The sequence below is a fragment of the Fretibacterium fastidiosum genome (assembly GCF_964642095.1).
Lineage (GTDB): Bacteria > Synergistota > Synergistia > Synergistales > Aminobacteriaceae > Fretibacterium > Fretibacterium fastidiosum.
On sequence record NZ_OZ209244.1, the window covers coordinates 1,203,845 to 1,261,515 of the forward strand.

Annotated in this window: 37 protein-coding genes, 1 CRISPR repeat array and 1 riboswitch (2 of these 39 running past the window's edge); of the genes, 26 read left to right on the forward strand and 11 right to left on the reverse strand. The window is 62.4% G+C overall.

The genetic code is table 11. The annotated features are described in order from the left end of the window. The 3 genes from nhaC to ACK28C_RS05265 form a co-directional block, all read right to left on the reverse strand. Positions 1–473, reverse strand: the 5' end (the start) of a protein-coding gene (nhaC, locus tag ACK28C_RS05255) for a Na+/H+ antiporter NhaC (RefSeq protein WP_243440645.1). It extends 1,087 nt beyond the left edge of the window; only the first 473 of its 1,560 coding nucleotides appear in the window; the start codon lies at positions 471–473; its stop codon lies off the left edge, out of view. A gap of 345 nt (positions 474–818) precedes the next feature. Beyond that, complete coding sequence (locus ACK28C_RS05260; RefSeq protein WP_015556805.1) at positions 819–1,361, reverse strand: 4Fe-4S single cluster domain-containing protein; 543 nt, start codon at positions 1,359–1,361, stop codon at positions 819–821. Further along, positions 1,349–3,667, reverse strand: a complete 2,319-nt coding sequence (locus ACK28C_RS05265) for an anaerobic ribonucleoside triphosphate reductase (RefSeq protein ID WP_015556806.1) — start codon at positions 3,665–3,667, stop codon at positions 1,349–1,351. The genes ACK28C_RS05260 and ACK28C_RS05265 overlap by 13 nt, the downstream gene beginning before the upstream one ends. Positions 3,668–3,773: 106 nt before the next feature. Beyond that, positions 3,774–3,954: riboswitch (cobalamin riboswitch) on the reverse strand. A 306-nt stretch (positions 3,955–4,260) separates the two neighbouring features. Here ACK28C_RS05265 and ACK28C_RS05270 point away from each other — a divergent pair. After that, positions 4,261–5,088 carry a MerR family transcriptional regulator gene (locus tag ACK28C_RS05270; RefSeq protein ID WP_015556807.1) on the forward strand — a complete coding sequence of 276 codons (828 nt, stop codon included), beginning with the start codon at positions 4,261–4,263 and terminating at the stop codon, positions 5,086–5,088. Positions 5,089–5,197: 109 nt separating this feature from the next. On the opposite strand, the gene ACK28C_RS05275 is transcribed toward ACK28C_RS05270, so the two are convergent. Next, positions 5,198–6,121 (reverse strand): hypothetical protein, encoded by a 924-nt coding sequence (locus ACK28C_RS05275; RefSeq protein WP_208873488.1) that lies wholly within the window; start codon positions 6,119–6,121, stop codon positions 5,198–5,200. 284 nt (positions 6,122–6,405) lie between these two features. Here ACK28C_RS05275 and holA point away from each other — a divergent pair, with 284 nt between their 5' ends. Both holA and hpf read left to right on the forward strand, forming a co-directional pair. Beyond that, a complete protein-coding gene (gene holA, locus ACK28C_RS05280) occupies positions 6,406–7,374 on the forward strand; it encodes a DNA polymerase III subunit delta (RefSeq protein ID WP_409152558.1) in 969 nt (322 codons plus the stop codon). 159 nt (positions 7,375–7,533) lie between these two features. Further along, positions 7,534–8,070, forward strand: coding sequence for a ribosome hibernation-promoting factor, HPF/YfiA family (gene hpf, locus ACK28C_RS05285; RefSeq protein WP_015556810.1), 537 nt, complete (start codon positions 7,534–7,536; stop codon positions 8,068–8,070). Between the two features lie 109 nt (positions 8,071–8,179). On the opposite strand, the gene ACK28C_RS05290 is transcribed toward hpf, so the two are convergent. The 5 genes from ACK28C_RS05290 to ACK28C_RS05310 form a co-directional block, all read right to left on the reverse strand. Further along, positions 8,180–8,998, reverse strand: coding sequence for an MBL fold metallo-hydrolase (locus ACK28C_RS05290; protein ID WP_409152559.1), 819 nt, complete (start codon positions 8,996–8,998; stop codon positions 8,180–8,182). 81 nt (positions 8,999–9,079) lie between these two features. Beyond that, the gene (locus tag ACK28C_RS05295) at positions 9,080–13,219 is read right to left on the reverse strand and encodes a DEAD/DEAH box helicase (protein ID WP_409152560.1); all 4,140 of its coding nucleotides are present in this window, start codon (positions 13,217–13,219) and stop codon (positions 9,080–9,082) included. Between the two features lie 30 nt (positions 13,220–13,249). Beyond that, positions 13,250–14,944, reverse strand: coding sequence for an ArnT family glycosyltransferase (locus tag ACK28C_RS05300; protein ID WP_409152561.1), 1,695 nt, complete (start codon positions 14,942–14,944; stop codon positions 13,250–13,252). Next, on the reverse strand, positions 14,925–15,827 hold the full coding sequence (locus tag ACK28C_RS05305) for a tetratricopeptide repeat protein (RefSeq protein WP_015556811.1): 903 nt from the start codon (positions 15,825–15,827) through the stop codon (positions 14,925–14,927). The genes ACK28C_RS05300 and ACK28C_RS05305 overlap by 20 nt, the downstream gene beginning before the upstream one ends. 11 nt (positions 15,828–15,838) lie before the next feature. After that, entirely contained in the window at positions 15,839–16,390 is a 552-nt protein-coding gene (locus ACK28C_RS05310; protein WP_409152562.1) for an isochorismatase family protein, read from the reverse strand. 163 nt (positions 16,391–16,553) lie between these two features. On the opposite strand from ACK28C_RS05310, the gene proB reads away from it, so the two are divergent. From proB to ACK28C_RS05330, 4 genes are all read left to right on the forward strand, one after another. Continuing rightward, positions 16,554–17,669 carry a glutamate 5-kinase gene (gene proB, locus ACK28C_RS05315; RefSeq protein ID WP_409152563.1) on the forward strand — a complete coding sequence of 372 codons (1,116 nt, stop codon included), beginning with the start codon at positions 16,554–16,556 and terminating at the stop codon, positions 17,667–17,669. Between the two features lie 408 nt (positions 17,670–18,077). After that, positions 18,078–19,157 (forward strand): hypothetical protein, encoded by a 1,080-nt coding sequence (locus ACK28C_RS05320; protein ID WP_409152564.1) that lies wholly within the window; start codon positions 18,078–18,080, stop codon positions 19,155–19,157. A 1,441-nt stretch (positions 19,158–20,598) separates the two neighbouring features. Continuing rightward, the gene (locus ACK28C_RS05325; RefSeq protein WP_409152565.1) at positions 20,599–23,118 is read left to right on the forward strand and encodes a Synerg-CTERM sorting domain-containing protein; all 2,520 of its coding nucleotides are present in this window, start codon (positions 20,599–20,601) and stop codon (positions 23,116–23,118) included. Between the two features lie 190 nt (positions 23,119–23,308). Beyond that, positions 23,309–24,211: an Rpn family recombination-promoting nuclease/putative transposase gene (locus tag ACK28C_RS05330; protein WP_208873506.1), complete on the forward strand. Its 903-nt coding sequence runs from the start codon at positions 23,309–23,311 to the stop codon at positions 24,209–24,211. A gap of 635 nt (positions 24,212–24,846) precedes the next feature. On the opposite strand, the gene ACK28C_RS05335 is transcribed toward ACK28C_RS05330, so the two are convergent. Beyond that, a complete protein-coding gene (locus tag ACK28C_RS05335; RefSeq protein WP_015556814.1) occupies positions 24,847–25,194 on the reverse strand; it encodes a hypothetical protein in 348 nt (115 codons plus the stop codon). Between the two features lie 514 nt (positions 25,195–25,708). Here ACK28C_RS05335 and ACK28C_RS05340 point away from each other — a divergent pair. From ACK28C_RS05340 to ACK28C_RS05355, 4 genes are read left to right on the forward strand one after another with little or no spacing between them, the layout of a single operon-like run. Beyond that, on the forward strand, positions 25,709–26,548 hold the full coding sequence (locus ACK28C_RS05340) for a phosphate ABC transporter substrate-binding protein (protein ID WP_208873507.1): 840 nt from the start codon (positions 25,709–25,711) through the stop codon (positions 26,546–26,548). 4 nt (positions 26,549–26,552) lie between these two features. After that, positions 26,553–27,428 (forward strand): PstC family ABC transporter permease, encoded by an 876-nt coding sequence (locus ACK28C_RS05345; RefSeq protein ID WP_243440646.1) that lies wholly within the window; start codon positions 26,553–26,555, stop codon positions 27,426–27,428. After that, positions 27,425–28,333 (forward strand): PstA family ABC transporter permease, encoded by a 909-nt coding sequence (locus tag ACK28C_RS05350; RefSeq protein WP_015556816.1) that lies wholly within the window; start codon positions 27,425–27,427, stop codon positions 28,331–28,333. The genes ACK28C_RS05345 and ACK28C_RS05350 overlap by 4 nt, the downstream gene beginning before the upstream one ends. After that, complete coding sequence (locus ACK28C_RS05355) at positions 28,330–29,103, forward strand: phosphate ABC transporter ATP-binding protein (protein ID WP_208873508.1); 774 nt, start codon at positions 28,330–28,332, stop codon at positions 29,101–29,103. Before ACK28C_RS05350 ends, ACK28C_RS05355 begins: the two co-directional genes overlap by 4 nt. A 44-nt stretch (positions 29,104–29,147) precedes the next feature. On the opposite strand, the gene ACK28C_RS05360 is transcribed toward ACK28C_RS05355, so the two are convergent. Beyond that, complete coding sequence (locus ACK28C_RS05360) at positions 29,148–29,987, reverse strand: P-loop NTPase (RefSeq protein WP_015556817.1); 840 nt, start codon at positions 29,985–29,987, stop codon at positions 29,148–29,150. A gap of 211 nt (positions 29,988–30,198) precedes the next feature. Here ACK28C_RS05360 and ACK28C_RS05365 point away from each other — a divergent pair, with 211 nt between their 5' ends. The 15 genes from ACK28C_RS05365 (at position 30,199) to ACK28C_RS05435 (ending at position 45,364) form a co-directional block, all read left to right on the forward strand. After that, the gene (locus tag ACK28C_RS05365) at positions 30,199–31,188 is read left to right on the forward strand and encodes a tripartite tricarboxylate transporter substrate binding protein (RefSeq protein WP_208873509.1); all 990 of its coding nucleotides are present in this window, start codon (positions 30,199–30,201) and stop codon (positions 31,186–31,188) included. Positions 31,189–31,266: 78 nt separating this feature from the next. Beyond that, positions 31,267–31,812 (forward strand): tripartite tricarboxylate transporter TctB family protein, encoded by a 546-nt coding sequence (locus ACK28C_RS05370; protein WP_208873510.1) that lies wholly within the window; start codon positions 31,267–31,269, stop codon positions 31,810–31,812. 23 nt (positions 31,813–31,835) lie between these two features. Beyond that, a complete protein-coding gene (locus ACK28C_RS05375; RefSeq protein ID WP_015556818.1) occupies positions 31,836–33,344 on the forward strand; it encodes a tripartite tricarboxylate transporter permease in 1,509 nt (502 codons plus the stop codon). A 76-nt stretch (positions 33,345–33,420) separates the two neighbouring features. Next, positions 33,421–33,729, forward strand: a complete 309-nt coding sequence (gene citD / locus ACK28C_RS05380; RefSeq protein WP_015556819.1) for a citrate lyase acyl carrier protein — start codon at positions 33,421–33,423, stop codon at positions 33,727–33,729. Beyond that, a complete protein-coding gene (locus ACK28C_RS05385; RefSeq protein WP_015556820.1) occupies positions 33,726–34,637 on the forward strand; it encodes an aldolase/citrate lyase family protein in 912 nt (303 codons plus the stop codon). Before citD ends, ACK28C_RS05385 begins: the two co-directional genes overlap by 4 nt. Position 34,638: 1 nt before the next feature. Next, the gene (gene citF, locus ACK28C_RS05390; protein ID WP_015556821.1) at positions 34,639–36,195 is read left to right on the forward strand and encodes a citrate lyase subunit alpha; all 1,557 of its coding nucleotides are present in this window, start codon (positions 34,639–34,641) and stop codon (positions 36,193–36,195) included. Between the two features lie 494 nt (positions 36,196–36,689). Then, positions 36,690–37,448: a CRISPR-associated endoribonuclease Cas6 gene (cas6, locus tag ACK28C_RS05395; protein WP_208873512.1), complete on the forward strand. Its 759-nt coding sequence runs from the start codon at positions 36,690–36,692 to the stop codon at positions 37,446–37,448. Positions 37,449–37,633: 185 nt separating this feature from the next. Further along, entirely contained in the window at positions 37,634–39,214 is a 1,581-nt protein-coding gene (locus ACK28C_RS05400) for a TM1802 family CRISPR-associated protein (RefSeq protein ID WP_208873514.1), read from the forward strand. Next, on the forward strand, positions 39,211–39,663 hold the full coding sequence (locus ACK28C_RS05405; protein WP_279369734.1) for a TM1802 family CRISPR-associated protein: 453 nt from the start codon (positions 39,211–39,213) through the stop codon (positions 39,661–39,663). The genes ACK28C_RS05400 and ACK28C_RS05405 overlap by 4 nt, the downstream gene beginning before the upstream one ends. A 1-nt stretch (position 39,664) precedes the next feature. Further along, positions 39,665–40,573, forward strand: a complete 909-nt coding sequence (cas7b, locus tag ACK28C_RS05410) for a type I-B CRISPR-associated protein Cas7/Csh2 (RefSeq protein WP_015556823.1) — start codon at positions 39,665–39,667, stop codon at positions 40,571–40,573. A gap of 7 nt (positions 40,574–40,580) precedes the next feature. Beyond that, the gene (gene cas5b / locus ACK28C_RS05415) at positions 40,581–41,306 is read left to right on the forward strand and encodes a type I-B CRISPR-associated protein Cas5b (protein WP_015556824.1); all 726 of its coding nucleotides are present in this window, start codon (positions 40,581–40,583) and stop codon (positions 41,304–41,306) included. Continuing rightward, the gene (locus ACK28C_RS05420; protein ID WP_015556825.1) at positions 41,245–43,539 is read left to right on the forward strand and encodes a CRISPR-associated helicase/endonuclease Cas3; all 2,295 of its coding nucleotides are present in this window, start codon (positions 41,245–41,247) and stop codon (positions 43,537–43,539) included. The genes cas5b and ACK28C_RS05420 overlap by 62 nt, the downstream gene beginning before the upstream one ends. Positions 43,540–43,551: 12 nt before the next feature. Continuing rightward, complete coding sequence (gene cas4, locus ACK28C_RS05425) at positions 43,552–44,061, forward strand: CRISPR-associated protein Cas4 (RefSeq protein ID WP_015556826.1); 510 nt, start codon at positions 43,552–43,554, stop codon at positions 44,059–44,061. A 27-nt stretch (positions 44,062–44,088) separates the two neighbouring features. Beyond that, positions 44,089–45,099, forward strand: coding sequence for a type I-B CRISPR-associated endonuclease Cas1b (cas1b, locus tag ACK28C_RS05430; protein WP_015556827.1), 1,011 nt, complete (start codon positions 44,089–44,091; stop codon positions 45,097–45,099). 13 nt (positions 45,100–45,112) lie between these two features. After that, positions 45,113–45,364, forward strand: coding sequence for a CRISPR-associated endonuclease Cas2 (locus tag ACK28C_RS05435; protein ID WP_015556828.1), 252 nt, complete (start codon positions 45,113–45,115; stop codon positions 45,362–45,364). A gap of 874 nt (positions 45,365–46,238) precedes the next feature. Then, positions 46,239–57,671: direct repeats of the CRISPR family, unit length 30 nt; unit sequence CTTCCTAAACTTCCTTAGAGGGATGGAAAC (it continues 1,367 nt past the right edge of the window).

A 57,671-nucleotide genomic window follows, 5' to 3' on the forward strand; every position in this document is an offset into this window, starting at 1 on the left:
TAGGCCCCCGATATGACGAAGCCGGCCGTGACGGGAAGCGGCAGGCCGAGGCCTGCGCTGATGCCGATGAGGGCCACGCCGACGGTGCTGCTGGTGGTCCAGCAGCAGCCCGTAGCCAGGGCCACCACCACGCTGATCAGGAGCGACGCGCAGTAGAAGAACCGCGGGCTCATCACCCCGAGGCCGTAATAGATCATCGTGGCGACGACGCCGCTCTGAATCCAGCAGCCCACGAGGCAGCCCACGAGGACGAGGATCAGGATGGCCTGAATGGAGACCTGAATGGCGTTGCAGATGCCGCGCTCCAGGTCCACCCACGAGCACCTGAGCCACGACAGGCCCACCGCCGCGGCAAAGACCGCCGCGAAGAGGAGGGGGACCTGTGCGGGAAGCCTCAGCCCCAGATGAGCGCCCGACTCGAGCTCCACGTCGACGACGCCCAGGGTGACGATCAGCGCGCAGCAAAGCAGCACGAAAAGAGATAGGACAAGACCCGGTTTACGAGACAATTGCATCCCGACATTCCCCCCACACCAAAGATCTGCTGTCGTTTTTTTACCGTGTGTTGAGGCTTCGACTATTCCCGGACAGGGTCCTTTAGCGCGAGAGGAATGATTTTGCGTATTGGTCTTCCCCGGCTTACTTCGAAGTCAGGTGCATTGTAAAACATTCTGGTGAAAATGCAAGAGGGAAAACGCAGCGCCGGCCCCTGCGGCCGAGGAGCGCAGGGGCTTCGCAGGTCGACAAAAAAGGCCCGCCCCGGTCAAGGGGCAGGGCCTCCTTTGTCCCTTTGCACAAAAATGCATGAAAGCCGCACGTTACGCCGACCGCAGGAGCTCCTCCGCCGGGGCCGCCCGCCCCAGGGCGAGCGAGCGCGGCACGTTCAGCACGCGCTGGTTGTCCGACCCGCGCCATGCCAGAGCCAGACTGCGCCGTGCCTGGATAAAGGGCCCGTCCACCAGCACGTCCAGGGCGCGCAGAAGCGCCTCCCAGTCCGGCCTCCCCGCCCTCAGGAGCGCCTCCAGGGTACAGCCCGTCCACGCCATGACGTGATACCCCCGCGCCCGCGCCGCGGCGGCGAGGGGAGCAAGGGCTGCCGCCTGACAGAAGGGCTCCCCGCCGCTCAGGCTCAGGCCGTCCAGCAGCGGGTTCGCCGTCAACCGCGCCAGGACCTCGCCGGACCGGATCGTCCGCCCCCCCTCGAAGGGCTGCGCCTCCGGGTTGTGGCACCCAGGGCAGCCGTGCGGGCACCCCTGCACGAAGACCGCGAGGCGCAGGCCCGGTCCATCCACGATGGAGTCCTCCACGATTCCCGCCAGCCGCAGTTCCGCCTCCAACCCCTCGGACGTCAGCGCGGGCATGGCTCCGGGCCCGCGTGCTTCACGCGGTCGTGTTCCTCCGCGCGCTTGGCGTCGTTGAAGCGCTCGAGCGTCCCCACGAGGTAGCCCGTGATGCGGCGGATGCGCTCGAAGGGCCGGCCTTCCTCCCGCCGGCCGCAGCCGGGGCAGACGTCGTCGATGACGCCCGTGTAGCCGCACACGGGGTCCCGGTCCAGCGGATGGTTGATGGCGCCGTAGCCGATGCCCGCCTCCTTCATGGCGCGCACCACCTTCTCGAACGCGGCCAGGTTCCGCGAGGGGTCGCCGTCCATCTCGATGTAGGTGATGTGCCCCGCGTTCGTCAGGGCGTGGTAGGGCGCCTCCAACCGTATCTTCTCGAAGGCGTTGAGCCGGTGGTACACGGGGACGTGAAAGCTGTTGGTGTAGTAGCCGCGGTCCGTGATGCCGGGGATGACCCCGAACCGTTCCCGGTCCAGGCGCAGGAAGCGCCCCGACAGTCCCTCGGCGGGCGTCGCCAGCAGCGTGAAGTTCAGCCCGTTTGCCTCCGAGGCCGCATCCATGCGCCGGCGCAGGCGCCGGACGATCTCAAGCCCAAGCTCCTGAGCCCTGGGGTCCTCGCCGTGGTGGGCGCCCGTCAGGCTCTTGAGGCACTCCGCCAGGCCGATGAAGCCCAGGGAGAGCGTCCCATGCCTCAGCACGGGGCGCACCTCGTCGTTCCAGCCCAGCGTCTCCGAGTCCAGCCACACGCCCTGTCCCATCAGGAAGGGGAAGTTCTTCACCCGCTTGCGCGACTGGATCTCCAACCGGTCCAGAAGCTGCTGGACCACGAGGTCTGCCATGGCGTCGAGCCGCCGGTAGAACTCATCGAGGTCCCCCTCGCTCAGGATCGCGAGCCGCGGCAGGTTGAGGCTGGTGAAGCTCAGGTTGCCCCGCCCCGTCACCGTCTCCCGGTCCCGGTCCGCCACGTTCCCGATGACGCGCGTGCGGCACCCCATGTAGGCGATCTCCGTGTCCGGGTTCCCCGGCCGGTAGTAGCTCAGGTTGAAGGGCGCGTCGATGAAGGCGAAGTTGGGGAACAGGCGTTTTGCGCTGACGCGGCAGGCCAGCTGAAACAGGTCGCCGTTCGGGTCCTCCGGGTTGAAGTTCACCCCCTCCTTCACCTTGAAGATGCTGACGGGAAAGATGGGCGTCTCGCCGTGCCCCAGGCCGGCCTCCGTCGCCAGGAGCAGGTTCCGCGTCACCATGCGGCCCTCCGGCGAGGTGTCCGTGCCGTAGTTCAGCGAGCTGAAGGGCACCTGCGCCCCCGCCCTGCTGTGCATGGTGTTCAGGTTGTGGACCAGCGCCTCCATGGCCTGATACGTCTCGCGCTCCACGTCCTGCCGCGCCTCTCGAAGCGCCGCCTCCTGGGCGCGCTCCACCGCCTCCTGCGGCACCCCAAGCTTCAGGAGCGCCTCCCGTTCCCGCGACTGACGCTCGTCGGTCGCCCCCATGCGGATGGGGCCGCCCTCCAGGCCGTCGAGGGCAGCGACCGCCCCGTCCTCTGCGGCTTCCCCGGCGAGAAGGCTCAGGGCGCGCAGGAGGTTCCGGCGGTAGGCCCTGGCGAAGGTGCGCGCCACGTAGGGTGCCATGTCGCAGTCGAAGGCGGGGATGCTCTGTCCGCCATGCTGGTCGTTCTGGTTCGCCTGAAGCGCGATGCAGGCCAACGCCGCGGCGCTTCGGATGCCGGAGGGCTCCCGCAGCGTGCCGTGCCCCGTGCCAAATCCTCCCTTGAAGAGCCGCTTCAGGCCGATCTGACAGCAGGTCGTCGTCAGGGTCAGGAAGTCCATGTCGTGGATGTGAACGTCCCCGCTGTGGTGCGCTTCGGCGTGCTCCGGCCTCAGGATGAAGATCTCGTTGAAGTGCTTCGCTCCCTCGGAGCCGTAGCGCAGCATCGTCCCCATGGCCGTGTCGCCGTCGATGTTGGCGTTCTCACGCTTCAGGTCGCTGTCCTGCGCGTCCCGGAACGTCAGCGCCTCGTAGACGTTCATCAGGTGGCTCTTCATCTCCCGCGCGCGGCTTCGGGACGCGCGATAGAGGATGTAGGCCTTGGCCGCTCTCGCGCGTCCGGACTCGATCAGCACCTCCTCCACGATGTCCTGAATCTCCTCCACCTGGGGCACGCCGCCCTGAAGCTTCTGCTCCATGTGGGCCACGACGCGCTCCGTCAGCGGCATGGCCTCCGTTCCAGGCTCCCCCACCGCCGCCAGGGCCCGTCCGATGGCCCCGGCTATCTTCTCAGCGTTGAAGGGCACCTCGCGCCCATCCCGCTTTCTGATCCTGGCGAACATCTTTCCCTGCCTCCTTAAAAAGAGCGCCCCCTCCGGGAGGTGGAGGGGGCAGGCGCTCGCGCCTGGACGCGAAAGGGCCGCGCGCCCCTCCCGTCGTCCGCAGGAGTTCGCGTTCATGGGCCCAGGCAGGTCTTCTGACTTGGGATCATCGGCGCCTCGTCCTTTCCGGATCGCTCCAGTGGACTTTCGAGGGGCCTCCCCGTTCACAGCGGCGGGACCGTTCAGGATTCGCACCTGCTTCCCTTTTGCCCGGCGCACACGCCGGAACCCGTGCCCATCTTCTTTTGAAAAATGCAGCCTCATTATACACCAGCCGAACGCCCTCCGAATTTGGAAGTGGATTCGCCGTCCACCGTCCCGGCTCGCGTGGCCGCCGCTGTGAGGCTCCAGTCGTCCCCAATGTGCACGCACCAGCCCCGTCGCTGATGGAACACCCCGTTGACGAAGGAAGGTGCGCTTTCCGTTGATCGAGTATACTTTACGAGGCGGCCGACGGCGCCTGGCCCGCAGGCTTGACCCTCCCCCGGCTGGAGGGCCTATGATGGGTCCTGTCGGAGGGTGAGGGGCGAAAACGCGAAGGGAGGAGGAATTTGATGAGCAACCTGCTGACGATCGGGGAGTTCTCCAGGGCGACGATGCTCTCGGTGAAGACGCTGCGCTTCTACGACGAAAGGGGCATCCTGAAGCCCGTCTGGGTGGACGAGACGACGGGGTATCGGCACTACTCCGCGGGGCAGTTCGTGGAGGCCCTGCGCATCCGACGACTGAGGGAGCTGGACGTGCCTCTGGAGGATATCCGCGCCTTCCTCGGCGCGCGGGACCCCGACGCGATCGCCGCCTTCCTGGCCCGACACCGTCAGGTGCTCCAGGAACGCCTGGAGAAGGGACATAGGGACCTGGAGCTCCTGGAAAAACTCACTTTGGAGAAGGAGGCGTTTTTCTTGTCCTACAAAGTTACGGTACGCGAGGTGGCGCCCGTGCGGGCGCTGACGCACCGCTGCATCGTCACGATGGAGAACCTGTCGGAGGAGAGTCATCGGGTCTTCACGGAGCTGTGGACCCACCTGGAGCGGCACGGCAGCGCCTACGGCGGGGAGTGCTTCGACATCTACTATGGGGAGGAGTTCGACCCGAACGACATCGACGTCGAGTACTGCCTGTCCTTCACGAACCCCGTCCCGGAAACGGACCGGCTGAAGGTCCGCACGGTGCCGGGCGGCCTGATGGCCTGCACCCTGCACAAGGGGCCCTACGATCAGTTGGAGGGCGCCTACACCGCGCTGCGGCACTGGATGGAGGAGAACGGCTACGAGCCCGTGGCCGGCTCCGACGGTGCGCGGAACGTCTACCTGAACAGCCCCCACGAGGTCCCGCCGGAGGAGCTGCGCACCGAGGTGCAGTGGCCGGTGCGAAAGGCCTAGCGCCCCGGATGCCTCGTCGGTCGGGCGGCGCGTCGCCGCGCGAGGCGCCGCCTCATGTCGTTGTCCAGGAGGGGCCTGAGCCTCTGATAGGGGGCCCTGGCAGGTCCCCCTACCTATTTGATGCTTCGCGTTCTCCCCGCACTGAGATCATGGGGCTCCATGCCATCGTCCTCCGTTTTTCGCGCCTGCGCCGGAGCGCCAGCGGCGCGAGGGCCGACAGTCCGAGAAGGCCGGAGACCCCGGCGTCGCATCCATTGCTTCCAAGGGCTCCGTCGTCGACGGAGAACTTCTCGATGTGCTCGTACTCGGTCCCGTCCATCCGCCACCGGAGCTTCATCCTGTGTCGCCCCCGCTCGGCGGTGAACTCGAACCGGACGCTCCAGCGGCCCCCGTACCGGCCGTCCTCGTACCCCTCGCGTTCGGGATAGAGGGTGCGGTCGTCGTAGAGCCCGGAGAACAGCCCGCGCCGCTCGATGATGAGCCGCACGGAATCGGGGTCGGGCTGCCGCTCGAACAGCGCGTTGGTCCGCATCTCGTCGCCGTCGTGCCGGGCGTCGCGCGTCACGCGCCAGCTGACCAGCCCGCCGCCGCCGAGGGGCGTCCCGTTTCCGCCCACCGACAGCGTCAGGACCGCGCGCTCGGGGTCGGCCTGATCGCTCCCGTTGGACGGGCGCCACGCCAGCCGCAGTTCTGCGTACCCCGGCTGTGCCGTGAACGACGCGCGGTACAGCCACTCGCCCGTTCCGCCCTCGACCGGCGTCAGGAACGCCGGGTTCAGCTCCCGCTCGCTCCACTCCCGGACGACCCCGCCGTCCCGGCCCAGAAGCGTCAGTGTCACGGACCCCTGACGGGGCCTCATGTCGGGCTTGAAGCGGGCCATCACCATCACATCCTGTCCTGCGCTGGGGCTCTGCGGACTCGCCGTGAACCCGATGAGAGCCGTCCTGTCCGGCTCCGCTGCTGCGTCCCGCGGGAATACGACCACCGAAGCCGAAGCGCAAACCGTCAGGATGAACGCCACAAACCACCTCATGATAAACCTCCTGTCCTTCTCCATCGTCGCCAACCGCTCCCCATACGGACTGCGGCGGTCGGCCCCCGTCGTCCATGCGAGTACTTTAACCCGAAAACGACTTCAGCACAAATGCGTTTGATGGGGACGGGAAGACGCGCCTGCCAAATCTCCGCGGAGGGCAAAAACGCCCCGCGCCCCTTCTCGAAAGACAACGGTGTTAAAATACCGGTGTCGCTTCAAGTTCATTTCTAAACGAGCCTGCCGCATGGGGGGCCATTCTTTAGTCTGCGAGGAGGCGGGCCATGCCGCACTTGATCGTCATCGAGGGCCACGAGGGGCAGCGGCGCCAGCTGGAGGAGACGCTGACGGCCCTGACGCGGGAGGACCGCCAGGTGTCGGGAAAGTTCGACGCCGACGGGACCTTCCCCGACTGGCGCGCCCTCCTGGAACGGGTGGGCAGCCGAGGGCTGTTCGCCGCGCGGGAGGCCGTCGTCGCGGAGGGGTGCGAGGCCCTGGGGGCCTTCCCCGACGGGCTGGCGGGTTCCCTGGAGGGGCCCGAAGCGGACGCCGTTATCGTCGCCACCTTCGGCGGGGAGGCCAGGAAGGTCTTTTCCAAAGAGGTGCTGGCCCTCAAGAAGGTCCGGTTTCTGAAGGCCGAGGCCTCCGTCCCCCCCTGGAAGCGGAAGGACTGGCTCCTGAAGCTGGCCCAGGAAAAGGGCTGGCGCCTGGCGCCGGACGCGGCTCTCCTCCTGGGGGAGTCCATCGAGTCCACGGAGGAGCTGCGGAGCGAGCTCGCCAAGCTGGCGCTCTACGCCGACGGGCGGGAGATCGCGCTGGCGGACGTCCGCGCCCTCTCCTTCGACGAGGGAGGGCGCGCGCTCCTGACGTTCCTGGACGGTGTGTGCGCGGGCAACGCCCAGGACGTGGCCCGCGCGCTGAGCCGCCTGTCGCGGGACCCTCTGCTGCCCGTCCTCACGGCGCTCTGCAACCGCCTGCGCCCGGCGCTCTACATCGCCTCCTTTCCGGGGAACGAGGCCCAGGCCGCGGCCGCCGCCGGCGCGAACCGGGAGTACGCGATGCGCATGGCGCGGGGGGCCCTGCGCCTCTTCGGGGCGAAGGCCGTCAAGGACTTCATGCTGCGGGCCGTGCGGCTCTCCTTCGCGGAGAAGACCTCCGCCGCCCAGGGCTGGCCGGGCTTTGAGCTGATCGTCTGGGACCTGCTGGCGGGGAAAGCGGCAAGCCCCCAGGGGGCAGCCGCCCCCCGGCGCTGACGGCCCCCCGAGCGCAGTTCAAGCCTGCTCCGACGCGTGACGGCGCTTTTGCCCCGCTTTTATGCTACAATGTAACGAAGCGGGAGGCGGACGCCCCCCACGCGGTCAGCGAACCGCTCTCAACCTTACCGGTTTTCTGCGAAACGGAGGCGAAGTTCGATGGAAGTACGTTTTGTACAGCGTGGAACGGAGATCGACAGCAAGCTTCGGGACTACATGGACTCCAAGATGTCCAAGCTGGAGAAGTTCTTCGGCAAGATCCAGAACTGCCAGATCGTCGTCAGCCACCACAAGGGCAACTTCAACATTGAGACCACTGCGAACGCCAACGGGGTGATCCTCCGCGCCGAGGAGAACGCCACGGAGCCGCGCAGGGCCTTCGACCTGTCGCTGAAGAACCTGGAGCGCCGCATCAAGCGCTACAACTCCTACCTCAAGGACAAGGGGCAGTTCAAGGGCGGCGCCGACTTCTCCTTCAACCTGGAGGAGGGGCAGGAGCCTGTGGCCAGCGACGTGCCGGTGATCGAGAAGGTGAAGAAGGTCCCCGTCCAGCCCATGAGCCCTGAGGAAGCCGCCATGCAGATGGAGCTCGTCGGACACGCGTTCTTCATGTTCCAGAACGCGGAGACCGGCGACGTCAACGTCGTCTACAAGCGCCGGAGCAGCGACTACGGCCTGTTGGAGCCGGTGCGCTGAACCCGCCTTCACAATCTCACAATCGGAACAAAAGCGGGGCCGCGCGGCCCCGCTTTTTTCTGCACCTCTCGCTGAACGTCAACCCCCGCCGGCGTCCGCCCCGGACGGGTTAGAGCTCCAGCTCCGCGCCGACTCCGGCCCAGTCCACGTCCGGGTGCGCCCGCGCCAGGCGCGCGGCGGCCCGGAAGCCCGTGCAGTGGTTCAGGCGCCATCGCCTCACGCGCCACGACGCCATGAGCGCCACCCAATCCTCCACCTCGTCCGGCGCGAGGCTCATCATGTGCGCGCCGCCGGCCACCAGATCGAACTGCTCCACGCCGAAGAGGTCCCGGACGCGCGCGACGATGTTGGGCAGCGCCGCGTGGGCGCACCCCAAAAGCAGCGCCCACCCTCCGGATCCGCTGACGAGGAAGGACAGGTCGTCGGCGAAGGTGTCCGGTCGGACCGTCCCGTCCTCTCCGCGCTCGTACATGAGGCCGCGGGAGGCGTAGCGCGGGTCGCGGCCCTCAGGGGGGACGTCGAAGGCGAAGACGTCCGGCAGCAGCTCAACGGCCCCCTGAACCGGCCGCAGCGGCACCCCCCGCAGCACAGCCCCGCCGGCGGGGCTCAGGTCCTGTCCCTCGAAGCGCTCCCTCACGGCCAGGGGCGAGGCAAAGACGCGGTCCCGAACCTGGGGTGCGGCCTCCAGAAGGGCGGGGAGGCCTCCCGCGTGGTCGTTGTGGCCGTGGCTCAGCGCCACGCAGTTCACCGACTCCGGCGAGAGTCCCAGGACCCGCATGTTGTTCAAGAGCGTGTGCCCCGTCTCCCCCGCGTCGATCAGGAGGCTGCCCGATGGCGTCTCCAGGAGGGCCGAATACCCCCACTCCCCCAGGAGCCCAATCTTGGGCGTCGTGACCCAGTTGTCCACAAGAACCGTCAGCTTCATCATGATGAAAAACCACCCTTGAAACAAATTTTTGCCTCCCCGAAGTGGGGGAGGGGTAGCGCTCCGGCAGCTGGTTGGGCGTCCTCAGGCCGGGTCACGGATGAGGTTCAGCAGCTCCTCCGCGGAGAGCTTCACGGCGCGGCCGCTGTCCTCCAGGAGCCCGTCGGCCAGGTCGCGCTTCCAGGCGTGCAGCGCCACGATCTTTTCTTCTATGGTGCCGCGGGCCACGATGCGGTACACCGTCACGGGTCGGGTCTGTCCGATGCGGTGGGCGCGGTCGGAGGCCTGTTCCTCCACGGCGGGGTTCCACCAGGGGTCCATGTGGATGACGCAGTCCGCCGCCGTCAGGTTCAGGCCCGTCCCGCCGGCCCTCAGGCTGATGAGGAAGCAGTCGCCCTCTCCCGCCTGGAAGGCCGCCACGCGCCGCCTCCGTTCCTCCGGGGGCGTCGAGCCGTCGAGGTACTGGAAGGGGATTCCCCGCTCCGTCAGCCAGTCCTTCAGGATGGCCAGGTGATCGACGAACTGGCTGAAGACCAGAGCCTTGTGCCCGCCGCCGCGCACCTCGCCCAGCAGGTCCGCGAAGGCCTCCAACTTCGCCGAGGGCATCTCCGCAGGGCTGCCCGCCAGGACCACGTTGCAGCAGGCGCGCCTGAGCTTCATCAGCGCCGCAAAGACGTGAATCTTCTCCGCAGGCCCCGGCCCCGCCGCGAAATCCTCGAGCGTCTTCCGCCTCAGCGCCTCGTAGAAGCTCCATTCCTTCTCGTTCAGGTCCACCGTCAGGGTGATCTCCGTCTTCTCTGGCAGCTCGCTCAGGACCTCGTCCTTGGTGCGCCGCAGGATGAAGGGGCGGATCATGCGCCGGAGCTGCTGCCGGGCCACCCGGTCCCCGTCCCGCTCGATGGGCACGGCGAAGCGGCGGCTGAAGCTCTCCGCCGACCCAAGGTAGCCCGGGTTCAGGAAGCGAAAGATGTTCCACAGCTCGCTCAGCTGGTTCTCGATGGGCGTCCCCGTCGTGGCCACGCGGAATCGGCCGTTGAGCTTCATCGCGGCCAGGGAGCGCTTGGCCCCCGTGTTCTTGATGGCCTGAGCCTCGTCCAGCACGACGACGTTCCACGGGACCTTCGACAGGCGGGCCCGCTCGCTCTGAAGGAGGCCGTAGCTCAGGACCAGGAGGTCCATGGGGACCAGGCCCGCCAGGACCTCGTCGCGGCCGGCCTGCTTCAGCTCCTTCACGTTCAGGGTCGGCGCGAAGCGCCGGGCCTCGTCCGCCCAGTTGGGGCAGACGGAGGTCGGGGCCACCACGAGGGAGGGGCCCTCCGGACCGCGCGCCACCAGCATGGCCAGCGTCTGGATCGTCTTGCCCAGGCCCATGTCGTCCGCCAGACAGGCCCCGGCGCCCCAGTGGGCCAGGCGCATAAGCCAGCGAAAGCCCTCCTGCTGATAGTCCCGAAGCTCGCCCCGCAGCGTGGCGGGCACCTTGGGCACGAGTTTCTGCGCCTCCTCGACGCGCCGACAGTCGGCCCGCCACTCCGGGTCCGCGTCCACCTGACCGGCCCCATCCAGGAGCTCCTCGGCAAGCCCCGCCGCCAGGGGCGGAAGCCGCACCTCCTCGCCCCGCATGTCGCCCAGCTTCACCAGGGCCTCCAGCCGACGCTTAAAGTCCTCCGCCAGGGGCAGGAACTCCCCGTTCCCCAGGTTCACGAAGCGGCCGTAGCCCTCCTGAAGCCCCTCGATGAGCCTCCCCATCTTCAAGACCATCCCCTCGTCAACCTGGACCTCGCCCGACAGGGCGAACCAGTCCTGAGAGCGCCGGAGGGAGGCCTTGAAGCTGCCGCCCTCCACGGAGCGTCCCACGAGCTTCATACTCTGCCCGTGCGGCCACTCCGTCGTGACGGCGTCGCCCAACTCGTCCACCTGGCTCAGGAACTCCAGCGCCAGGGCGGGGTCCATGAGGAGCCAGTGGGCCTCCCGCGTCTCCTCTCCCTGGGACAGGGCGGGGCAGGCCCTGAGGAAGGCGGCCAGTGCCTCCGCCTCACCCGGCAGGTCCCGCAGGGCCTGCACGCGGCGCCCGTCCAGGGAGCCGAAGAACGTCGTCCCGCCGGCCCCGGGGCGGCAGGACGCCCCGGAGGGCCCCAGCGGGCGCACGACGGCCTCCACCTCCAGGCCGTCCCCGTTCGGCTGGAGCTGGACGCAGATCCGGCCATCCGCCCGCACCGTCTCCGCCCGGCTGCCCACGCCCTCGACGTCCGAGTGGACGACGATGGACGGAGGCAGCTTCTCGAGGGTCTCCATGAGCCTCCCCCGCATCGGGTCCGGCAGCACGACCCCGTCCTCGCCCATGAGGCTCGCCATCCTGAGGTGCTCCCGCGCGAAGCGCGTCACCGCAAGGCGGTTCGGCCCGTCCAGCACCACGCGAAAGGCCGCGCCAAAGGAGGGGTAGGGCGTGAGTTGCAGCCTGCATCCCCCCTTCTCCTGACGGACGGTGAGGACGGGCTCCACCTCCAGGACCTCCACGCGTTCCGCCCTGTCCTCCCTGACCAGAAGGGGGTGCCCCGCGAGGGCCAGCAGCGCCTGCTCGATGTCGATGCGGTACTCCACCCCGTAGTACCCATCCATTCGGATGATGGCCCGCGCGGCGCGCAGGTCCTGCTCCGTGACGCCGGCGATGGAGTCCCCCGTCTCCGAGAGGCGCTTTAGGGCGATGCGGCGCCCCTTGCTCCAGCCGTTCTTGCGTCGGCTCTGCTCGATGGGGACGAGGCTGCGGACCTCGACTTCCCTGTCCTGATCGCCGTGGGCCCACCAGCCCACCTCCCAGAGGATGCGGCGGTCTTCCCCCTTCGCGTCGGCAGGGGCGCTGCGCCCGCCGATGTGCTCCAGGGCGTCCAGCAGGCGGTCCCACTCGCTTCCAGTCGCCAGGATGCCGCTCAGGGGGTGCGGCACGGCCCGCCGCTGCGCCTCGTCCCCCCACACCGCCCGAAGCTCTGAGCTGACGAAGGTCAGCCCCGTCTCCTCCAGGAAATCCGCCAGCTTCAGGATGGAGGGCGCGGCTTCCTTCGAGTCCAGGCCCAGCCAATGCGCCAGGAGAAGCCCCGGAAAGATCGCCAGCCCGTCCTCGCCCAGGTTGAAGTGTGTGGAGAGGTTCTCCCGCTTCCCCGGCAGCTTCAGGAGGGCCTTCAGCAGGGGAAGCAGGGACTTCATGGACTCCGACGTCCCCCAGGCCTTCACGCCCGTCAGGTAGCCCTTGATCTTCGCGTCGCCGCTCCCCGCCTTCATGAGCAGGATGGGGTAGAACATCCCCGCCCAGGAGGCGAAGAAAGGCCGCCGTACGCCCCGGCGCCGCAGCTCGTCGAGCCCCGCCTCCATCAGGTCCAGAGCCTTCCGTTCGTCCCCCTCCTCCGACAGGGCCAGGAGCGCCGACAGGCAGGCGCAGGAGGCATCCTCCACCCCGTCCAGGAAGGCCCGCGCCTCCTTCAGGCGCCCGTGCAGGATCAGGCGCTCGGCGTACAGCAGCCTCAGCGGCTGAGGGCAGTCCCCGCCCCGGTGGGCCACGTAGTGAAAGAGCGCGGACGCGGAGCGGCGGTAGGCCTCGGCGTCGGTCAGCGTCAGGAAGAGCAGGGCGGGGAAGACGAGGCTCGCGACGGACGGGGGGAGGGCATCGAGAGCCCGCTCGTCCACGGGATTGGCAAAGGCCTCGATGACGGCGTAGTCCGGGTTCAGGGACCCCGGCCGGCTTTCCGAGTCCAGCATTTTGGACCAGACCTTGACCAGGGTCTCGTCGTTCCCCGGCATTGAGCTCCACCGCAGGGCCCTGACGCACTCCGCCTCGTCGTCGAACGTCCCCGGAAGGAGGGCTGTGGTCTGCAGCTTCAGGACCTCCTCAACGGCCCGGTCAAGGGTTTCCCACTCCCCGTTCAGCGTCGCCTCGCGCCAGAGGGGGCCGATCAGCAGGTGGTCCAGCGCATAGCGCGCCCTGCCCCAGGCCGCCTTGAACCGCACCAGCCCCGATCGATTCAGCGCGTCCAGAACGGGGACGATGTCCTTCACCTTCCAGCGGCGGGTTCTTTCGGCCGGGTTGAAGTCCACCCTGTTCATCGTGTCCACGATCTCCCGCGCGGTGACGAACAGGGAGATCACGGCCAGGAGGCGGCACAGCCTCCGTCGGTCCTCGCTCTCCGCCTCGTACTTTTTCAGGAGCGACGTCCGCTTTTTCTCGTCAAAGAGCACGACCCTTCCCCCTTCTTCAACGGACGGCGCTCAGCGGGCGCTGAGCGATCCCGCCCCGAGAGGGGCGGAGCGGTTGCTCAGGACGACCATGCCGTCGTCCTCCATCAGGGCGTTGACCTCCCCGGGAAGCGGCGCCGAGAGTTGCTGGTTCCGGGGGATCATCAGGAACGCGCGGCCATAATCCTCCCACAGGAGGTGCAGCGCCGTGTCGGACAGGCTTGCTCCCCGCTGCCGCGTCAGGCCCGGCACGAGTGGAGCGTTCACCATGGCGTAGTTCCGCAGGGTGTAGAAGTACATGGAGGGACGATTCACCGCGTACTGCACGATGACGTCCCCGCGCTGCACGGAGCCCCGCAGGGCCAGCCCCACGTCCCGGATCGCGCCGTCCTCCGCCAGCAGGTCGAAGACCCCCGTCAGGGGCATGAGGCACAGCAGGGCGGCGGCGCTGACGTTGCGGGCGAACTTCAGGAGCTGCCGCGTCCTGGCGTAGTACCAGCCGGCGGCGACGCAGAGCGCGACGAAGGAGAGCCACGGCACCAGCGAGAGCATGGCGCTGTCCAGGCCAGGTATGGCGCGGAGGGCCAGCGGCAGGCCCAGCACCGCCAGGGGCACGATGATGACGATGTTCAGGGCCACAGCGCGCTGCACCTCCCCCACGCGCCCCTCCGCGATCCACTCGTCGAGCGAGTCCCCCACCAGCGCGGCGAGGGGGGGCACGGCGGCGGCCATCGACAGGTAGTCCCCCATCATGACGGCGAAGAAGGCGAAGACAAAGGCCCAGAGCACCAGGAAGAAACGGGGGGTGGGCTCCTCCCCCTGCAGGGACTCCAGGCTGCGGGGCACGGCGCCCGTCACGGCGCGGACCACGAGGCCCGGCCAGGGGACCACGCTCACCAGGATGAAGAGCAGGCTCAGCATCCCCCCCGGCCGGAGCAGGGGAGGTGCCTCGTAGAGCATCAGGGTCAGGATCATGGGGTTTTGCGCCGCCAGCAGGGCGACGTAGCCCGAAACGCCCGCCAGCGAGATCAGGGCGGCGGGCCAGTGCCTCCAGCACAGGGCCAGGGGGCCGAAGCGGCTCGTCAGCATCGAGTGGAGGATCGGGACCACCCAGGGCAGGAGAAGGCCCTCCGGCCCCTGCACGACGAGAGCGGCCAGGGCGCCCGCGTGGGCCAAAAGCGCCCAGCGGCGCCCCTCTCCGCGCTGAAGGCGGACGAAGGCGGCCATGGACATGGCGGTGCAGCAGGCGTAGAGCGCGTGGGAGGAGGCCAGGTGGGACACGGTGAAGCCCATGACCATGCTGGCGGAGACCGCGGCGGCGATCCACGCCCCCCGGCCCCGCGACGCCAGGGCGGCGGCCAGCGCCATGCCCAGTCCCGCCGCGGCGGGCCAGAAGCGCACGGCGAACTCCTCCCATCCAAAGGCCTTCAGGGCCAGCGCGTAGAGCCACCAGGTCCCCATGGCGCGCCCGGCGTAGGGGGCCTCCCCCACGCCGGGGTGCAGGAGGTCGCCGTGGGTGGCCATGGTGAGCCCCACGGAGGCGTTCACGCCCTCCAGGGGGTCCAGCAGCCCGTGGTCCCCGATGCCGCGAAAGTACAGGTAAGCCAGGATCGTCAGGAAGATCAGGAGGTTCCTCCGGCGGCCGGGGCGTGCCTCGTCCGGGACGGGACGCCGGGGTTCCGGGGCGCCCTCTCCCGCGAGGGGCATCTCAGCGCGGGACATCGGCATCGTTGGAGGTCACCTGAAGCAGGTTGCAGCCAAAGAGCGTCAGGGCACTGGGCTCCAGCTCAAAGGGGTGTCGGCCCACGTAGACCCCGTCGATCTTCACATAGTCTCCCCCCCGGAGGCGGGTCAGCGGGTCCGTCACCAGGGGCGCGTAGAACACCGCCAGGAGGTTGTCCCTGGGCACCACGGAGAGGTTTGGGCCGGTGAGCTTCAGCACGTAGCCGTAGTCCCGCAGGCGCTTGATGGAGTTGACGTAGCCGCTGACGACGAGGCGCTTGTCCCGCCAGTGGAGGTCGAAGGAGACTTCGCCCTTCGCGATCTCCCCCGTCAGGAACTCCGCGTCCAGCACGCCGTCCTTCTGGTCCTCGATGCGGCGGGCCACCTGGTGGTAGAGCGTCACGAAAGGCGCGTAGTTGGAGCCCGCCAGGGGCTCCAGGAGCGCCAGGGCGTCCTCCAGGCGGCGGCCGCCGCCGTGTCCGTTGGCGTAGAAGTAGGCCAGCATGTAGTCCGCGTAGGGGTCCTTTCCCCGCACCTTCTCCAGCTCCGTGCGCCACTCCATGGGGCTCCGGGTCTCGCCGCCCAACCCGTACAGGGAGAAGTTCGCCAGCTGCGCCATGGCGCGGCAGTTGCCCTTCTCCGCCGCGCGTCGGTACCACTCCGCGGCCTGGTCCAGGTCCCGGCTGACGCCGTCGCCGCGCTCGAAGAGCCCCGCGACGGCGGCCATGCTGCGCGGGTCCCCGGACGTGAGCATCCACTGGGCGTAGGCCTCCTGAACGTCCCCGCTGGCCTGAAACGCAAGCCCCTCCTCGTAGCTGGCCGGGGCCGGAATGGCCGCCAGTGTCAGGGCCGCCAGGCAGAGCGCGGGGAGGCGACGCAGGGTCCTCATCGCACTGCGCCTCACTTGAGGATGGGGAGGAGCGCCTTGAAGTGCGGCGTTCCGGCCTCGCCCATCATCTGATAGATCACCGTCTCCGCCGGCACCACGAGGGCGCCGAAGCTCCTGACCGCGGCCAGCGCCAGCTCGTGGTTCGTCCCCTCGCGGCTCCCGCAGGCGTCCGCGGCCAGGACGACCTTCACCCCCCGGCCCACGAGGTCCATGGCCGTCGCGAGGACGCAGATGTGGGTCTCGATGCCGAAGATCACCGCCGTGTTTCGACCCAGCGCGGTCACCACGGCGTCGAACCCCGCCGCGCCGCAGCAGGAGAAGGAGGTCTTCGTCAGGTTGGGGGTCCCCGCGGGGATCAGCTCCGCGAGCTGCGGCACCGTGGGGCCGATGCCCCTGGGGTACTGCTCCGTCACCACGAGGGGGACCGAGAGCTCCCGTGCCGCGGTCAGGAGCTTTGCGGAGCTCCGGACGACGGCCTCTCCGTTCGAGATGGCCGGCAGAAGCCGCTCCTGAAGGTCCACCATCAGGAAGAACGACGATTGAGCGCTAACGAGCGTGTGCATGTAAGACCACTCCCTATCCTGCAAAGAGCTTCCGAACGAGAAAATTCGCCGTTCAGGACCTTTTTACTTTACTGATTTTCATTATACAATAAGCCCCATATGAAGGAGCAGGGGCCGACATACGCAAAACGCGGGGGCCCCGGCCCGAAAGGGGACAGAGGACGTGGATCGGGGAAGCCTGCGCGGCTCAAAGCGCATCGTCGTCAAGGTCGGGACCAGCTCCATCACGTACCCGACCGGACGCATCAACATCGGAAAAATGGAGCGGCTCGTGCGCGAGGTCTCGGACCTGCACAACTCCGGGCGCAGCGTCATCCTCACGACGTCGGGCGCCGTGGGCGCGGGGGTTGGGAAGCTGGGCCGGATGCCCGAAAGCCTGCCCCAGAAGCAGGCCATGGCCGCCGTGGGGCAGGGGATCCTCATGCAGATGTACGAGAAGTTCTTCAGCGAGTACTCCCAGAGCGTCGCCCAGCTCCTCCTGACGCGGGACTGCTTCTCGAACCCGGAGCGCTACCACAACTCCCGCAACGCGCTCTTCGCCCTGATGGAGTACGGCGTCATCCCCATCGTCAACGAGAACGACACCGTGGCCGTCGAGGAGCTCAAGTTCGGCGACAACGACCGCCTGTCGGCCATGGTGGCCTGCAACGCGGACGCGGACCTCCTGATCATCCTGTCGGACATCGCGGGGCTCTACGACGCCGACCCCCGGCGTAACCCGAACGCGCGCCTCATCCGCGAGGTCAGCGTCATCACGCCGGAGATCGAGGCCAACTCCACGACGCGGGGCAGCAGCATGTCGAGCGGCGGCATGGCCACGAAGCTGGGGGCCGCGCGCATCGCCATGGCGGGCGGCATCCCCATGGTCATCGCCTCGAGCGACGAGCCGGACGTCCTGCGCCGCATCGCGGACGGCGAGGACCTGGGGACGTGCTTCGTCCCCCACCGGGAGGGCTACTCCGCGCGGCGCCAGTGGCTGGCCGTCGGCAGCGCCCCCGCCGGGACGGTGACGGTGGACGGCGGGGCGGAGCGCGCCATCCTCCACCAGGGCGGAAGCCTCCTGCCCGCCGGCGTCCTCCGCGTGGAGGGGGATTTCCCCGCCGGCAGCGTCGTCTCCATCCGCAGCGCGGAGGGCCGGGAGGTCGCGCGGGGCATCAGCAGCTACGCCTCGGACGACGCGCGGCGCATCCTGGGCCGCCGGTCGGACGAGATCGCGGGCGTCCTGGGGGCCTGCGACTTCGAGGAGCTCGTACACCGCAACAACATGGCGCTGGTGTAGGGGCAGGATTGGCGCGTTTTCAGGCCCCTGGTTTATTAGGCTCCCCGGAAGGGGAGCTGCCCCGCAGGAGCTGAGGGGTTGTTTTGGCCCCGCAAGGGGTGGGACTGACGGCCTGTGAGCGAGGGCGAACGGCAGCCGGAAGGCTCCCCGAAGGGGAGGCGGCGAGTGTTTTTCATAAGACGTGCCTGTCTGACATTCCCCGCCAACGCCTCTACAAGGCAATCCATTGCCTTGCTTCGGCACAGCCGACCGACACGACGCCGGTCGCCTGTCGGCGTCCGTAAGCCGTGTCGTCTGGCTGCCCTCCGGTCCTTTGGGCCACCTTCCCTCAGGGGAGGCAGGATATATGTTATTGAACGTTCCGGGCGGAGGGGCGTAGCCTTTCCGCCCTTTTTGCATGGTGTGCTGTTGGGTTATAATGCAGTCGGAGAAGTGCAGCTGAAGGAGTGGAGGCGAGGGAGGACGATGGGGACGGAGGAGCCGGAGGGACGTTCGGCTGGGGAGCCTGGCGGCGGGACGATCTTTGACGACGTGTTTCGAACGATGCTCCAGAAGCTGCCGCGTCTTGTGCCGGCGGTGCTGAACGAGGTGTTCGGGACGGACTATGGGCCGGACGAGCGCATGGAGCAGTTCCGCAACGAGCAGATTGGGCCGGGCGGGAGGACGGTGACGGACTCCGTGCTGCAGGTTCGGGACCGGACGTACCACGTGGAGTGCCAGAGCACGGCGGACGGGACGATGGCGGTGCGGATGATCGAGTACGACTTTCGCATTGCGCTGGACGGGGCGCTGAGGGCTGGTGGGAGCTACGAGATGAGTTTTCCGCACTCCTGCGTGCTGTACCTGCGCCACGGTCGGACCTCTCCTGAGGAGCTCAAGGTGAAGGTGAACCTGCCGGATGGGGGGTCGTTCTGGTACAGGACGCCGGTGGTGAAGGTGCAGGAGTACACGCGGGAGGAGATATTTGAGAAGCGGCTTTTGTTTTTTCTGCCGTACTACGTCATGCGCTACGAGAAGCAGTTCCGTCGGATCGAGGAGGACGAGGGGCGTCTTGCGGAGCTTCGCCGAGAGTTTGAGGCGATCCTGAGGGGGCTGGTGCGGGACGGGGACGAGGAGCTTCCTCGAGCGGACCTGATGGAGCTGATTCTGAGGGTGGTGGACCACATGCTTGGGACTGAGAGCAGGATACGAAGGGAGGTTCACGAGGTTATGGGCGGACGGGTTCTGGAGCTGTACTCGGAGAGGCTGAGGCGCGAGGAACGGGCCGAGGGCCGTGCCGAGGGCCGTGAGCTGGGCCGCGCGGAGGAGCGGGCGAAGATGGAGAGCGTTCTGGTTCACGTGAGGGATGAGGGCCGCGATCTGGGCCGTTCGGAGGTTGTGCGTCAGCTCTGCGCGTCGGGCCTCCTGACGCCGGAGCAGATCGCCGGTGCGGTGGGGATGACGCCGGAGGAAGTCCGCGCCCTGCAGGGGGGACTCGGCGGGAGGTGATGCCGGCCTCCTGCTTTGCCTCCCCTGAAAGGGGAGGTGCCGAACGTAGTGAGGCGGAGGGGTTCAGCCAGACGACACGACTTACGGACGCCGACAGGCGGTCGGCGTCGTGTCGGTCGGCTGAGGGCGAAGGAAGTCCGGGGGACTTCCGCAGCTCAGCCAGACGACACGACTTACGGACGCCGACAGGCGGTCGGCGTCGTGTCGGTCGGCTGAGGGCGAAGGAAGTCCGGGGGACTTCCGCAGCTCGGCCAGACGACCAGTGGACAATTTATTGTCGTCTTTCGGCGTTGGCGGGAGATGTCAGACAGATGTTTTCAGTGAAAACTACTGCGTAAGTTTGCCTCCCCAGACACCCCCCAGTCCCTGCGGGACAGCCCCCCTTGCAGGGGGGCCAAATCAAACCGGGGGCCGAAAAACATGCTTTGCCTCCCCTTGCAGGGGAGCCTAAAAAGCGCGCCCTGTCTTTGCCTTGCCTCCCCTGAAAGGGGAGGTGGTCCGAAGGACCGGAGGGGTTATTTTTCGCTCCGCCCACGTTCCCCGCACGCTTCCGGAACGGATTTGCGGTTTTCTGCAAAAAAAGGTCCTTAGGTCTTGCATTTGCCGCGGTGTTGCGTGTATAATTCTATACCAAAGGCGCGGCCTCTCGATCGGCGTCGCTTTGTCTTCTGCCGAACCACAAAAACGTCCCCGGCGGCCGCGTCCGTGCGACGAACCAAACGCCGTGGGGGCGAAGTCTCTGCCAGAAAGGAGTGTTTGTCGGCGCTGGCGTTCTTTGGCTTTGCGGGCTGGAAACGGCCCTCTGCGCTTACGCTCCGTCGCCTGTAAGGAAGGCGGCGTGGGCGGTGCGGCCCTCGGGCCGCGGCATGTTATCGCAACTAGGGAAGGATAACAGGCAAGATCAGGATTTAAATTTGTCCGTTTGAAAAAAACGGACGCGCGCTTTGTGGTTTGGATCCTCGGGGCGTTGCACCTGCCCCTGGGATTCGGATTTTGAGAGGAGGAATTTCGGTTGAATAAGAAACTGAAACTGTTTGGTCTGCTGGCGCTGACTCTGGCGCTGGCGGCCGGAGTGGCCTGGGCAGTTTTGCCGGATCACGTGCTGTCGGGCAACGATGTGAACAACATCACGACGGCGGCTGCCGGTGCCAATGCGTACAACACCATCAGCGGCAACGGAACTCAGCTGGGCAGTGTGGGGACTAACGGAGCGGGTAGCCCTAACTTTTTACAGATCCTGCAGCTGAACGCGGATGAGGGAAATACGGTGACCCTCGCACCTCGCGCTACGGGCAATCAGACTTTTCAGGAGTCTGTTGCTGCTCGGAAGGTCCAGGTCCTTGTCAACAACGGCAACAGGGGCAAGGTCGTCATCAAGGCGTCGAACGGCGATAACCCTGCCGGGGCAAATCGGACCATCTACCACGGCGGTACGGTCCAGATGGGCGGTACCTTGGGCGTGACCAACAACAACGCCTTGGGCCAGCGCTGGGTCGGCGTGGTGGGCAGCCGCACCGAGGCACGGGCGCCCGTGTTCCAGGTGGAAGAAGTGGACAAACTGCAGCTGGGTGTGAACGATCCCGACAATAATCCTACGTTCCAGCCGTTCTTCCTGATGCTCAATACTGCCGACGGCGGCGCTGCCACTGACCTGCGCTACGTCAAGGTCAATGCCGATGCGGTGTCCTCGAAGCTGCAGGGGCTTTCGCTCCATCATGGTCTCGATCAGCGTAACTATAATGGTGGAGCTCCTATGCCGAATTCCGGCGCAGGTGCTGCTAACGACACCTTTATCACGGCCACGGACGCTGCTGCGACCGAGTTCGTCCGCCTGATCAAGCAGGGCAAGGGATCGTTGTTCATCAATGGTGACACCGCCAGCCTTGCCGCGGCGGGGGAGGGCTTAGTTGCCCTGCCGGGTGTGTGGGCGGGAATCACGGGTTACAGGGCGGTTGACGGAGCGCACCACCAGGGTGGAACGGTCGTCGAGGGCGGCGTGCTCCAGGTCGATGGCGGAAATGCCTCTGTCCGCAACGACCACTTCCGCGGCTCTCTGGGCAAGGTGTGGACGGCGTTCCAGGGCTCGGCTTCTGCGATGGCCAATCCCTACGACCCCGCGTCCTATCTTGGTCAGGCTGTTGCCGCTCTTTACAACCCGCTGTTCATCCAGAACGACGCCAAGGTCATGGTGAACCGCAGCCAGTTCTTCAGCGACTTCAACGTCGCCAAGGACGCCACCTTCCACGTGGACGAGTACACGCTGGCGAGCACCAACTACAACCCGCAGATCGCGGTGACGCTGGACCAGAAGGATTCCAAGGCGGACGGCCTGCTCGAGGGCAAGTTTGACCTGGTTCTGGATTCCGTCCTCGCTGCGGCCCGCCCGACCAACGATCCTACAAACCCGGGGATCGCAAACAACGGTCAGGCTATCTTCTTCATCAACAACGCCGAGAACAAGATCTTTGATGCGGGTACCACCCTGGTGGCTAACGGCGTGTTAGAGATCATGGGTGCCAAGTCCATCGGCGGCGGCCAGGTGACGATCGGCGCAACGGGCGGCAACGGCCTTCCCGATCGCGGATTTACGACGGCTAACTTGGGCACCTTTGCAGCGAACAAGACCTTCAAGCTGGAGAACGTGACCCTGGGTCAGGTGGGTGGCGCTGTGGCTGTGGAGCAGGGGGAGACCCTGTCCTTTAAGGACATCACCCTCAACAACATGGGCACGGGGGCGGCGAACACCTTCCGCATCAACCCTGTGGGCGTGACCCTGGCTGAGGGGTACCTCAACAACGCTGGAGGCGATCCCTTCCCGGCGACGACGCCTCTGACGACGCCTCTTCCCGGCAGCTGGACCGACACGGCGACGGTGGTGTTTGGCGATGCGAACTCGGCGGACGCCGTGTACCGCGTCGAGGGCGTGTTGCGCAACCCGACCCGCGTGGACGTGGAGCGCGGCGTGTGGCAGCTGAACAACTTCCCGACGCCGACCGCGACGCAGGTTGCGACGAACGTGAACCCCTTCATGAACGTCTACGTCTACCCGACGGCAGTCCTCTCCCTGGCCAAGGACGTCAATGACTTCAGCCCCTATATGGACCTGAAGGTTACCGACGACAGCCGCATCCGCCTGGTGCTGCGCGACAGCGATATCGCTGCGTCCCGTGCCGACGCGATGGGCAAGCCCGCGGTCTTCCATGCGCACCACATCGACTACTCCGCGCTTGGTGCTGGCGCTCAGAACAAGGATCGCCGCTTGAATATCCAGCTGGATCCCTCTCAGTTGACCGGCGGCACGATCAAGCAGGGCTGGGTCAAGCTGGTCTTCTCGACCGACGCGAGGAATTGGAATAACCTGCACTACCTGCGCGAGTACACGCCCGGCCTCACCTACGAGGACTACGCGAAGGTCCGCATCACCTGGACCACGACGTCCGACATCGTGAAGAACGCCGTGGCTCACGTGGACCAGAACAGCTACACGATCCTCGTTGAGGTTGGCGAGAACGTCACCGACCCGGTGAACCCTGGCACGCCGGCTCCGACGCCTGATAAGAAGCCGGATGGCCCGGAGATCAACGCCCCCGCCACGGTGGAGCCCGGCAAGACCGTGACCTTCACGCTCGGCGACTGGTACCTCAACGACAAGAAGCTGGCGGCTGGCGATGTCAAGGATATCGTTTGGATGCTGGATGGCAAGGACGTGACCGCTCAGGTCAAGGGCAACAAGCTTGAGGTCAACGCCCCCGCGGCTGAAGGTACGATGACCCTTGAGATCAAGGGCAAGCTGGCGAGCGATCCCACTAAGGAGCTCTCCCAGAAGAAGTCCGTCATGGTCAAGAAGGCCGGAGCGACGCCTGAGCCTGAGAAGAAGAGCTCCGGCGGCGGCTGCGACGCGGGCTTCGGCGCTCTGGCACTGGTGGCTGGTGCGGCGTTCCTCCTTCGCAGGAAGAACTAGTCCGGTCGTTTAACAGCTCCATCGGTTAGGCGCCGGCAGACACAGGCAGAAGACGAACGAAAGCGGAAGGGCTCCGGCCCTTCCGCTTTTTTACGTTTACTGAAGGAAGCGCTCCACAGCCTGTGGTTTTGACGTGGCGGCCCTTTTGCTATAATGAGGCCGGGGAGTTGGATACGTTGAAGGAAGGGGAATGTGGATGGCGGAGCGGGACATGACGGAGAAGCACCTGGAGGGGTACAACGACGTCTTTGCGGACATCGTGAACGTGCTGCTCTTCAATGGGGAGCGGCGGGTGAGGCCGGAGGACCTTCAGGATGCGCGGTCCCGCACGCTCTACAAGGCGGACGGGAAGCTCCACGAACAGGAACGGGACGTTTCCAAGCTGTGGGTTTCCAAGGGCGCTGTGATCTCCCTGATCGGGTTCGAGAACCAGACCAAGGTGGACCGAGACATGGTGCTTCGGGTGCTGGGGTACGAGGGGGCGGACTACCGGGGCCAGTTGTCTGCAGGCAGAGGGCTGTACCCGGTGGTGACGCTGGTCCTCTACTTTGGAGAAGCGCCCTGGACAGGGCCGCGGACGCTGTTCGAGAGGGTCTCGGTGGCTGAGGGGCTGAGGCCGTTCGTGAACGACTACCGGGTCAACGTCTTTGAGGTTCCGCGCCTGACGGCGGAGCAGGTGGGGCAGTTTCGGAGCGACTTCAGGATCGTAGCAGACTACTTTGTGCAGATGGGGCGGGACGGGGACTACGTGCCCCCGCGTCAGACGATCGAGCACGTGGATGCGGTGCTGAAGCTCCTATCCGCGCTGACGCAGGACCATCGGTTTGAGGATACGCAGAACGAGTTCAGGAAGGGGGAGGACGTCACGATGTTGAGCGTTTTGGACAAGGTTGAGGCCAGAGGCGTTGCATTGGGTGAGGCCAGAGGCGTTGCATTGGGTGAGGCCAGAGGCGTTGCCTTGGGCGAGGCCAGAGGTATCGCCTCCACGGCTCGGCGGATGCTGATGCGGGGTGTCCCGCTGGATCAGGTGGCCGACTTCACCGGGCTGTCCCTCGGCGAGGTGGAGGCGCTGCGAAGAGAGATGGACAACTGATCGTTTGATCGTTGGCCCCCAGTTGTTTTAGCCCCCCTGAAGGGGGGGCGGTCCCGCAGGGGCTGGGACTGACGGCCCGTGAGCGGTAGTGAACGGTAGCCGAAAGGCTCCCCGAAGGGGAGGGGTTGTTGGGCGCAAGAAACGACCCCTCCGGTCCTTCGGACCACCTCCCCTTCCAGGGGAGGCAAAAAGAAGAGGCGCGCTTTTGGGCCCCCCTGAAAGGGGGGCTGGCGAGCCCCACAGGGGGGTAGGGGCGGCGAGTGTTTTTCATAAGACGCGCCTGTCTGACATTCCCCGCCAACGCCTCCACAAGGCAATCCATTGCCTTGCTTCGGCACAGCCGACCGACCGGCCGCCGCAATCCTCCCGAAAGATCGGCTTGCGTGAGGCCGGTCGTCTGGCCGAACCCCTCCGCCGCCCTTGGCGGCACCTCCCCTTTCAGGGGAGGCAAAAAGAAGAGGCGCGTTTTAGCCCCCAGTTTATTAGGCTCTCCTGGAAGGGGAACTGGTGAGCCCCGAAGGGGGGAACTGAGGGGTTGTTTTTGAGCGTGAAAAGCAAATCCCTCCGGTCCTTCGGACCACCTCCCCTTCCAGGGGAGGCGAAAAGAAGAGGCGCGTTTTAGGCCCCCGGTTGTTTTAGCCCCCCTGAAAGGGGGGCTGCCCCTCAGGGGCAGGGTTCGGGGCGGCGGGTTCCGCCGGCTTGCGGGGCGCAGCGGCCGCGATGAAGCGGCTCGCGGAGAACGCTCCAGCCGTCGCCCCGGCCCTCCACGCCGCCGCGCGCTCCTCGGCGGCCCTCCTCTGGTCGGCCAGCCGCTCGGCGATGCGGCGCTCGATGTCGTCTCGCGCCCCCTCTTCCGCAACCTGAGGCGTCCCCACTGCCTCATCCCTCTCGGCCTCGAGGGCGAGCTTCAGGCTCTCGTCGCGCTCCCTCTCCCGCCGCTCCATCGCCTTCTTGATGTTGTCGATTCCCCTCAGTCCGGGCATGCTATCGTCCCTTTCGGCTTGTGCTGCCTTCACCGACATTATACTCGACGGGAGGCGGATCGATGTTCCCCCAGAGGCGCGCCGCGTGCCGCAGGCTCCTTCTGCTATAATGAGGCTGCATTTCAAGCCGGAGGAGGGGAGCTCAATGGGCGGTTTCAGCTGACGCGTCGACGGAGGATGCACGGGCTGCATTTCGTCGGGCTCCCCTGTCCTTTAATCCCCCCTGATCACCCTGCCCGCAGTTCCAAGTTCCCAATCCATCGATCCTTCGTCGTTTTTGCCCGCCCTGCCCGACGTCTGGCTGTGCACGCCCTCGTTGCGGCTGGCTGCTCGTCGACGGATGGATGATGGGAAAGTGGAATAAGCCTCCGGCGCGTCCTCCCACGGGGACGCGCGGTGCGCTGCGGCTTGCCCGAATAGGAAGGCGGCTCGCCGTTTCGACGAGGCCAAAGCGAGAGAAACGTTGCGAAAGGTCACAAGAGAAATGACGAAGATACGGAAAGGAACGAAAACCATGCTCAAGACGTTTGGAAGAGTTTTTGCCCTGTGCGCTCTGCTCCTGGCCGCCGCCGTGGCGGAGGCCGAGCCCCTCGACGCCTTCAAGGACCTCGAGGGCACGCTGGACATCGCCGGAGGGACGGCCCACATCCCCGTGATGACTCAGGCGGCCCAGGACATCATGACTTTCAACCCGAAGATCCGCATCACCGTTGCTGGCGGCGGCAGCGGCGTCGGGGTCAAACAGGTTGGCGAGGGCCTGGCCGGCATCGGCAACACGGGCCGCCCCCTCAAGGAGAAGGAGGTCGAGCAGTACGGGCTCAAGAGCCACCCCTTCGCCATCGACGGGGTGGCTCTGGCGGTTCACCCGGACAATCCGGTCAAGAGCTTGACGGGGGAGCAGGTGGCAAAGATTTACACCGGCGAGATCAAGGACTGGAAGGACCTGGGCGGAGAGCCTGGAGCCATCGACGTCTACGGACGCGAGGACGGCAGCGGCACGAGGGAGACCTTCACCGATAAGCTGCTGGGCAAGGCGGAGCTGGCCCCCACGGTCAACGTCGTGAGCTCCAACGGCGCGATGAAGACCGCCATCGCCCAGGACCCGCGGGCCATCGGCTACGTGGGCATCGGACACCTGGATCAGACCATCGCCGGGGTTGCCATCGACGGGCACGTCCCCTCCCAGGAGAACGCGGCGTCCGGTGAGTACCCCGTCGTGCGCCAGCTCTTCATGAACACCAGGGGAGAGCCTTCGGGCCTCACGGCGGCCTTCATCGACTATATCTACAGCGACGCGGGGGCGAAGATCATCGAGAAGAGCGGCTACATCCCCATCCCCAGGTCGGGGAAGTAGCGCCGTGCGCTGTGGAGCCGTTCGGGACGGGGACCGGGAGGTCCCCGTCCTCCTGCGCGCCCTGGCGCTCTCCGTGTCGGGCCTCCTGGGGACCGTCATCGCCTTCATCCTGATCTCGGGCCTCGCCGCCCTGCTGGAGGGGCGGGGCCTGGCCCTCCTGGGGCGCCTCTGGAACCCGGCAGGAGGCCGCTTCGGCATCCTGCCCATGGTCCACGCCTCGGTCCTGCTGGCGCTCTCCTCGCTCCTCCTGGGCTGGCTCCTGTCGCTGGGCTGCTGCTGTATGCTGAACGGCATAGCGCCGCGTCCCCTCGCGGCCCTCCTGATGGGGTGTTTGAGGCTGATGACGGCGGTGCCCACCGTGGTCTACGGCTTCGCCGCCGTCTTCCTCCTCGTGCCGCTTATCCGTGGGGCTCTGGGAGGGACGGGCTTCTGCTGGCTGGCGGCGTGCCTCATCCTGACGCTCCAGGGCCTGCCCACCATGACCTTCGTCATGGACGGCGCGGTCCGGAGCTTGGTGGCGCAGACGTCGCTGACCGCGGCCGCCCTGGGCATGACGCCCCTGGAGTGCCTGAGCCGCGTCGCCCTGCCCCTGGCGAAGCGCTCCATGCTGTCCGCCGCCGTGCTGGGCCTGGGCCGTGCGCTGGGGGACGCGCTGATCCCCACGATGCTGGCCGGCAACGCCATCCAGTTCGCCCTCTCGCCCCTGAGCTCCATGCGAACGCTCACGGCCCACATCGCCCTGGTCCTGTCGAGCGACATCGGCGGCGGCGAGCACCTGTCGCTGCTCCTGGCGGGGGCGCTGCTCCTCCTGGCCTGCGCCGCGTTCAGCCTGGCGGCCCGGCGCCTGTCCCGGGAGGCGTCGGGGGACGTCAGGCCATGAGGGCGCGCTTTCTTCGGGAGAAGCTCCTGCTGGCCCTGGGGTGGACCGCGATGCTGGGGACGCTCCTCTCCCTGTCGGGGCTGGTCCTCTTCCTGCTGGTGCGGGGGCTCCCTGCGGTGAACCTGAGGCTGTTCTTCGGCAGCACGCCCCCCCTCGATGCGATCCTCGCGGTCCGGCCCGTGTGGGGCGGCATCTGGCCCGCGGCTGCGGGGACGCTGTTCCTGCTGGCCGTCACGATGTCCCTGGCGTTGGCGCCGGGCCTGGCCTGCGGCGTCTACCTGGCCTGCTTCGCGGGGCGCAGGGAGAGGGACTGGATCGGCGGGTGCGTGGACGTGCTGGCGGGGGTCCCCTCCATCGTGATGGGGCTCTTCGGCCTTCAACTGATCATCCTGCTGCGCCGGACGTTCCTGCCGCAGGGGACCACCTGCCTGCTGCTGGCGGCCTTCTGCCTCGCCGTTTTGGTCCTGCCCGTGCTGGTGACGTCGGTCCGGGCCGCCCTGGAGGCGCTGCCCCAGGGGCTGACGCTCACGGCCAGCGCCCTGGGCATGACACGGGGACAGGCCGTCCTTCGTCTGCTGCTGCCTGCGGCCGCTCCTGGGATCCTGGGCGGAGTCATCCTGGCGATGGGGCGCGCCATGGAGGACACGGCCGTCATCATGCTGACGGGGGCCGTGGCTAACGCGGGGCTGCCCGCAGGGCTGACCTCCAAGTTCGAGGCGCTCCCCTTTAAGGTCTACTACACCGCGGCGCAGTATTCGGGGCCGGAGGAGCTGTCTCAGGGGTTTGGCACGGCCTCCGTCCTGCTCCTGCTCTCTGCGGCGCTGATCCTGGGCGCGCGTGCGCTGCAGGGACGGCTGACGCAGCGCTGGCGGGGTGCGGCCGGGAGGGGAGGGATCGGAGCGTGAACGACCTCTCGTCCTGCGCGGAACTCCGCGGCCTCGCCGTGTCCTTCTTCGGGCGGCCGGTGCTGAAGGGCCTGGACGTCCGCTTCCCGGCGCGAAGGATCAGCGTCATCCTGGGACGGTCCGGGTCCGGGAAGTCCACGCTGCTGCGCTCCATCAATCGGCTGAACGAGTGTTTCGAAGGGTATGAGGAGGAGGGAGAGGTTCGCGTCCTGCTGGGCGGGGCGATGCGCCCCACGCGGGGGGACGGCGCGCCCTCCCCGCACGAGTTGAGGCGGCGGGTGGGCATGGTCTTTCAGTCCCCCAACCCCTTGCCGATGAGCATCCGGCGCAACCTGACCCTGCCTCTTGAGCTGGCGTCCTCCGCGCGACCCTCGAGGCAGGAGGTTCGAGAGAAGCTCCAGGGGGCCCTGGAGCAGACGGGCCTCTGGGACGAGGTGCGGGACCGGCTGGACGCCCCCGCAGCCTCCCTCTCCGGTGGGCAGCAGCAGCGCCTCTGTCTGGCGCGGGCGCTGACCCTGGGGCCGGAGCTCCTGCTGCTGGACGAGCCGACCTCCTCCCTGGATCGGGCCGCGGCGGCGCGGATCGAGGACATGCTCCTGTCCATGAGGGACCGCGTCTCCATCGTCCTGGTGTCCCACAGCCTGACCCAGGCGCGCCGCCTGGCGGACTTCGCCGTCGTGCTGGCCGAGGGGCGCCTGCTCCGCACCTTCGACGCTCCGTCCCTGGGGGCGGCCATCGACGACGGTTCCCTGGTGCGCGAGGTCTTCTAGGGAGCGCCCTGCGCGTAACGCGCAGGGCGCTTCTCCTCCGGCTTTTAGGCGTGCGCCCCCTTGCCCGACCGCTGGATCGCGTCCAGGATATCGTCGAGCCATGGACCCTCCAGGTCCTCGACCCGCCCTCGGTCGCAGAGCTCCGCAAAGTGCGGGTCCATGGGGATGTGGGCCACGGCACCAACGCCGAGGGCCCTGGCCTCCTCCCCCGCGTGGCCGCGGCCGAAGATGTGGTGCCGCTTTCCGCAGTCGGGGCACTCGAAGTACGCCATGTTCTCCACGATGCCCAGGACGGGGATCTTCATGAGGCGGGCCATGTGAAACGCCTTCTTCACGATGAGCCCCACGAGCTCCTGAGGCGAGGTCACGACGACGATGCCGCTCACGGGGAGGGACTGAAAGACCGTCAGGGGGACGTCGCCCGTTCCGGGCGGCATGTCCACGAACAGGCAGTCCAGCTCCCCCCAGTCCACGTCCTCCCAGAACTGGGTGACCGTCCCCGCGATGACGGGCCCCCGCCACACGACGGGGTCCTCCTCCCGTGGCAGGCAGAGATTCATGGAGATGACCTCCGTGCCGTCCCGCGTGACGGCGGGGAGGATGGCCTTGCCATCGGAGAAGACCTTCTCGTGGAGGCCGAACATCTTGGGGATGGAGGGGCCGGTGATGTCCGCGTCCAAAATCCCCGTCCGCATCCCCCGCCTCCTGCCCCCGGAGGCCAGGAGGGCGGTCACCAGGGATTTGCCGACGCCGCCCTTGCCGCTGACAACGCCCACCACGCGCGCCACCCTGTTCTCCTGTTTGGCTGCCGCCCTTGCCGCCGCCGCCGGCGCCGCGCAGCCCGCGGCGCAGTGATCGCAGTTGTGATCGCAGTGCTCGCTCATGTGACCTGCTCCTTTGCTGTTTCGCCCGCCGCTGCATCCTTAAATTCAAAATTCAAAGACCGGATTCAAAGACGAGGGCGGCTTCGTCAAAACGGACATCTCATATTATAATATAAGACGACCTGCGCCGCGCGGGCGGCGAGGTGCGGCCATCCTTTCACGTTTCAATTTTCTGGAGCTTGTGTCGTTTTGGAGAGGGAGGGAATTTGTTGTGAGAAAGTTCCTGTGTGCGCTGTTGGCGCTGGCGCTGGTGTCGGTCGGTGCGGCGGGGGCGTCGGCGGAGTGGAAGTTCGAGCGCAAGGTGGACCTGGTCTGCCCCTGGGGCGTCGGCGGGGGCGCGGACAGCACGCTCCGGCCCATGGCCGCCCTGCTGAAGGACATCCTGGGCGTTCAGGTGGAGGTCGTCAACGTCGAGGGCGGAAGCGGGGTCAACGGCGTGGAGTACACCTACAAGCAGCCGGCCGATGGCTACACCTTCATGCTGGGCACGCAGAGCCTGATCATGCAGGACCTGCAGGGTGCCACGTCCATGAACTTCAAAGACGAGTTCATCCCCATCGTGAAGCTGGTCCACTCCATCAACATCATCGCCGGCTCGAAGAAGGCCATGGAGGCGAAGGGCTATCATAACTTCTCCGAGCTGTACGAGTACGCCAAGGCGCACCCCTACGAGGTGAGCGTCGGCATGTTGACGGTGACGGGCGCGGACGGCGCCTCCCTGCGCCAGACGCTGGAGGGCCTCTCCGTCAACGAGGTCGCCTACGGCGGCGGCGCCGAGATGAACTCGGCCCTCGTCGGCGGGCACATCGACATGATGATCACCGGCACGGACGAGATCGCGGGTCTGATCAAGGCGGGGGACATCGTCCCGCTGTGCGCCATCAGCGAGAAGCGCATGAAGCTCTACCCGGACATGCAGTGCACGGGCGAGCTGGGCATCAACTCCTACATCGGCACCTGGCGCGGCATCTTCGCCAAGAAGGGGACGCCCCAGGAGGCCATCGACGCGCTGCTTGCGGCCGTCAAACAGGCCGTCGAAACGCAGACATGGCAGGACTTCCTGAAGGCCGGAGCCTACGACGAGCGCCCTGGCTTCGCCGGGCCTGAGGAGTTTGGCCAGCTCTTCGAGAGCGAGTACAAGGCCTTCACGGACTACCTGAAGTCCGAGGAAGTCCTGAAGAAGGACTACTACGCGAAGTAGTGGAGAACCTTTGACGAAGGGGGCCGGGGCTTTTCTGCCCCACCCCCTTTGCTGTATCCGGGAAGGGGTGCGGAACCGTTGTTTGAGCTGATTTGCAACGCGCTTTTGTGGCTGGCGCTCCTCTACGTGTACTTCTTCCACGTGACGGAGGCGCCGATCCCCGTCAAGGTTCAGAAAAACCCGTATGCGCTGAGCCCGGACGTCTGGCCCAAGGCCATCGTCATCCTGCTGCTCGTCTTCATCGCCGTCAACATCGTCCGAATCCTCCGCAGGAACCGGGACAATCCGGACTTCTCCCTGAGGGGCTTCGGGGTCCGCTCCGCCGAGTTCCTCAAGAGCCGCACGTTCCTGGGCATCCTCCTGGTGCTGGGGGCCAGCTTTGCCCTGGAGCCGCTGGGCTTCATGGGGACGTGCTTCCTGATGCTCCTCCTCTACGGGCTGCTCCTGGGCGACCGCCGCGTCCTGCGGCTCGTCGTCCTGTCGGCGGCGGTCACCGTGCTGCTCTACGCGGTGTTCGGCGTCCTCCTGTCCGTCAACCTTCCTCGCGGCACGCTCCCCCAGGCGCGGGATTTCGCCCTGTACGTCGAGTCGCTGATCGCGCGGGCGCAGGCCGCGATCTTCTAAATCCTTTCGGGAGGTGAGAGAAAATGTCCACATGGGAATTGCTTCAGAGCGGGTTCGGCGTCCTGATGGACCCCTATACGTTCATGATGATGGCCTTCGCCATCGTCGTGGGGACGCTCTTCGGCGCGCTGCCGGGCGTCAGCGCCACGATGGCCGTGGCCCTGGGCCTGCCCTTCACCTACAGCATGAAGCCCGTTCCGGCCATCGTCTTTCTGGTCGCCGTCTACTGTTCCTCCATCACGGGCGGCAGCATCACGGCGATCCTGTTCAAGATACCCGGCGTGCCGTCCAGCGCCCCCACGACGTTCGACGGCTACCCCATGGCCCAGCGCGGCGAGGCGGGAAAGGCGCTCGGCATCGCGCTCGGCAGCTCGGCCATCGGCGGTCTGGTGTCCGCGTTCTGTATGCTCCTGCTCTCCCCGCAGCTGACGCAGGCGGCGCTCTCCTTCAGTCCGGCGGATATCTTCGCCATCACGTTCATGGGGCTGTCCATCCTGACCTGCCTCGACTCCAGGAACATCCTCCGCACGGTGATCTCCGGCCTGCTGGGGCTGCTTCTGGCCTGTGTCGGGCAGGACACGATGTACGCCGTGCAGCGCATGACGTTCGGCTCGACGCAGCTGATCGCGGGGCTTGAGATGATCCCCGTCCTCATCGGCATCTTTGCCGTGACGGAGGTGCTGAAGCAGACGGGGACGGACAGGCGCCTGAAGGCGGAGCAGGGCGTGGGGGGCGGCAGCGTCAGCACGAAGATGCCCTCGGTGAGCGAGTGGTGGGGCATCAAGTGGCTCCTCGCGCGGTGTTCCGTCATCGGCACGATCATCGGTATCCTGCCCGGGGCGGGGGCGACCATCGCCTCCTTCCTGTGCTACTCGACGGAGACGAAGCTGTCGAAGTACCCGGAGAAGTTCGGCACGGGCATCATCGACGGCATCGCCGCCTCCGAGACGGCGAACAACGCCGCCACGGGCGGCTCCATGGTGCCCCTGCTCTCGCTCGGCATCCCCGGCGGCAACGCGGCGGCCGTCATGATGAGCGCGCTGGTCCTGAAGGGCGTCCAACTGGGGCCGCTCCTTCTGAAGAACCAGCCGGAGTACCTCAGCGCGACGTTCGCCTCCATGTTCGTCACGAACATCCTGATGGTCGTGGTGGCCATCTTCATCGCGCGGATCTTCGCCAAGGTCCTGGCGGTGCCGTACTCCTACCTGGGGCCCATCATCATCATGCTGGCCCTCATCGGCTCCTACGCCACGAACATGAGCATCGCGGACGTCAAGATCATGGCCGTGGCGGGCATCGCCGGCCTGGCGTTCTCCGCCTGCCGCTTCAACAGCGCCGCGCTGATCCTGGGCCTCGTGCTGGGCACGATATGCGAGGGCAACTTCAGCCGCGCCTTCACCCTCTCCCACGCGAACCTCGCCGCGATGTTCGCCCGCCCCGTGGCCGGCACGCTGATGGCCGTCAGCGTCGTGCTGCTGCTCTACCCGGTGGTTGCGCCCCTCTTCAAAAAGGGCTGCAAGGGCGAAGCGTGAGGGGCCGGCGCCGTTCTGACCTCGGAGGACGCTGCCGGAAGGGGGCGTTCGTCGAATTTGTCCATGGAGGTGTGCGATGGAACTGAAGACGACGGGGGTGGCGGGCACGCTGGAGTCCAGTGACGTCATGGTCACCCTTGAGCCGGCCGACTCCGGCGGGATCAAGCTCCTTTTGGAGAGCACGGTCCTGAAGCAGTACGGGCGGCAGATTCGGGAGACGACGCTCGCCACGCTGGAGCGCCTGGGCGTGAGGAACGCCGGCGTCACCGTGAACGACCACGGCGCGCTGGACTGCACCATCAAGGCGCGCATCGAGTGCGCCTACTACCGTGGCTGCGGGTGCGGCCCGGACGACAGGATTCCCTGGGGAGGTGATGTGCGATGATCCCGCGCCCCAAGCCGGAGCGGTTTCGCCTGCGCCGGACGATGCTGTTCATGAACGCACAGAGGCCCGGCCTGATCAAGGACGCCTACGTCTACGGCGCGGACTCCATCATGCTGGACCTGGAGGACGCCGTGGCGGAGAACCAGAAGGACTCCGCCCGCTTCTCGCTGTACCATGCGCTGAAGGAGGTCGATTACGGGGACACGGAGGTCATCGTCCGCATCAACGGGCTGGATACGCCCCACTGGCGCGAGGACGTCCGCGTCTGCGTGGCGGGGGGCGCCGACGGGCTCCGCATCGCCAAGACCGAGAGCGCTCAGGACGTCCGGGCCGTGGAGGAGGCGACGCTGGCCGCGGAGCGCGAGTTTGGCGTCGAGGAGGGGCGGACGCTGCTCATGGCGGCCATCGAGAGCCCCAAGGGCGTCCTGAACGCCTATGAGATCTGCACGGCGTCGCCGCGGCTCTTCGGCGTCGCGATATCGGGCGGCGACTACCGAAAGTGTATGCAGGTCAAGGTGGTGCCGGGCGGCATCGAGATGCTGGCGGCCCGGGGGCACCTGCTCATCGCCGCGCGGGCGGCGGGGGTGCAGTGCTTCGACACGGTGTTCACCAACCTGGACGACGACGAGGGCTTCCGCGCGGAGGTCCAGCAGAACAAGGACATGGGCTTTGACGGAAAGTCCCTGATCAACCCCCGCCAGATCTCGATCGTCCACGAGATGCTGGCCCCCACGCAGAGGGAGATCGCGGACGCGGAGAAGATCGTTCGAGCCTTCCGCGAGAACGCGGATAAGGGCGTCGGCGTCTTTACGATCAACGGCAAGATGGTCGACGTGGCCTTCGTCCCCGGAGCGGAGCGCGTGATCCGGCTTGCCAAGGCGAGCGGTGTGTACGAGGGGGACCTTTAGGATGAAGAACGCAGTCGGCAGAGAGATACCCGACGAGCTGCTGAAGGAGGGCTGGAAGGTCTACCAGGGTGCGGGGCACCGCGACGGCGAGCTCCTGAAGAAGCGGGGCCCGCGCACGCGCATCGGCGAGAAGCCCCAGGGAAGCAAGCTGGTGGGGAGCCTTCGGGAGGCCATTCAGCGGTGCGGGCTGAGGGACGGCATGACGATCTCCTTCCACCACCACTTCCGGGACGGCGACTACGTCGCCAACCTGGTGATGAAGGAGGTGGCGGAGCTGGGCATCCGGGACGTCACCATCGCGGCCTCCAGCCTGGGCGCCGCCCACGACCCGATCGCCCGTTACATCGAGGAGGGCATCGTGACGGGGCTGCAGACCAGCGGCATCCGGGGCCGGATGGGGGAGGTGGTCTCCCAGGGCAGGCTGAGGACGCCCGCCATCCTGCGCAGCCACGGCGGACGGGTCCGCGCCATCGAGGAGGGGGAGGTTCACATCGACGTGGCCTTCATCGGCGCGCCGACCTCCGACGAGTGCGGCAACGCGCGGGCCGTGGGCGGGCGCAGCGACTGCGGCGTGCTGTCCTACGCCATGGCGGACGCGGAGTACGCCGACAGGGTGGTCGTCGTCACGGACACGCTGGTCCCCTATCCCAACTTCCCCGCCAGCATTCACGGCATCGACGTGGATTACGTCGTCAAGGTGGACGAGATCGGGGACCCAAAGAAGATCGCCACGGCCGCAGCGCGCATGACCCAGAACCCCAGGGACCTGATGATGGCGGAGACGGCGGCGAAGGTCATGGCCGCCACGCCCTGGTTCAAGGACGGCTTCAGCTTTCAGACGGGGGCGGGCGGGCCCTCCCTGGCCGTGAACCGCTTCATCGAGCCCCTGATGCGCGAGCGCGGCATCCGGATGCGGTGGGCCATCGGCGGCATCACGGGCTCCATCTGCGAGCTGATGGACAAGGGGCTGGTGGACGCGATCCTCGACACTCAGGACTTCGACGTCGCCGCCATCGAGCACATCGGGAAGAGCCCCCACCACTTTGAGATCTCCGCCAGCGAGTACGCCAACCCGGCCAACAAGGGCGCGCTGATCAACAAGCTGGACTTCGTCGTCCTCGCGGCTCTGGAGGTGGACACGGACTTCAACGTCAACGTCATCACGGGATCGGACGGCGTTCTGCGGGGCGCGCCGGGCGGGCACCCGGACACGGCGGCCTCCGCCAGGTGCTGCATCATCGTGACGCCCCTGACGCGCGGGCGCATGCCCACGGTCTGCGAGAGCGTCGTGACCGTCACGACGCCGGGGGACTGCGTGGACGTTTTGGTGACGGACTACGGCACGGCGGTGAACCCTGCCCGGCAGGATATCGTCGAGTGTCTGGACAAGGCGGGCATCCGGCACGTGCCCATCAAGGCGCTTCAGGAGAAGGCCTATGCGCTGGTGGGCCGGCCGGACCCGCTGCGGTGGAAGGACCGGGTCGTCGCCATCCTGGAGGCGCGGGACGGCAGCATCCTGGACGTGGTGCGGGAGGTCATGCCCTACGAACCACTTTAATACCAAATCGCGTCTAATGTGGATTGCCTCCCCTGAAAGGGGAGGTGCCGCCAAGGGCGGCGGAGGGGTTCAGCCAGACGACACGACTTACGGACGCCGACAGGCGGTCGGCGTCGTGTCGGTCGGCTGTGCCTCCACAAGGCAATTGATTGCCTTGTGGAGGCGTTGACGGGGAATGTCAGACAGGCGCGTCTTATGAAAAACACCCCTCCCCTTCGGGGAGCCTTCCGGCTGCCGTTCGCTACCGCTCACGGGCCGTCAGTCCCAGCCCCTTCGGGGTAGCCCCCCTGCAGGGGGGGCCTTTCTTGCCCTTCTTTAAACGCGAATTGGTATAAGGTGCGGCTCGCAGGGCCGCCGGCCGCACGCGGGGGACGCCGAAGGGCGTCCCCCGTTTTGTGTTGGCTTGCACCGGCTTGTATCGTCGCGTTGATTTTGTCCCCCGATTTTGTACAATAGGAGCGGCCTGATATTGCCCGATGGAGGGAGGAATTTCCGTGCACATCACCCTGTGGTTTGAAGCGCCCGATCGTGGGGCGGAGGACGCCTTTATCCGCGTCCCGCGCTCCAACCTGCACCTGTTTCAGTCCCTGATCTACTCCGTTCTGCCGCCGGATCGGGCGGCGTTCCTGCACGACGAGGGCTACCGCGTCTATGGACGGCGGATGAAGCTCTTTGCCATGAGCTGGCCCATCGCGGCCCGCATGCCGAGCTTCGAGGCGGAGGCGGTTCGCTTCCCCCTGCCCGTCCGGCTGGTGATCTCGACGCCCGTGACGGACACCATGGACGGCGTCGCTGGGGGCGCTCTGGCCGCGCGGGAGCTTCGCATCGGCAACAACGTCGTCCTCTGCAGCCGCGTCCTTGCGGAGCAGCAGTGGGCGAAAGGGGAGAGCCTGACGGTTCGGACGCTCTCGCCCATCTCCTGCTACTCCCAGACGGAGCGGGAGGGCAGGCCCTACACCGTCTACCTGGCGCCGGAGGACCCGGCCTTTGCCGTCTCGGTCCACAACAACCTGCTGCGCAAGTTCCGGGCCCTGTATCCGGACCGCGAGCCGCCCAGCGGGGACGTGAGCGTCAAGCCCCTGGGCAAGGTCCGCGAGCGCGCGGCGCTCTTCAGCCCCAAGACCCGCTTCCCCATCAAGGGATGGGACGGACGCTTCCGCCTCGAAGGGCCGCGGGAGCTTTTGCAGGTTGCCCTTGACTGCGGCCTGGGCGCGAAGAACAGCGCGGGATGGGGGTGCGTGACGAAGGAGTAGAGGACGAAAGCCTGCGTCCGCAGGACGTTTCCTGATGTAGGGCTGGAAACGTGGTTTGTTTCATCATGTTTCTTTAAAACTTCCTGATAAAAGGGATAAAACAAACCACTAAATATTGACATTTTCATGAGGGTGCATTAGACTTGTTTTGAAGGGAATGAGCTTCAGTTCAAGGAGGTGTTGTTTTGGGTTTCGTTGACGCGCTGCATGCGCTGGGGCGCAGGGAGTTGGAGCGGTCAGGGAGTGGCGAGTTCGCGGACGTCGACAGTTTTTGCCAGATGCCGATGGATTTGATCGAATCCGACGATGAATCGGCACGGCGACTGCCGGGAAAGGAACTCCAGATCTGGCTGGACGTGCCGGATAGCAAGGCGGAGTGCCTCGATGTGAGGGGAATCCGAAAGATCGAGATCGCGGACTTTTGGGGAGGAGGGGGCGATGATCGAGCGAAGAAGCGCCGCTATCTCTACCGGGATCCTGTAAGCCCGGCTGCGACGTGGCGGTATTCGCCGCTCTACAAGCTGGGCAAGGGGGTGGCGGACGGCCAAAAGGCCTTGATGGGAGATGGAAATTGGAAGGACGACAGGAGTTCACGATTCTTCAAACTCCACAAATCGACGCTGTTGGCCTTTGAGGAGCAGGGTGTCTTATCGCCGGGCAGCGTGGACCGCATCATGGACGCCCTTGTCGAAAGGGTAGAGCGGTTGGCTGAGCTTTGGTCGGACAAAAAAAGGTCCTATCTCCTGATTTTTGGCGCGTCCGACCCGGAGCGTTTTTTCTATCCTGTGGATACCCCTGCCTTTCTTGCCCATTTTCGTTCCCGGCTTGCCGGTATTTCCGGAGCGGAGTCAAGGCCTGCCCAAAACGGACAACAACGCAGTGTGCCCTGTGGGGTGTGTCACGAACCGACTTCCGCTCCGGTCAATATGGACAAGGTCTTTGCCTTTGCGACGTTTGACAAGAAAAGCTTCCTGCCGGGGCTTGAGGACGGCGATGCCTCGAAGGCCAAGGTCTTTCCTCTCTGCGGCAACTGCTACCGTCTCCTCTCCGAGGGGCGCAACGTCATCGACGCGAAGTTCCTGGACGCCAAGAGCGTCTATAACGTCAGGATCTATACGGTTCCCGAATTGTTGATGGGGAACGTCAATCAGAAGTATTTGGAGCAAAAAACGAAGGACTTCCTCCAGGCCGGCCTGCAGAACGAGCCCTTTCTGGCCGAGCGCGTGCTGGAGCAGGAGGACAGCCTGACCTACCATTTCGTGTTCTGGGAACAGAATCAGGCCCAGGAGAGGCTCCTGCTGATGGTGGAGGACGTACCGCCCTCTAGATTGCGCAGGCTGAACGATCTGTGGCGCCAAACGGTTTTCGCGACCGCTCTGTTCGCCCGGAAGGGACGTTTTGCCCCGGAGGCGGACGAGGCGGGGGCGGACCCGAACGCCGTTACTCTGTATCAGGGTATTCGGACCATTTTGGGAACGCTGACGGGGCTGGCCGGAAAAAATGACGGAGATGCCGCAGTTCTGCGCGATTGGCTTTTGGGCCTGATCGGCTGCCTTCTCAGCGGGGAGCGCGTCGAAATCGAGAGGGTGAAGGGTGCTGTCGTATCCCGCCTGCAGGGCCTGTGCGCGGATTCCGATTGGGTGGCGAGATACAGCGCTGCGACGGCGCGGCGATGGAATGCCATCGCGGATTTCCTGTACAGGGCCAACGAGAGCGTTCAGTCCGTTCCCGACGGTGGGGAGCGGCAGATCAGGAAAAAGGGGTGATCGTCTTGCGTCTGGATTTTTTTGAGGATTTTCAGGACCCTTATCTTCAAAAAATGGAAGGCAGGGGAATTTTTCTTGCCGGTCTGGTTTTGGGGATGATCTCGCGCGGGCAGGTGGGGAAAGGAGGCCCCATCGATGCCTCTCCCATGTACAAGCAGCTGCACTTTGGACGGATGCAGCGTCGGGACCTCCTGCGCCTGATGGCGCGTGTCCCGGAGTTGGGCAGGGTTTACAACATATCCTATGCCGGGATGATCGAATCCCTTTGCGCCGAGGCGGGAAAGCTGCTGATGGAGGGAGAACCGCAAGAGCTGGGAGTGGAGGGCAACTTCGCCTTTTCCATTGCCTTTCTGAACGCACCGGATTATTTCTTCGGCAGGATTTTCAGGAAACAGGCGGAAGAAGAGGGCATGAGCCAGGATTTGGAGTCGGGAGAGGAGGAAAATTAAAATGTCGTTTGAGCAGCGCCGGGAATTTCTGTTCGTCTACAGCGTGAAGGACGCCAATCCCAACGGGGACCCGCTCAATGCGAACCATCCCCGTTTCGACGATGACAGCGGCCAGATACTGGTCTCCGACGTCCGCGTCAAGAGGACGGTGCGCGACCAATGGCTGATAGAAGGGCGGGATGTCTTCGTCGATGGGGAGACCAAAACCCTCAAGAGCCGCGTGGCGGAGCTTAAGGAAAAGCTGGGGGTGACAACGGGGAAAGAAGCGTTGTCGCGTTGTATCGACACGAGGCTTTTTGGCGTGACCTTTGCTTTGGGCAGTGAATCTTTTGCCTGGACGGGGCCCGTGCAGTTCAAGTGGGGCCGTTCGCTTCACCGCGCTGCGGTCGAGACCGTTCAGGGGACGGCTGCCTTCGCCACCAAAGAAGGCAGTGAACAGCGTTCCTTCCGGAGCGAGTACATCGTCCCTTTCGTCCTCATTGCGGATTATGCGATCGCCAACCAGTATGCTTCCCTGACCACGGGAGCGACCGACGAGGATCTCGAGGCCCTCTTCTCGGCTCTCTGGAAGGGGACCGCCAACCTGATCACCCGCAGCAAGGTGGGGCATATGCCGCGCTTTCTGCTGGAGGTGCGCTACGCAAAGGGCTTTGACGGCATTATTGGGGCGATGGACGAGAAGGTCAGGCTCCTGGGGGCGGACGGGCACAGCCTGAGCGCCGACGAACAGCTTGCCCTTCGTTCCTGCGACGAGGCGCTCCTCGACATCACGGCTCTGTCCTCCGCCCTGAGCCGGGTCTCACAGGATGTGGAACGGGTAAGAATCCTGCATGAAATGGATCTGAAGGTCAAGGGGCTTGAGGAATTGAAGGCCCTTCTTGGAGGGAAGCTGGCACTGGAAGCGAGGTGAGCCCCAGATGGCCGTCATGTTCGATTGTTCGTCCGACATGGCCCTGTTCCGTAAACCCTACACGACGACCTCCTCGGTCTCCTTCGCGTTCCCACCGCCTTCGGCTATAGCGGGCCTTGTCTCCGCGATCGTCGGCCTGGACAACGGGGCTTCGGGAGACGCCTCCCATGCGTTTTACTGGAGGGAACTTGCAGGAACTCGCGTCGCCGTAGCCCTTCTCAGGCAGACGCGTTGGATGCGGGCAGCCGTAAACTTCTGGAACGTCAAGAATCCGCAAACTACGCCACATATTCAGGTCAAGCATCAGTTTGTGGCTTCGCCCCGTTACCGCGTCTACGTCGCAGGCGGGGTGGAGGCGCGTTTACGCGGGCATTTGGAGAGGGGGAGCTTCATTTACACCCCCTGTTTGGGCGTGGCCTACGCCCTTGCGCAGATAGATTATATCGGTGCCTGTGATCCCCAGCCCATGGGCGAGGGGGAAGTGCGGGTCGATACGGTGGTCCCCTGGGAGGGGGAGGGAATGGAGCTTAATTTGGCCGAGTCGGGGGGGATATTCAGCGAGCGGGTCCCCTTCAGGCTGACGACGGAGCGGGCACTGGCGGAGAGCATCAAGGTCGTCTATTCTTCGGATGTGAGCCGCCCGTTGTGCGTACGTAAAAGGGGGGGGCTGCATGTCACGCGATGTGCCGCGCGAGGCGTGGAGGACGTTGTTGCGTGGTTCCCTGAATGGTGACCTGAAGAGCCATCCTGAAAAACGACTGATCGACCATCTTCTGGGAACGGCGGAGCTGGCCCGGCAGATCGTCGAGTTCCATGGGTTGGAGGATATCGCTTTCGACGTCGAGGCCGCGGCCCTGACCCACGATCCGGGAAAGGCCGATCCCGAGTTCCAAAAGTACCTCTTGGGGAAGGGAAAGGGAGTGAACCACTCGCTCCCTTCCTCTTTCTTTACGTTTTCCCTGCAACAGGACAATGCGGATCCGTTCGACGCGTTCTTCAGCGTGGAGGCGGTGCGTCGACACCACTCGAAAATAGAGGATTGGAGGACGAGTTCCTCCTTTTGGGCAAACTATCGCGCATCTCAGAAAAAGATCGGGGAGGATATGAGAGCGTTGATCCCTCAGTGGCCCTGTCCTTTGAACGAGCTCTGCTGGAAGAAATTCATCTATGCCATCGACGACCGCTATCCCGAGGACTACCCTTTTCCGGATTATTGGCTGAGGCTGCGCAGCGTCCTCTCGGTTCTGGTTGCCGGGGATCGGTTGGATGCCATCAACGTGAAAACGATGAACCTTCAGCCCCTGCCCAATTTCAAACCCTACCCTTTTTCCAGCGTTGCTGGAGTGTCGGAGCGCAGACGGGCAACCGATGCCTGGCGCTCGGATGTCGCCGAATGCTGTCTGCGAAATGTCGCGGAGATTCGCTCTCCCGGCCTCTTCACCCTGACCCTGCCGACCGGGGCGGGCAAGACCAACATCGGGCTCAGGATAGCCCACACCCTGGCAAAGAATCTGGGGTACTCCACGATTGTCTACGCCCTGCCCTTTATCAGCATCGTGGAACAGAACGCGAAGTTCGCCAAGGATGTCTTTGGGGCCGAGTCCGTCCAGGAGGACCACAGCCTGATGCTCGCGGCTCTTGATGATGAAGACGAAAAAGGAGAATATGACAAGCCGGGTGAATGGAAACGCGCGCAACGGCTCTTTCGGTATTGGGGGTCCCCGGTGGTCGTCACGACGATGGTTCAGCTCTGGAACACGATCTTCAATTCCAAGGCCGGGGCGACGATCGACTTCCATCGTCTCCGCAACGCGGTCGTACTGATGGATGAGCCCCAGGGCATCGACTGCCACCTCTGGCCGGAGCTGGGGAAGGTCCTGACGTTCATTCATGAGCGCTGGGGGACCGTTTTTATCCTGATGACGGCCACCCAACCCAAGATATTCGAGGGGACGGAGTTGGCTCCGCGCGTTTGTTTCCCCTTCAACAGGCATCGCTATCATTTCCTGAAGGAAAAACACGGATTGAAGGACCTTCCAGGCCTGCTGAAGGAGCACGTACCTGCATTTGCTGAACGATCTGGAATGCTGGTCTTCAACACGCGTTCTTCGGCAAGAGCGGCTTACGATCTTCTAAGACCAATTTTGGGCGATGCGCCGGTCTTCATGCTCAGTCGTTGGATGACCCCCAAGCATCGCCGTGAAACCCTGGAGGAGATCAAGAGCCTGGAGGTGAGCGGGAAACGACATTACCTTATTGCGACCCAAGTGGTGGAGGCTGGGGTTGACTTGGACTTTGAGTGGGCCTTCCGCGACCTTGCGCCTTTGGACAGCCTCGTTCAGGTGGCGGGGCGGTGCAACCGCAGCGGAGAACGCAGTGATGGATTTGTCCTGATTACGAGCTTGCTGAGCGAAAAGGGACGTCCCTTTTCCGCGCGGGTGTATGACGATGTGCCAATGGATCTGACGCAGCTCTTGTTGGAGGAGTTTCCGGGATTTGACGAGCAGGATGTCCAGGACATCGTGGCCCGTTATTACGAAAAAATCTCAAATGCCATTGAACCGAAACCTTTATGGAGAGATATCGAGGAGGGAAACTGGGGCGATTACACCCCCCTGTTTAAGGAGATGGATTTTGACGTCCCCGTCTACGTCGATCACGATGGAGATTTGGACGACCTTCTGAATGAGCTGATGACCCTGGATAGGACGCTGGACAACAGGGAGCGGCTGAAAACCCTGAACAACCGTCTGCAGCAGTACGCGATCGGAGTCAGAAAGGACCTGCTGAAGGAATGGCTGGATCGAGTTGGAAATTTCGTCGGCGGCAGCTCTCAGAATCCCCTGGAACAGTATGGAGATTATTGTGTGATTCGATGCTCTGGCATTGGAGAGGGGCCTGACAGCCCGTATCATCCTGAGGTTGGTTTTTCGCCTTGCAGCCAGGGCGCTGGATTGGACGATTGATAGGGGACGGCTATGGTTTTCTCGGAAGAGGCGCGCATAGGGGGAACCCTGGTCTGGTACTGGAGCATCTGTGTCCGACAGGTCTGGCTCATGGCTCGAGGAATTGAACCGGAACCCAGGGATGACTTTCTCGCCCTGGGTCGCCTGATCGACCGGAACAGCTACGCCAGGGAGCGGCATCAGGTGGCGTTCGGGGACAACAGGTTCGACTTCGTTCAGGGCGCGGATGGCGATCTGGTGGTCTGCGAGGTCAAGAAGAGCAGCCGCGCGGAGCGGTCGGCGCGGCTGCAGCTTGCCCATTACCTCTACGACCTTCAAAAGGCCGGGATCGAGGCCAGAGGGGTTCTGATGTTCCCAACCGAGAAGAAGCGCGTCGAGGTGGTGTTGACGGACGAGCTCATGGCGGAGCTGGACGCCGCCTATGACGCGATCGGGACGCTTGTTCGGAGGGACGCCCCGCCTGCGGCGGAGTCCTGTAAATACTGTGGCAAATGTGCCTATGCCGAGTATTGCTGGGGATAGGCTGTTTTAAGAGGGGGGAGGGGCGAGATGGGTAAGACCCTGTATCTCTTGAGCTCAGGAGCGCTGCGGCGCAAGGACAACACGCTGTTTGTGGAGAGGGCGGGCGAGCCGGGGCAAAAACCGCGCTTCCTGCCCGTGGAGACGACGGACGAGATCATGGTGCTGGGTGACCTGGAGCTCAACAAGAGCCTTTTGGAGTTTTTGACCCAAAAGCAGATCATCCTCCATTTCTTCAACTATCATGGTTATTACGCCGGGACCTACTACCCGCGCGAGCACATGAACTCAGGAGCCGTCATCCTGGCTCAGGCAGCGCACTGCATGGATGGAGGCAAGCGTCACGCGCTGGCCTCGGCCCTCATCGTCGGCGCGATTCAGAACATGCGCAAGGTGGTGGGATACTACCAGCGTCGGGCCTCGCTGGACGTCCAGGACATTCTGGAGGACCTGGAGCGTTTCGAGGACCTGGCGCCGCGGAGCGAGGACGTCCCCGGCCTGATGGGAATCGAAGGCAACGCCCGAAATCGGTACTATCAATTCTTCGATCGGTTGGTTCAGGACGAGGCGTTCAAGATGCTGGAGCGGACCCGCCGCCCGCCGACCAACCGCATGAACGCGCTGATCAGCTTTCTGAACTCCATGTGCTACATTCTGGCGCTGTCGCAGATCTACAGGACGCACCTGGACCCTCGCATCGGCTTCCTGCACGAGACGAACTTTCGGCGGTTCAGCCTGAATTTGGATATTGCGGAGATATTCAAGCCGATCCTCGTCGACCGCCTGATCTTTTCTCTGGTCAACAAGCGTGAGATTCAGGAGAAGCACTTTGAAAAGGAAACGGGCGGCGGCATCTACCTGAACGACCGGGGGCGCGAGGTCGTCCTGCGCGCCTGGGAGGCGCGGGTCAATGAAACGATCGAGCATCCGCGTTTGAAGCGCAACGTCAGCTATCGGGGTCTGGTGCGCATGGAGGCCTATAAGATCCAGAAGCACATTCTGGGCGACGCACCCTACGAGCCCTTTGTGAGCAGGTGGTGAGGTGTTTGTCCTGATGTTCTATGACGTGGGGGAGAAGCGCGTCGGCAAGGTCCTGAAGACGGCGCGGCGCTACCTCACGTGGATTCAGAACTCGGTGTTGGAGGGGGAATTGACGCCCGCTTCCATGGCCGCACTGAAGATGGACGTACACAAGGTGCTGGACCTGCAATATGATAGCGTGCTATTCTACATGTGGCGCACGGAGCGCTATATGTCGCGCGAGGTCCTTGGCGTGGAGCGCGGAGAGACGGATTTTCTGGTGTAGTGGGCGGGAACGGGCTGGAGCGAGCTGAAACAATCCAGCCCTTTTGAGGTCCTGCGGCGCAAATTGACAACTTCACAGCAGGTTTCAATTTCTGCGTCGCCCCTGATGGATAAAAGGGCAGGGGCCGGCGCAGTTGACTGATTGGTCGAATTGAAAGAAACGGTTTCCGCCTTGATGCAACGGCTTTTAAAGCTTCCTTTAGCAGGGTTGGAAACTTGTCCCGGCATCCTACGGACGGGTTGGGACAATACACTTTTAAAGCTTCCTTTAGCAGGGTTGGAAACGGCTCTACGGGAATCGGGTCGATGGGGGCAAGATGCCTTTTAAAGCTTCCTTTAGCAGGGTTGGAAACCGGCAAGGACACCTCCTTCCGCGATATTCTGCCAGCTTTTTTAAAGAGGGTGGAACTTGATCTCCAACGATAGGGCCATCCGAGCGTATTTGGATGTACAATGGAATAGGATTGAAGGCGGCGCTGCCGGCGTGCGTGTTTCGGCACGGGGATGGCGTACCGTGCTGCTGTAGAAGCTCGGTCCTTGTGCCATTTTTTGATGGAGCAGCGCTTCGTTGAGCGCATCCTGAACGTGTTTGAAGCGCATGACGAGAGCGGTTTTTGCCCGTGTCCCGTGCCCTTTAGGGCTGAAAAGTTACATAATCAGCCTTAAGGCTTATTCTGCAAATTGACAACTTCACAGCAGGTTTCAATTTCTGCGTCGCCCCATGATAGTGTAAAAGGCCTGGAGGGGCGACGCAGGTTTAAAAACATCGTTGACCCTTGTTACAGCAGTGTTGATTTTTAATTTTGATCCAGCCGGATATCGGCATAGTGTGGTACAATCTCTTAAAGAAGCTTGTTCCTGTCTTGACGTAACGGCTTCCTAAACTTCCTTAGAGGGATGGAAACTTGTTGGGATGGTGGACAATATAATATCCACCAGTCTTCCTAAACTTCCTTAGAGGGATGGAAACGACAGCTCGCAGGTCCCCGCCAGGTATGCCGGGACCCTTCCTAAACTTCCTTAGAGGGATGGAAACTACATCGTCCTCGACCTCCTCGTCGTGTCGTGCCCAGCTTCCTAAACTTCCTTAGAGGGATGGAAACAAGGATGACCATACAAGCGACAGGAGGTGCTCCATGCTTCCTAAACTTCCTTAGAGGGATGGAAACTGGTGGCCCTGTCGAGGTGCGGGCAAACAGGCGGAACTTCCTAAACTTCCTTAGAGGGATGGAAACCGGATTCCTGAATGCGAATCGGATGCCGCTTCGTGCCTTCCTAAACTTCCTTAGAGGGATGGAAACAAGGGCTCCGAAGACCTTCTCCCTCAAAACCCCATCCCTTCCTAAACTTCCTTAGAGGGATGGAAACGGTAATCGGCCTCGACTTTCACCGACAAGGTTTTCTTCTTCCTAAACTTCCTTAGAGGGATGGAAACAGGTCAAGCTTACGCGAAAGATAAACGTCCAGATCGACTTCCTAAACTTCCTTAGAGGGATGGAAACTACCCACACTCCCTAAGCGCATAGGCGATATGGCGCCACTTCCTAAACTTCCTTAGAGGGATGGAAACGTCGAACGCGAACGAAGAACGCAAGACGCGCTGGAGCCTTCCTAAACTTCCTTAGAGGGATGGAAACTCCGCGCCTCTGGCGGAACTTCATCAAGGAGGCGGAGCTTCCTAAACTTCCTTAGAGGGATGGAAACAAGATACGAGTGTTCCACGTTCGCCTCAGGGGCGTTCTTCCTAAACTTCCTTAGAGGGATGGAAACCAGGGCTCGCCCTGCAGAGCCTCCTGGAGCACGGGGTTCTTCCTAAACTTCCTTAGAGGGATGGAAACAGTATTGTGAGATGGCGAAGAAGAGGCTTGAGGAGCTCTTCCTAAACTTCCTTAGAGGGATGGAAACATGACGATCCTCTCCGGGAACACATCGATTCGCTCCTTCCTAAACTTCCTTAGAGGGATGGAAACTAGCCCATATCCCTTGATACAATATCCGTATTCCCAACTTCCTAAACTTCCTTAGAGGGATGGAAACAGGAGAAAATTTCGGAACTTCGGGAGAACGCTGAGGCCTTCCTAAACTTCCTTAGAGGGATGGAAACTCCGTGGAGCTGCAGAGGCCCTCCAGAATCAGCCCCGCTTCCTAAACTTCCTTAGAGGGATGGAAACGTAAAAAAACTGCAAAAATGGGCTCTCAGAGCGTCACCCTTCCTAAACTTCCTTAGAGGGATGGAAACCCTTCTCTTTTGTAGTCATTTTTGTTCCTCCTATTTCTTCCTAAACTTCCTTAGAGGGATGGAAACTCTGCATGGGGACAGGGTGTATCTACCTTCCCTATATCTTCCTAAACTTCCTTAGAGGGATGGAAACAGTACTTGAAAACACTCGTCTTCTTTGACTTGGGGCTCTTCCTAAACTTCCTTAGAGGGATGGAAACTGAGGAAGCAGGGATCGGTGTAAACACAGACAGTGACCTTCCTAAACTTCCTTAGAGGGATGGAAACCTGAGTCTTCCCGTGGTAGGCGTCATAAACACTGATTCTTCCTAAACTTCCTTAGAGGGATGGAAACTTCATTCTGCAGCCTCCTCACTCGATTACAGTTCCCTTCCTAAACTTCCTTAGAGGGATGGAAACATGGGGGACAGGAAGATGCGGGCGAAGGCTTCGATGCTTCCTAAACTTCCTTAGAGGGATGGAAACTCGCAGACGATTGGGATATGAGGTCCCGGCCTGCAGCCTTCCTAAACTTCCTTAGAGGGATGGAAACGCATTTGCAACACTTTCCTCAAGTGCTAAGAGAAAACCTTCCTAAACTTCCTTAGAGGGATGGAAACGGGAACATGGGATAGATAGATCGGAAAAGTGCAGGCTACTTCCTAAACTTCCTTAGAGGGATGGAAACTAAGGTGAGTCATAGCAACGGTTTTGCGGACCCAATTCTTCCTAAACTTCCTTAGAGGGATGGAAACTTCAGGAAGGCGACGAAGGCCTCCCCGATTTCCATCTTCCTAAACTTCCTTAGAGGGATGGAAACTCCGTAGAGCTGTAGAGGCCCTCCAAGATCAATCCTGCTTCCTAAACTTCCTTAGAGGGATGGAAACATGCAGAAGTGGCCGCAGAGCTCGCGGCGATCGAGCTTCCTAAACTTCCTTAGAGGGATGGAAACTTTCCCGGAGACCGCCAAGCTGTCGAGACCGGCGTGCTTCCTAAACTTCCTTAGAGGGATGGAAACACAAACTCCATTGTGCACACATATCCGTACCACAGGCCCTTCCTAAACTTCCTTAGAGGGATGGAAACCAGAATGTGGGCGACTCCGAAGGCCGGGGACGCAACTTCCTAAACTTCCTTAGAGGGATGGAAACCCCGGTGTGGCCAGCGTGTACGGGAGCCTGGACCTTCTTCCTAAACTTCCTTAGAGGGATGGAAACTTTTCCTTCCCTTCATAAGCCCTCTTGGAGCTTGGATTCTTCCTAAACTTCCTTAGAGGGATGGAAACAAATGAGCTCTGAGGAAGTGGACGCCCGGCTGCGGCACTTCCTAAACTTCCTTAGAGGGATGGAAACTGATGTGGGCGCAGCCTTCGAGACTGGAATTGTACACCTTCCTAAACTTCCTTAGAGGGATGGAAACCAGTCTCGCCGGACGGTCGTACGCTGTCGGGGAAACTCTTCCTAAACTTCCTTAGAGGGATGGAAACATGCCATTCGTCTGTATCACAGGCTGCACGGCTTTAACCTTCCTAAACTTCCTTAGAGGGATGGAAACAGGTCCACGATGCGGGAAGCAAGCCGTACCATGGTCCTTCCTAAACTTCCTTAGAGGGATGGAAACTAAATATAGGTCCTGCAAGGGACCACACAAAATGAACTTCCTAAACTTCCTTAGAGGGATGGAAACATCCTGATATTTTCCCTCAGCGACAACACTTTACGCCTTCCTAAACTTCCTTAGAGGGATGGAAACTAGGTAGCTGTAAGACCGGTCGTACCAACGGTTTAGCTCTTCCTAAACTTCCTTAGAGGGATGGAAACTCGTAAGCGATAGCCCTTTCAAGCCAATCCCACTCCTTCCTAAACTTCCTTAGAGGGATGGAAACTCGCTACTGCCATGCGACGGAAGAGTCGAGGCGGGGCACTTCCTAAACTTCCTTAGAGGGATGGAAACGCGCAAAGGTTAACAGAGGAATATCCCCCTGGCTTACTTCCTAAACTTCCTTAGAGGGATGGAAACTCAAGGTCTTCGGCGAGGTGTTTGAGGCTATGGCTACTTCCTAAACTTCCTTAGAGGGATGGAAACCAAGCTCGCCTCCGCCCCAGGACAAAAGCGGACACCTTCCTAAACTTCCTTAGAGGGATGGAAACCCGGAGGTGAATGACACCAGCACGGCATCACCGGGCTTCCTAAACTTCCTTAGAGGGATGGAAACGATGGCGCTTTCGTCTTCCTTCGGGGCCTCCAGCCAGCTTCCTAAACTTCCTTAGAGGGATGGAAACCCATTGCCGGAAGGGGCGCCCAAACCGCTCGCCGACTTCCTAAACTTCCTTAGAGGGATGGAAACCAGAGTACCTCAATGCCCACTCTGGGATGGCCGGGCTTCCTAAACTTCCTTAGAGGGATGGAAACCAGAAAAGGCAGCGGCAATGAAGGGCTCCCAGGTTAACTTCCTAAACTTCCTTAGAGGGATGGAAACAAGATATGATTTTTTCAGCAAAAACAAGAGGTTTTTCCTTCCTAAACTTCCTTAGAGGGATGGAAACGGGTCTTGGTATTCGCTGCGCTTTGGGAGCATCTCTGCTTCCTAAACTTCCTTAGAGGGATGGAAACCTGTCCTCGTAGGTGGCGGAATACTCGTAAAGCTCGCCTTCCTAAACTTCCTTAGAGGGATGGAAACCCGCAGTCGGCGGGGTCGTGCAGGTCCCCGGAGACGCTTCCTAAACTTCCTTAGAGGGATGGAAACGTACTGGGTTGACTGGCTGGACCTGCCCCCCATCCACCCTTCCTAAACTTCCTTAGAGGGATGGAAACGCGTCGCCCCGGCCTTCATAATTTTGGATACGACATCCTTCCTAAACTTCCTTAGAGGGATGGAAACCAAAACAGCAAAGGAGACGCCCCACAAAGAAACCGCTTCCTAAACTTCCTTAGAGGGATGGAAACCGGATATCTTCAACAACGCCTCGAATCAATCCGCCTTCTTCCTAAACTTCCTTAGAGGGATGGAAACCGGATGAACTGCCGATTCGACGGCGGAAGCCGCCCTCTTCCTAAACTTCCTTAGAGGGATGGAAACTACGCCGCTGGAACGAACGGCACGCGGCATCGAGGACTTCCTAAACTTCCTTAGAGGGATGGAAACGCTGAACGCTTCGCGGCCCTCGTCCTCGCTAAGTGCTTCCTAAACTTCCTTAGAGGGATGGAAACGCTGAACGCTTCGCGGCCCTCGTCCTCGCTAAGTGCTCTTCCTAAACTTCCTTAGAGGGATGGAAACAACATGGCCTCATAGGTCCCGGTCATGTTCGGATGGGCTTCCTAAACTTCCTTAGAGGGATGGAAACTGGCTACGAGTTCAGGTCTGCCGGTATCTTTTCCTTCTTCCTAAACTTCCTTAGAGGGATGGAAACCAGATACTCGGCGGCGCCGCAACAAGCGTCATGAACGCTTCCTAAACTTCCTTAGAGGGATGGAAACCGCCGACGCCTCGGCGGACGAGGCATGGCACATCCCGCTTCCTAAACTTCCTTAGAGGGATGGAAACCGATACTCCGCAGCGTCGCCCTCCCAGAAGATACGAGGCTTCCTAAACTTCCTTAGAGGGATGGAAACGACAACCGAGTGTCCACGAAAAGCACCCAGTCGCCATCTTCCTAAACTTCCTTAGAGGGATGGAAACCGCATGAATTCACTCCCGGCTATGGCCGCGATGCGGCTTCCTAAACTTCCTTAGAGGGATGGAAACTGATGGGGAGGCGGAACCCGACGAGGAGGAACCTTCGCTTCCTAAACTTCCTTAGAGGGATGGAAACTTACATTCGCCACGGCTCGTCTAAACGCGCTCACGCTTCCTAAACTTCCTTAGAGGGATGGAAACTCGTAGGGGGTGATGCGAAGTCGGGAGACAATTCTCCTTCCTAAACTTCCTTAGAGGGATGGAAACCACCTGCGACCCTGATGTCTTCGCCCAACGTCGCAGGCTCTTCCTAAACTTCCTTAGAGGGATGGAAACTACAGGGCATCACTAACAGCATCGGGCCATTCATGTCCTTCCTAAACTTCCTTAGAGGGATGGAAACCGTCATGGGGAATCTGACGGGCAGTGGACCGAGGAACTTCCTAAACTTCCTTAGAGGGATGGAAACATGCGCCGGTCGTCGTGCGAGAACTCCCCGATCTTGCTTCCTAAACTTCCTTAGAGGGATGGAAACGAATGCTGGTGGCAGGAATCCTGTTTGATGCGGTACCTTCCTAAACTTCCTTAGAGGGATGGAAACCGAGGATATCACTGCTCTGGCTGAGCAATTCGGCATCCTTCCTAAACTTCCTTAGAGGGATGGAAACGGCTGAAACGGTCGGAGTCCGGAGGCGGGGTCGGCATCTTCCTAAACTTCCTTAGAGGGATGGAAACACGATTTTGTGCCTCGTTTTGTGCCTCATCAATGAACTTCCTAAACTTCCTTAGAGGGATGGAAACTAGCTCTATCACGGCAGAGCGCAGGCCAACGCGTGGCTTCCTAAACTTCCTTAGAGGGATGGAAACAGCGTCTTGGAGGCGATCTGCGTCTCTCCTATCCACGCTTCCTAAACTTCCTTAGAGGGATGGAAACGTCGGCCCCCCGCGATCAGCCCGCGACCTCGGCTTCCTTCCTAAACTTCCTTAGAGGGATGGAAACCGCTGAGGGGCATACGCTCCAGCAGGTCGGCGAAGTACTTCCTAAACTTCCTTAGAGGGATGGAAACCGTTGACCGGCATCCTGGGTGGAGATGTCGTATCCCTTCCTAAACTTCCTTAGAGGGATGGAAACAAGGTCGATGAGATTGGAATAGGGCGTGGAGTTGTCCTTCCTAAACTTCCTTAGAGGGATGGAAACCGACTACGCGCAGCATGTGGCCATTGGAGAAAGCCTCCTTCCTAAACTTCCTTAGAGGGATGGAAACCACGCTTCCTTCCCCCGCTACATCCAAGGGGCTGTCCTTCCTAAACTTCCTTAGAGGGATGGAAACTCGCTGCCGGGCTCGGTGTCCGAGGAAGCCATGAAGCTTCCTAAACTTCCTTAGAGGGATGGAAACTTTACCCAGCGTAACGGTTTAAGGAGGTGTCGTCGCTTCCTAAACTTCCTTAGAGGGATGGAAACTGCCAAGCAGGGACCTCCCGGCCCGCGGGGCCCTGTGCTTCCTAAACTTCCTTAGAGGGATGGAAACATGCATGATCAACGAAATTCTTAAGTGTTTGTTTGCGCTTCCTAAACTTCCTTAGAGGGATGGAAACGCAGGACACCATACTTCTTGCCTTGCCAGCTCTTCGGCTTCCTAAACTTCCTTAGAGGGATGGAAACATCTGATTCGGACGAAGGACAAGGACGGGCGCGGGCTTCCTAAACTTCCTTAGAGGGATGGAAACATACGTCGCCAGTGAACACCAGGTAATCCTGCTCGCCTTCCTAAACTTCCTTAGAGGGATGGAAACCAAGCCCCTTGAATGCCTGGGGGAATCGCTGAAACGCCTTCCTAAACTTCCTTAGAGGGATGGAAACTGCTGTGGGGGATAGTAAAGTGGCGACCTCCCTAGCTTCCTAAACTTCCTTAGAGGGATGGAAACAGCAGCGCCAGGGCGTCCTCGTCCGCCTCCAGCACGCTTCCTAAACTTCCTTAGAGGGATGGAAACCCAGGCGTTCCATCAGAACCGCGAGGCGTGGGACCTGCTTCCTAAACTTCCTTAGAGGGATGGAAACATCGTTTCCATGGTCTTCTCCTCCTGCGGCCCGTGGCCTTCCTAAACTTCCTTAGAGGGATGGAAACCCTGGGCGCGCAGAAGCTGGCGATCAAGCCGCCACTCCTTCCTAAACTTCCTTAGAGGGATGGAAACGTCGTCGGAGCTGAGGTTGTTCTGTGCTGTGGGGGCTTCCTAAACTTCCTTAGAGGGATGGAAACAGGCTGGGAAGCTGCCCAACCTGGCGTACTGCAAGCCTTCCTAAACTTCCTTAGAGGGATGGAAACATGTGGTGCTCTGCGCAGAACTGCGAGCTGCTCTTCCTTCCTAAACTTCCTTAGAGGGATGGAAACGATGACGCCTGAGCCGGGCGTCTGGGGCGATCTGGAGCTTCCTAAACTTCCTTAGAGGGATGGAAACTCCCAGACCTACGGGCTGGACCCGTTCGCCAAGGAAACTTCCTAAACTTCCTTAGAGGGATGGAAACAAAAAATCCGAAGGGGGTTGGGGTTATGAGCGAAGAACCTTCCTAAACTTCCTTAGAGGGATGGAAACCGAGCCCCTGCGGTTCCAGTTTACCGGTGAGGGCGAACTTCCTAAACTTCCTTAGAGGGATGGAAACAGCCCTTGTGCCAGATACCCACCAGGTCCTGAACGGACTTCCTAAACTTCCTTAGAGGGATGGAAACCCTAAAAATCAATGACCATTTGGGCGTTGTTTTTACCTTCCTAAACTTCCTTAGAGGGATGGAAACCACCGATCATTTCCATCCCCCCCTACGCCCACACCCCTTCCTAAACTTCCTTAGAGGGATGGAAACTTACCGGCATGAGATCGAGGTCGAATCATGAGGACGCTTCCTAAACTTCCTTAGAGGGATGGAAACCGCCTCGCACTTGACGAACTTCACAGCCTCGCTGTTCTTCCTAAACTTCCTTAGAGGGATGGAAACAAAGGAGGCAACATGAACGCGATTCGGAAGCTCCGCCTTCCTAAACTTCCTTAGAGGGATGGAAACCAGCTTGTTAAGACGGGAGATTTTGAGGGCGTCAAGCTTCCTAAACTTCCTTAGAGGGATGGAAACCTAGGTCATTGCGAGCTCTATGGAAGGCTGTTCTTTTCTTCCTAAACTTCCTTAGAGGGATGGAAACCCTGAACCAAAGACCGGACAGGAAGCAGGTCCATGCGCTTCCTAAACTTCCTTAGAGGGATGGAAACGTGTCAAACAGGCGCTCGGCGAGTTTCTGTGCCCCCTTCCTAAACTTCCTTAGAGGGATGGAAACACCTGCTTCAGATACCCTGCCATGAGCTTCGCTGAGCCCTTCCTAAACTTCCTTAGAGGGATGGAAACAGCAACAGCACAATCAATCGCAAACTGGCCTGTCTTTCTTCCTAAACTTCCTTAGAGGGATGGAAACCACCGCCCATACTATACCAACCCATCAACGAAAGGACCTTCCTAAACTTCCTTAGAGGGATGGAAACCTAACACGATGACTCATGCCGGAATCATCACCGATACTTCCTAAACTTCCTTAGAGGGATGGAAACTGCATGACGACGGGACGGTCTTCGTCAACGTCAGTGGCCTTCCTAAACTTCCTTAGAGGGATGGAAACTCTCGTGATACAATAAAGGTCCTCCTAGCTATTCGACTTCCTAAACTTCCTTAGAGGGATGGAAACCGAATGCCGCGGTCTTTGGGCCTGGTTCTCCCCAGGCTTCCTAAACTTCCTTAGAGGGATGGAAACCGCTAACTCGCCTCAGGCTGAGTCCCGCCAGTCGACTTCCTAAACTTCCTTAGAGGGATGGAAACTAGCTCCCCTCCTCCACCTCAAACACGCAGGTCTCGTCCTTCCTAAACTTCCTTAGAGGGATGGAAACCGGGCCAGGAGCCGGGAATCGATTCACGCTTTCGCCCTTCCTAAACTTCCTTAGAGGGATGGAAACTCTACCCTGATCGGGTAATAGATATCAAAGGCCCGACTTCCTAAACTTCCTTAGAGGGATGGAAACTCTTTCAGGAGCGCACAGCCAAGCGACATCCACGGCTTCCTAAACTTCCTTAGAGGGATGGAAACCGGGAACGTGGACCACCACGACTCTCCGCTTGGCGCCTTCCTAAACTTCCTTAGAGGGATGGAAACCCTGTCTCGACATGGCCATATAGGACAAGGTGCTTCCTCTTCCTAAACTTCCTTAGAGGGATGGAAACTAGCTCCGTATCTCCTCCACGGTGCGTTTTACGCCTCCTTCTTAAACTTCCTTAGAGGGATGGAAACCGGCCCCGGCCCCCTGCTGGGCCGTCTGCGCCGCCTCTTCCTAAACTTCCTTAGAGGGATGGAAACAGCCCTGTGACCTCAACTCCTCAATCATTGCGTTGACTTCCTAAACTTCCTTAGAGGGATGGAAACACAAGTAGTGGGCCTTTCGGTGAAGCCCGAAGGTCCCCTTCCTAAACTTCCTTAGAGGGATGGAAACACGTCGCGTCCTCCGAAGGCAGGATAAAGGTATCTCTCCTTCCTAAACTTCCTTAGAGGGATGGAAACCTTGTCTTCGGCGACCTTCACGAGGTTCGTCTCGTTCTTCCTAAACTTCCTTAGAGGGATGGAAACCACAGAGGCAAGGACGACCCCCTGCCGCCACCCATGGCTTCCTAAACTTCCTTAGAGGGATGGAAACTCGAGGTGCTGACGAGCAGGCGGAAGCGCCGCGAGGCCTTCCTAAACTTCCTTAGAGGGATGGAAACGCGCGGCGTCCTCTATTAAGCGGTTCCCTGCCTCGATCCTTCCTAAACTTCCTTAGAGGGATGGAAACAACGAGAGGGGGGCGGCGAAAGCCGCTCCTCTTCTTCTTCCTAAACTTCCTTAGAGGGATGGAAACCGGCGAGCGATATCAACAAGACCCGCATGGCCGCACACTTCCTAAACTTCCTTAGAGGGATGGAAACCACTGACGAAATACCAACCTGCCGCTGTAATTTCGTCCTTCATAAACTTCCTTAGAGGGATGGAAACATATCTGCGGCGATACTAAGCCTCAACAATAGATTCCCTTCCTAAACTTCCTTAGAGGGATGGAAACCGGGGGTCTCGTCGCCGGACCTGATGTCGATGGTCCTTCCTAAACTTCCTTAGAGGGATGGAAACGAGAGCGCGTGGAGTGTCCCATCTGCCATGAGGAGCTTCCTAAACTTCCTTAGAGGGATGGAAACGATATCCTCTTCGAGGTTTTCGATGCGTTCCAGACGCCTTCCTAAACTTCCTTAGAGGGATGGAAACAAGGCGTCAAGGATGCCGTTCATCAGGACGCCGACGCCTTCCTAAACTTCCTTAGAGGGATGGAAACGCCAATACGTCAAGGTGGAGTTGGTGGTGCTGGGGCCCTTCCTAAACTTCCTTAGAGGGATGGAAACTGCTGAATCTGTCGCCGCTATGTTGGATGATGGGCTCTTCCTAAACTTCCTTAGAGGGATGGAAACAAGGCGTCAAGGATGCCGTTCATCAGGACGCCGACGCCTTCCTAAACTTCCTTAGAGGGATGGAAACCCGGTGAGGGTGAAGGCGGAGAGGTTAAGCAGCTGACTTCCTAAACTTCCTTAGAGGGATGGAAACGGATATCAATGTTGCATCCGACAGCGGGACGCGAAGCCTTCCTAAACTTCCTTAGAGGGATGGAAACTCGAAGAAATAAGTTCTGAAACCAGGACGAGGGCTTCTTCCTAAACTTCCTTAGAGGGATGGAAACCGCGTAGAGCTCGCCGAAGATCGGCGTCACCTCGCCCTTCCTAAACTTCCTTAGAGGGATGGAAACCGGGCAGGCGGGGGCAGGCAAGACACACCTCATTCGCCTTCCTAAACTTCCTTAGAGGGATGGAAACCGTAAATTCTGCCCATTCTGCGGCCCTGTTCTCGCCCCTTCCTAAACTTCCTTAGAGGGATGGAAACCCTGTGCATATGGACCACCAGAATATATCCCTGTCCCTCTTCCTAAACTTCCTTAGAGGGATGGAAACTATACAGGAGGGACAGGGATATCCTGATCCATATGGACTTCCTAAACTTCCTTAGAGGGATGGAAACGGGATGCGGAGGCCCCTGAACGCGGTCGTAGTGCGCTTCCTAAACTTCCTTAGAGGGATGGAAACTCGGTGCCTGCCATATCCGGAAGTGGTGGAACATGCTTCCTAAACTTCCTTAGAGGGATGGAAACTAAGGTTGTACCACTCGCATTAAAGTGGTAAAGCCTCTTCCTAAACTTCCTTAGAGGGATGGAAACCGCTGATGAACCGGCACTCCACCCCGACCGGCCCCATCTTCCTAAACTTCCTTAGAGGGATGGAAACAAACTGTCCAACTTTAGGGGATATGTTGATT

Excerpts from the sequence above, each read along its gene's own strand:
- ACK28C_RS05260 (WP_015556805.1), bottom strand. The coding sequence starts at position 1,361 with ATGCCCGCGCTGACGTCCGAGGGGTTGGAGGCGGAACTGCGGCTGGCG.
- ACK28C_RS05265 (WP_015556806.1), bottom strand. The coding sequence starts at position 3,667 with ATGTTCGCCAGGATCAGAAAGCGGGATGGGCGCGAGGTGCCCTTCAAC.
- ACK28C_RS05270 (WP_015556807.1), top strand. The coding sequence starts at position 4,261 with ATGAGCAACCTGCTGACGATCGGGGAGTTCTCCAGGGCGACGATGCTC.
- ACK28C_RS05275 (WP_208873488.1), bottom strand. The coding sequence starts at position 6,121 with ATGAGGTGGTTTGTGGCGTTCATCCTGACGGTTTGCGCTTCGGCTTCG.
- holA (WP_409152558.1), top strand. The coding sequence starts at position 6,406 with ATGCCGCACTTGATCGTCATCGAGGGCCACGAGGGGCAGCGGCGCCAG.
- hpf (WP_015556810.1), top strand. The coding sequence starts at position 7,534 with ATGGAAGTACGTTTTGTACAGCGTGGAACGGAGATCGACAGCAAGCTT.
- ACK28C_RS05290 (WP_409152559.1), bottom strand. The coding sequence starts at position 8,998 with ATGATGAAGCTGACGGTTCTTGTGGACAACTGGGTCACGACGCCCAAG.
- ACK28C_RS05300 (WP_409152561.1), bottom strand. The coding sequence starts at position 14,944 with ATGCCGATGTCCCGCGCTGAGATGCCCCTCGCGGGAGAGGGCGCCCCG.
- ACK28C_RS05305 (WP_015556811.1), bottom strand. The coding sequence starts at position 15,827 with ATGAGGACCCTGCGTCGCCTCCCCGCGCTCTGCCTGGCGGCCCTGACA.
- ACK28C_RS05310 (WP_409152562.1), bottom strand. The coding sequence starts at position 16,390 with ATGCACACGCTCGTTAGCGCTCAATCGTCGTTCTTCCTGATGGTGGAC.
- ACK28C_RS05325 (WP_409152565.1), top strand. The coding sequence starts at position 20,599 with ATGGGCGGTACCTTGGGCGTGACCAACAACAACGCCTTGGGCCAGCGC.
- ACK28C_RS05330 (WP_208873506.1), top strand. The coding sequence starts at position 23,309 with ATGTGGATGGCGGAGCGGGACATGACGGAGAAGCACCTGGAGGGGTAC.
- ACK28C_RS05335 (WP_015556814.1), bottom strand. The coding sequence starts at position 25,194 with ATGCCCGGACTGAGGGGAATCGACAACATCAAGAAGGCGATGGAGCGG.
- ACK28C_RS05340 (WP_208873507.1), top strand. The coding sequence starts at position 25,709 with ATGCTCAAGACGTTTGGAAGAGTTTTTGCCCTGTGCGCTCTGCTCCTG.
- ACK28C_RS05350 (WP_015556816.1), top strand. The coding sequence starts at position 27,425 with ATGAGGGCGCGCTTTCTTCGGGAGAAGCTCCTGCTGGCCCTGGGGTGG.
- ACK28C_RS05360 (WP_015556817.1), bottom strand. The coding sequence starts at position 29,987 with ATGAGCGAGCACTGCGATCACAACTGCGATCACTGCGCCGCGGGCTGC.
- ACK28C_RS05375 (WP_015556818.1), top strand. The coding sequence starts at position 31,836 with ATGTCCACATGGGAATTGCTTCAGAGCGGGTTCGGCGTCCTGATGGAC.
- citD (WP_015556819.1), top strand. The coding sequence starts at position 33,421 with ATGGAACTGAAGACGACGGGGGTGGCGGGCACGCTGGAGTCCAGTGAC.
- ACK28C_RS05385 (WP_015556820.1), top strand. The coding sequence starts at position 33,726 with ATGATCCCGCGCCCCAAGCCGGAGCGGTTTCGCCTGCGCCGGACGATG.
- citF (WP_015556821.1), top strand. The coding sequence starts at position 34,639 with ATGAAGAACGCAGTCGGCAGAGAGATACCCGACGAGCTGCTGAAGGAG.
- cas7b (WP_015556823.1), top strand. The coding sequence starts at position 39,665 with ATGTCGTTTGAGCAGCGCCGGGAATTTCTGTTCGTCTACAGCGTGAAG.
- cas5b (WP_015556824.1), top strand. The coding sequence starts at position 40,581 with ATGGCCGTCATGTTCGATTGTTCGTCCGACATGGCCCTGTTCCGTAAA.
- ACK28C_RS05420 (WP_015556825.1), top strand. The coding sequence starts at position 41,245 with ATGTCACGCGATGTGCCGCGCGAGGCGTGGAGGACGTTGTTGCGTGGT.
- cas4 (WP_015556826.1), top strand. The coding sequence starts at position 43,552 with ATGGTTTTCTCGGAAGAGGCGCGCATAGGGGGAACCCTGGTCTGGTAC.
- cas1b (WP_015556827.1), top strand. The coding sequence starts at position 44,089 with ATGGGTAAGACCCTGTATCTCTTGAGCTCAGGAGCGCTGCGGCGCAAG.
- ACK28C_RS05435 (WP_015556828.1), top strand. The coding sequence starts at position 45,113 with ATGTTCTATGACGTGGGGGAGAAGCGCGTCGGCAAGGTCCTGAAGACG.